At 65.6% G+C, this 54584-nt stretch carries 59 protein-coding genes; 18 read left to right on the forward strand and 41 right to left on the reverse strand.

Annotation, left to right across the window (positions count from 1 at the left end; genetic code table 11):
• Positions 1-347: 347 nt before the first annotated feature.
• On the reverse strand, positions 348-1223 hold the full coding sequence (locus DK368_RS19075) for an SDR family oxidoreductase (RefSeq protein ID WP_114395576.1): 876 nt from the start codon (positions 1221-1223) through the stop codon (positions 348-350).
• A gap of 168 nt (positions 1224-1391) precedes the next feature.
• Here DK368_RS19075 and DK368_RS19080 point away from each other — a divergent pair, with 168 nt between their 5' ends.
• Both DK368_RS19080 and DK368_RS19085 read left to right on the forward strand, forming a co-directional pair.
• Positions 1392-1625, forward strand: a complete 234-nt coding sequence (locus DK368_RS19080) for an anti-sigma factor family protein (RefSeq protein ID WP_114395577.1) — start codon at positions 1392-1394, stop codon at positions 1623-1625.
• Between the two features lie 72 nt (positions 1626-1697).
• The gene (locus DK368_RS19085; protein WP_155524636.1) at positions 1698-3242 is read left to right on the forward strand and encodes an alkaline phosphatase D family protein; all 1545 of its coding nucleotides are present in this window, start codon (positions 1698-1700) and stop codon (positions 3240-3242) included.
• A 27-nt stretch (positions 3243-3269) separates the two neighbouring features.
• On the opposite strand, the gene DK368_RS19090 is transcribed toward DK368_RS19085, so the two are convergent.
• The gene (locus DK368_RS19090; protein WP_162306103.1) at positions 3270-4547 is read right to left on the reverse strand and encodes a tetratricopeptide repeat protein; all 1278 of its coding nucleotides are present in this window, start codon (positions 4545-4547) and stop codon (positions 3270-3272) included.
• A gap of 467 nt (positions 4548-5014) precedes the next feature.
• Here DK368_RS19090 and DK368_RS19095 point away from each other — a divergent pair, with 467 nt between their 5' ends.
• From DK368_RS19095 to DK368_RS19105, 3 genes are all read left to right on the forward strand, one after another.
• The gene (locus DK368_RS19095) at positions 5015-5671 is read left to right on the forward strand and encodes a transglycosylase SLT domain-containing protein (RefSeq protein WP_114395579.1); all 657 of its coding nucleotides are present in this window, start codon (positions 5015-5017) and stop codon (positions 5669-5671) included.
• Between the two features lie 158 nt (positions 5672-5829).
• The gene (locus tag DK368_RS19100) at positions 5830-6765 is read left to right on the forward strand and encodes a DMT family transporter (RefSeq protein WP_114395580.1); all 936 of its coding nucleotides are present in this window, start codon (positions 5830-5832) and stop codon (positions 6763-6765) included.
• A complete protein-coding gene (locus DK368_RS19105) occupies positions 6765-7607 on the forward strand; it encodes a 23S rRNA (adenine(2030)-N(6))-methyltransferase RlmJ (RefSeq protein ID WP_114395581.1) in 843 nt (280 codons plus the stop codon). The genes DK368_RS19100 and DK368_RS19105 overlap by 1 nt, the downstream gene beginning before the upstream one ends.
• Positions 7608-7731: 124 nt before the next feature.
• Here DK368_RS19105 and DK368_RS19110 read toward each other — a convergent pair whose 3' ends face one another.
• Both DK368_RS19110 and DK368_RS19115 read right to left on the reverse strand, forming a co-directional pair.
• Entirely contained in the window at positions 7732-8328 is a 597-nt protein-coding gene (locus DK368_RS19110; protein ID WP_114395582.1) for a phasin family protein, read from the reverse strand.
• A gap of 195 nt (positions 8329-8523) precedes the next feature.
• The gene (locus tag DK368_RS19115; RefSeq protein WP_114395583.1) at positions 8524-8934 is read right to left on the reverse strand and encodes a YgaP-like transmembrane domain; all 411 of its coding nucleotides are present in this window, start codon (positions 8932-8934) and stop codon (positions 8524-8526) included.
• Positions 8935-9153: 219 nt separating this feature from the next.
• On the opposite strand from DK368_RS19115, the gene DK368_RS19120 reads away from it, so the two are divergent.
• A complete protein-coding gene (locus tag DK368_RS19120; RefSeq protein WP_114395584.1) occupies positions 9154-9876 on the forward strand; it encodes a protein phosphatase CheZ in 723 nt (240 codons plus the stop codon).
• A 56-nt stretch (positions 9877-9932) separates the two neighbouring features.
• Here DK368_RS19120 and DK368_RS19125 read toward each other — a convergent pair whose 3' ends face one another.
• Positions 9933-10679 (reverse strand): response regulator transcription factor, encoded by a 747-nt coding sequence (locus DK368_RS19125; RefSeq protein WP_162306104.1) that lies wholly within the window; start codon positions 10677-10679, stop codon positions 9933-9935.
• Between the two features lie 243 nt (positions 10680-10922).
• On the opposite strand from DK368_RS19125, the gene DK368_RS19130 reads away from it, so the two are divergent.
• Positions 10923-11579, forward strand: coding sequence for a LuxR C-terminal-related transcriptional regulator (locus tag DK368_RS19130; RefSeq protein WP_114395586.1), 657 nt, complete (start codon positions 10923-10925; stop codon positions 11577-11579).
• Between the two features lie 101 nt (positions 11580-11680).
• Here the strand turns inward: DK368_RS19130 and DK368_RS19135 are convergent, their stop codons facing one another.
• Positions 11681-12754, reverse strand: coding sequence for an OmpA family protein (locus tag DK368_RS19135; RefSeq protein ID WP_114395587.1), 1074 nt, complete (start codon positions 12752-12754; stop codon positions 11681-11683).
• 260 nt (positions 12755-13014) lie between these two features.
• Positions 13015-13179 carry a hypothetical protein gene (locus DK368_RS19140; protein WP_155524638.1) on the reverse strand — a complete coding sequence of 55 codons (165 nt, stop codon included), beginning with the start codon at positions 13177-13179 and terminating at the stop codon, positions 13015-13017.
• Positions 13180-13411: 232 nt separating this feature from the next.
• Here DK368_RS19140 and DK368_RS19145 point away from each other — a divergent pair, with 232 nt between their 5' ends.
• Positions 13412-14440 carry an MBL fold metallo-hydrolase gene (locus tag DK368_RS19145; RefSeq protein WP_240002580.1) on the forward strand — a complete coding sequence of 343 codons (1029 nt, stop codon included), beginning with the start codon at positions 13412-13414 and terminating at the stop codon, positions 14438-14440.
• A 70-nt stretch (positions 14441-14510) separates the two neighbouring features.
• On the opposite strand, the gene DK368_RS19150 is transcribed toward DK368_RS19145, so the two are convergent.
• Entirely contained in the window at positions 14511-14744 is a 234-nt protein-coding gene (locus DK368_RS19150) for a hypothetical protein (protein WP_114395590.1), read from the reverse strand.
• A 129-nt stretch (positions 14745-14873) separates the two neighbouring features.
• Between DK368_RS19150 and DK368_RS19155 the strand changes: the two genes are divergently transcribed.
• Positions 14874-15113 carry a hypothetical protein gene (locus DK368_RS19155; protein ID WP_155524639.1) on the forward strand — a complete coding sequence of 80 codons (240 nt, stop codon included), beginning with the start codon at positions 14874-14876 and terminating at the stop codon, positions 15111-15113.
• A 75-nt stretch (positions 15114-15188) separates the two neighbouring features.
• Here the strand turns inward: DK368_RS19155 and DK368_RS19160 are convergent, their stop codons facing one another.
• On the reverse strand, positions 15189-15779 hold the full coding sequence (locus tag DK368_RS19160; RefSeq protein WP_155524640.1) for a hypothetical protein: 591 nt from the start codon (positions 15777-15779) through the stop codon (positions 15189-15191).
• Positions 15780-15802: 23 nt separating this feature from the next.
• Here DK368_RS19160 and DK368_RS21520 point away from each other — a divergent pair, with 23 nt between their 5' ends.
• Together DK368_RS21520 and DK368_RS21525 are read left to right on the forward strand one after the other, a co-directional pair.
• Entirely contained in the window at positions 15803-16258 is a 456-nt protein-coding gene (locus tag DK368_RS21520; protein WP_155524641.1) for a hypothetical protein, read from the forward strand.
• Between the two features lie 444 nt (positions 16259-16702).
• Positions 16703-17470: a hypothetical protein gene (locus tag DK368_RS21525; protein ID WP_155524642.1), complete on the forward strand. Its 768-nt coding sequence runs from the start codon at positions 16703-16705 to the stop codon at positions 17468-17470.
• An 87-nt stretch (positions 17471-17557) separates the two neighbouring features.
• Here the strand turns inward: DK368_RS21525 and DK368_RS19170 are convergent, their stop codons facing one another.
• Positions 17558-18379 (reverse strand): baeRF3 domain-containing protein, encoded by an 822-nt coding sequence (locus DK368_RS19170; protein ID WP_162306105.1) that lies wholly within the window; start codon positions 18377-18379, stop codon positions 17558-17560.
• Between the two features lie 27 nt (positions 18380-18406).
• Here DK368_RS19170 and DK368_RS21685 point away from each other — a divergent pair, with 27 nt between their 5' ends.
• Positions 18407-18670: a hypothetical protein gene (locus DK368_RS21685; RefSeq protein WP_162306106.1), complete on the forward strand. Its 264-nt coding sequence runs from the start codon at positions 18407-18409 to the stop codon at positions 18668-18670.
• Between the two features lie 419 nt (positions 18671-19089).
• Here the strand turns inward: DK368_RS21685 and DK368_RS19175 are convergent, their stop codons facing one another.
• From DK368_RS19175 to DK368_RS19190, 4 genes are all read right to left on the reverse strand, one after another.
• Positions 19090-19599 (reverse strand): ferritin-like domain-containing protein, encoded by a 510-nt coding sequence (locus DK368_RS19175; RefSeq protein WP_114395594.1) that lies wholly within the window; start codon positions 19597-19599, stop codon positions 19090-19092.
• A gap of 150 nt (positions 19600-19749) precedes the next feature.
• The gene (locus DK368_RS19180; RefSeq protein ID WP_114395595.1) at positions 19750-21165 is read right to left on the reverse strand and encodes a UdgX family uracil-DNA binding protein; all 1416 of its coding nucleotides are present in this window, start codon (positions 21163-21165) and stop codon (positions 19750-19752) included.
• Positions 21165-22379, reverse strand: coding sequence for a putative DNA modification/repair radical SAM protein (locus DK368_RS19185; RefSeq protein WP_114395596.1), 1215 nt, complete (start codon positions 22377-22379; stop codon positions 21165-21167). Before DK368_RS19185 ends, DK368_RS19180 begins: the two co-directional genes overlap by 1 nt.
• A gap of 72 nt (positions 22380-22451) precedes the next feature.
• The gene (locus DK368_RS19190; RefSeq protein ID WP_114395642.1) at positions 22452-23336 is read right to left on the reverse strand and encodes a LysR family transcriptional regulator; all 885 of its coding nucleotides are present in this window, start codon (positions 23334-23336) and stop codon (positions 22452-22454) included.
• A 91-nt stretch (positions 23337-23427) separates the two neighbouring features.
• Here DK368_RS19190 and DK368_RS19195 point away from each other — a divergent pair, with 91 nt between their 5' ends.
• Together DK368_RS19195 and DK368_RS19200 are read left to right on the forward strand one after the other, a co-directional pair.
• Positions 23428-23844 carry a CidA/LrgA family protein gene (locus DK368_RS19195; RefSeq protein ID WP_114395597.1) on the forward strand — a complete coding sequence of 139 codons (417 nt, stop codon included), beginning with the start codon at positions 23428-23430 and terminating at the stop codon, positions 23842-23844.
• A complete protein-coding gene (locus DK368_RS19200; RefSeq protein ID WP_240002581.1) occupies positions 23822-24529 on the forward strand; it encodes an LrgB family protein in 708 nt (235 codons plus the stop codon). Before DK368_RS19195 ends, DK368_RS19200 begins: the two co-directional genes overlap by 23 nt.
• A gap of 64 nt (positions 24530-24593) precedes the next feature.
• On the opposite strand, the gene DK368_RS19205 is transcribed toward DK368_RS19200, so the two are convergent.
• The gene (locus DK368_RS19205; RefSeq protein ID WP_114395599.1) at positions 24594-25226 is read right to left on the reverse strand and encodes a nitroreductase family protein; all 633 of its coding nucleotides are present in this window, start codon (positions 25224-25226) and stop codon (positions 24594-24596) included.
• A 162-nt stretch (positions 25227-25388) separates the two neighbouring features.
• On the opposite strand from DK368_RS19205, the gene DK368_RS19210 reads away from it, so the two are divergent.
• The 3 genes from DK368_RS19210 (at position 25389) to DK368_RS19220 (ending at position 26955) form a co-directional block, all read left to right on the forward strand.
• Entirely contained in the window at positions 25389-25778 is a 390-nt protein-coding gene (locus tag DK368_RS19210) for a winged helix-turn-helix transcriptional regulator (RefSeq protein ID WP_114395600.1), read from the forward strand.
• A gap of 117 nt (positions 25779-25895) precedes the next feature.
• Positions 25896-26246: an ethanolamine utilization protein gene (locus tag DK368_RS19215; protein ID WP_114395601.1), complete on the forward strand. Its 351-nt coding sequence runs from the start codon at positions 25896-25898 to the stop codon at positions 26244-26246.
• Positions 26247-26550: 304 nt separating this feature from the next.
• Entirely contained in the window at positions 26551-26955 is a 405-nt protein-coding gene (locus DK368_RS19220) for a hypothetical protein (RefSeq protein WP_205028297.1), read from the forward strand.
• Here DK368_RS19220 and DK368_RS19225 read toward each other — a convergent pair.
• The 18 genes from DK368_RS19225 to DK368_RS19310 all read right to left on the reverse strand — a co-directional run bounded on the left by DK368_RS19225 (position 26936) and on the right by DK368_RS19310 (position 44343).
• Positions 26936-27655 (reverse strand): 4'-phosphopantetheinyl transferase family protein, encoded by a 720-nt coding sequence (locus DK368_RS19225; protein WP_114395602.1) that lies wholly within the window; start codon positions 27653-27655, stop codon positions 26936-26938. The genes DK368_RS19220 and DK368_RS19225 overlap by 20 nt on opposite strands.
• Before the next feature lies 1 nt (position 27656).
• Entirely contained in the window at positions 27657-28883 is a 1227-nt protein-coding gene (locus DK368_RS19230) for a beta-ketoacyl-ACP synthase (protein WP_114395603.1), read from the reverse strand.
• Positions 28883-29608 carry a 3-oxoacyl-ACP reductase FabG gene (fabG, locus tag DK368_RS19235; RefSeq protein WP_114395604.1) on the reverse strand — a complete coding sequence of 242 codons (726 nt, stop codon included), beginning with the start codon at positions 29606-29608 and terminating at the stop codon, positions 28883-28885. The genes DK368_RS19230 and fabG overlap by 1 nt, the downstream gene beginning before the upstream one ends.
• On the reverse strand, positions 29605-30084 hold the full coding sequence (locus tag DK368_RS19240) for a hotdog family protein (RefSeq protein WP_114395605.1): 480 nt from the start codon (positions 30082-30084) through the stop codon (positions 29605-29607). Before DK368_RS19240 ends, fabG begins: the two co-directional genes overlap by 4 nt.
• The gene (locus tag DK368_RS19245; protein ID WP_114395606.1) at positions 30084-31280 is read right to left on the reverse strand and encodes a beta-ketoacyl-ACP synthase; all 1197 of its coding nucleotides are present in this window, start codon (positions 31278-31280) and stop codon (positions 30084-30086) included. The genes DK368_RS19240 and DK368_RS19245 overlap by 1 nt, the downstream gene beginning before the upstream one ends.
• Positions 31277-31873: a DUF3261 domain-containing protein gene (locus DK368_RS19250; RefSeq protein ID WP_114395607.1), complete on the reverse strand. Its 597-nt coding sequence runs from the start codon at positions 31871-31873 to the stop codon at positions 31277-31279. The genes DK368_RS19245 and DK368_RS19250 overlap by 4 nt, the downstream gene beginning before the upstream one ends.
• The gene (locus DK368_RS19255; RefSeq protein WP_114395608.1) at positions 31873-33111 is read right to left on the reverse strand and encodes an NAD(P)/FAD-dependent oxidoreductase; all 1239 of its coding nucleotides are present in this window, start codon (positions 33109-33111) and stop codon (positions 31873-31875) included. The genes DK368_RS19250 and DK368_RS19255 overlap by 1 nt, the downstream gene beginning before the upstream one ends.
• Positions 33101-35503, reverse strand: coding sequence for an MMPL family transporter (locus DK368_RS19260; protein ID WP_155524644.1), 2403 nt, complete (start codon positions 35501-35503; stop codon positions 33101-33103). Before DK368_RS19260 ends, DK368_RS19255 begins: the two co-directional genes overlap by 11 nt.
• A complete protein-coding gene (locus DK368_RS19265) occupies positions 35496-36134 on the reverse strand; it encodes a LolA family protein (protein WP_114395610.1) in 639 nt (212 codons plus the stop codon). Before DK368_RS19265 ends, DK368_RS19260 begins: the two co-directional genes overlap by 8 nt.
• Position 36135: 1 nt before the next feature.
• A complete protein-coding gene (locus DK368_RS19270; RefSeq protein WP_114395611.1) occupies positions 36136-36546 on the reverse strand; it encodes an acyl-CoA thioesterase in 411 nt (136 codons plus the stop codon).
• A 9-nt stretch (positions 36547-36555) separates the two neighbouring features.
• Positions 36556-39147, reverse strand: coding sequence for an LpxL/LpxP family acyltransferase (locus DK368_RS19275; RefSeq protein WP_114395612.1), 2592 nt, complete (start codon positions 39145-39147; stop codon positions 36556-36558).
• A 2-nt stretch (positions 39148-39149) separates the two neighbouring features.
• On the reverse strand, positions 39150-39896 hold the full coding sequence (locus DK368_RS19280; protein ID WP_114395613.1) for a glycosyltransferase family 2 protein: 747 nt from the start codon (positions 39894-39896) through the stop codon (positions 39150-39152).
• Positions 39893-41635 carry an ApeI family dehydratase gene (locus tag DK368_RS19285; protein WP_114395614.1) on the reverse strand — a complete coding sequence of 581 codons (1743 nt, stop codon included), beginning with the start codon at positions 41633-41635 and terminating at the stop codon, positions 39893-39895. Before DK368_RS19285 ends, DK368_RS19280 begins: the two co-directional genes overlap by 4 nt.
• Positions 41632-42234 carry a COG4648 family protein gene (locus tag DK368_RS19290; RefSeq protein ID WP_155524645.1) on the reverse strand — a complete coding sequence of 201 codons (603 nt, stop codon included), beginning with the start codon at positions 42232-42234 and terminating at the stop codon, positions 41632-41634. Before DK368_RS19290 ends, DK368_RS19285 begins: the two co-directional genes overlap by 4 nt.
• Positions 42235-42241: 7 nt before the next feature.
• Positions 42242-42502 (reverse strand): acyl carrier protein, encoded by a 261-nt coding sequence (locus DK368_RS19295; protein ID WP_114395616.1) that lies wholly within the window; start codon positions 42500-42502, stop codon positions 42242-42244.
• Between the two features lie 69 nt (positions 42503-42571).
• A complete protein-coding gene (locus DK368_RS19300) occupies positions 42572-42829 on the reverse strand; it encodes a phosphopantetheine-binding protein (protein ID WP_114395617.1) in 258 nt (85 codons plus the stop codon).
• Positions 42783-43574, reverse strand: coding sequence for a lysophospholipid acyltransferase family protein (locus tag DK368_RS19305; RefSeq protein WP_162306107.1), 792 nt, complete (start codon positions 43572-43574; stop codon positions 42783-42785). The genes DK368_RS19300 and DK368_RS19305 overlap by 47 nt, the downstream gene beginning before the upstream one ends.
• A 28-nt stretch (positions 43575-43602) precedes the next feature.
• On the reverse strand, positions 43603-44343 hold the full coding sequence (locus DK368_RS19310) for a beta-ketoacyl synthase chain length factor (RefSeq protein WP_162306108.1): 741 nt from the start codon (positions 44341-44343) through the stop codon (positions 43603-43605).
• A 455-nt stretch (positions 44344-44798) separates the two neighbouring features.
• Between DK368_RS19310 and DK368_RS19315 the strand changes: the two genes are divergently transcribed.
• Complete coding sequence (locus DK368_RS19315) at positions 44799-45719, forward strand: NAD-dependent epimerase/dehydratase family protein (protein WP_114395620.1); 921 nt, start codon at positions 44799-44801, stop codon at positions 45717-45719.
• Between the two features lie 246 nt (positions 45720-45965).
• Here DK368_RS19315 and DK368_RS19320 read toward each other — a convergent pair whose 3' ends face one another.
• The 8 genes from DK368_RS19320 to DK368_RS19360 form a co-directional block, all read right to left on the reverse strand.
• Positions 45966-46496 (reverse strand): GNAT family N-acetyltransferase, encoded by a 531-nt coding sequence (locus DK368_RS19320; protein WP_114395621.1) that lies wholly within the window; start codon positions 46494-46496, stop codon positions 45966-45968.
• Positions 46497-46851: 355 nt separating this feature from the next.
• The gene (guaA, locus tag DK368_RS19330; protein ID WP_114395623.1) at positions 46852-48447 is read right to left on the reverse strand and encodes a glutamine-hydrolyzing GMP synthase; all 1596 of its coding nucleotides are present in this window, start codon (positions 48445-48447) and stop codon (positions 46852-46854) included.
• A 120-nt stretch (positions 48448-48567) separates the two neighbouring features.
• A complete protein-coding gene (locus tag DK368_RS19335; protein ID WP_114395624.1) occupies positions 48568-49131 on the reverse strand; it encodes a GNAT family N-acetyltransferase in 564 nt (187 codons plus the stop codon).
• A gap of 104 nt (positions 49132-49235) precedes the next feature.
• Complete coding sequence (locus DK368_RS19340) at positions 49236-50015, reverse strand: acetoin reductase (RefSeq protein WP_114395625.1); 780 nt, start codon at positions 50013-50015, stop codon at positions 49236-49238.
• Between the two features lie 261 nt (positions 50016-50276).
• Positions 50277-51620, reverse strand: a complete 1344-nt coding sequence (locus DK368_RS19345) for an RsmB/NOP family class I SAM-dependent RNA methyltransferase (RefSeq protein ID WP_114395626.1) — start codon at positions 51618-51620, stop codon at positions 50277-50279.
• Between the two features lie 128 nt (positions 51621-51748).
• A complete protein-coding gene (locus tag DK368_RS19350) occupies positions 51749-53443 on the reverse strand; it encodes an ArnT family glycosyltransferase (protein ID WP_114395627.1) in 1695 nt (564 codons plus the stop codon).
• Positions 53440-53808, reverse strand: coding sequence for a lipid-A-disaccharide synthase N-terminal domain-containing protein (locus DK368_RS19355; protein ID WP_114395628.1), 369 nt, complete (start codon positions 53806-53808; stop codon positions 53440-53442). Before DK368_RS19355 ends, DK368_RS19350 begins: the two co-directional genes overlap by 4 nt.
• 5 nt (positions 53809-53813) lie before the next feature.
• A complete protein-coding gene (locus DK368_RS19360) occupies positions 53814-54527 on the reverse strand; it encodes a glycosyltransferase family 2 protein (RefSeq protein ID WP_420818912.1) in 714 nt (237 codons plus the stop codon).
• Positions 54528-54584 lie beyond the last annotated feature (57 nt).

The following is a 54584-nucleotide window of genomic DNA, read 5'->3' on the forward strand; positions in this document are numbered from 1 at the left end:
CTCTCCGGCCTCAACCCGCGCCAACGCAGCCAACTTCTCCTCTAAACTACGTCGCTTGCCCATCAGCCCTCTCCTCTCAAGAGAACTGTAGCTTTTCCAGATGTCCCAGTTTAGGGGGGCAGTCCAAGGACGCTTCAGTGCAAAAGGTGCCGGACGCACCTAAGGCGACCCAGGCCGAAAACAGGCCTCCTTTGTCACCTTAAGAGAAAAAATCGTTCTACTTCAATGCGTTGAAAGGCGACATCGACCGGAGCCGATGTCGCCTTTGTCGCGTTTGCGTCACCTTTGCGTCGCCTTGGGTCGCGTTTGGCCGGCTTTAAGGTGACGCGGGGCCGCGCCGGCGTGGATCAGCTTTCCACCGGTTCGCCGCCATTGGGATGCAGCACCTGGCCGCTGATATAGGCGGCATCGGCGGAGGCCAGGAAGACATAGCTCGGCGCCACATCGGCCGGCTGTCCGGCCCGGCCCAGGGGCTGGCCCTGGCCGAAGTCGGCCGTCTCCTCCGCCGAGAAGGTGGAGGGGATCAGCGGCGTCCAGATCGGCCCCGGCGCCACGCCGTTGACGCGGATGCCCTTCTCCGCCAGTGCCGCCGCCAGCGAACGGGTGAAGGCCAGGATGGCCCCCTTGGTGGCGGCATAGTCCAACAGCTTCGGGCTGCCGCGATAGGCGGTGATGGAGGTGGTGTTGATGATGCTGGCATCCGCCTTGAGATGCGGCAGCGCCGCCTTGGTCAGATAGAACTGGGCGAAGATGTTGGTGCGGAAGGTCCGCTCCAGCTGTTCCGCCGAGACCTGCTCCAGGCCGGGCTGCGGGTGCTGTTCGGCGGCATTGTTCACCAGAATGTCGATCTGGCCGAACTTCTCCAGCACGGCGGCCACCAGGTCGCGGCAACGCTCCTCATAGCCCAGATCGCCGCGCCAGGTCAGGCAGCGCCGCCCCTCCGCCTCGACCATGCGGCGGGTGTCCTCGGCATCGGTGTCCTCGTTGAGGTAGGCGATGACGACATCGGCGCCCTCACGGGCGAAATGAACGGCCACGGCCCGGCCGATCCCGCTGTCACCGCCGGTGATCAGGGCCACCTTGCCCGTCAGCTTGTCGCTGCCGAGGTAATCGTCACGGATGGTCAGCGGCTGCGGGGTCATCTCCGTCTCGCGGCCGGGCCGCACATCCTGGTGCTGGGCCGGTTGGCCGTCGGTCTGCGGGGCGCGGCTGTCGGGTGCCATGGGATACCTCCGTCTCATCCAGTGGGCAGGGCTTGCGCAAACAACAGGGGCGGGGTACCTCCGTTCCGGGAACAAGCGGCGGGGCGTGATGTTGACGAGGAGCCTGCTGCCGTGCGGCCTTTCGGGCGAGGCAGGGACCAGGGCAAACGGGTGTTCCGGATGATGTTGATGAAGCGGCTGACCATGAACGACATCAACGCCTATCTCGACGGCGACCTCGACGATGCCGGGCGTGCAGCCGTGGAGATGGCCCTGGAAACCGACGCGGAGGCGCAGCAGTTGCTGGCCCGGTACCGCCAGCAGGTCAATGAACTGCACCGTCTCTATGACCGCGTGCTCGACGAGCCGGTCCCGGAGGACATGCTGGCGCTGCTGCGCAGCAACCGCCCGGCGCCGAACTGAGGGGCGTTCGGTCGGGGTACCGCCCGCCGCCGCCCGTGACCGCGCCCCCTGCGGCATGGCACCATCACCGGCATGAACACACCACCTCCGCGCCGCCCCGCCCGGCGCCGCCCACCTCCCGACATCGTGCTCGGCCCCATCCTGCATGCCCGCGGCGCCCAGGGCGGCGGCGGCCAGCCTCACCGCTGGCGGCTGTCCGCCACGTTCCTGCTGGCCGGCATGGACGAACCGCCCGACCTCCGGGTGGACGGGGTGGGGCTGCCGGTGCCGCCGCGCTTCCTGCACGAGTGGGGGGCGGTCGTGCCGGGCAAGGGTCCGGTCAGCCTGTGGCGCTATGATTTCGCCGTGCCGCGCGGGGTGCAGGACGGCCGTACCGGCTATGGTTTCGACCGGGATGCGCGCCGCTGGTATGTGGATGTGCCCGGCACCGGCATGCGCCCGCGTCTGGCCTATGTGGCCTGCGGCGGCTGCGAGGACGAGGGGGACATCGCCGCCGCCGGCCTGTCGCGCAATGCCCGTTGGGGCCACCTGCTGGGCCGCCACCGGGCGCACCCGTTCCACCTGCTGCTGATGGGCGGCGACCAGATCTATGCCGACGGTCTGTGGCGGGAGATCCCGGCTTTGCGGGCGGCGGCGGCCCTGCCTCTGGCCAGACAGGCCGCGCTGGATGCCCCCCCGGGCCTGGAGGCCGATCTCGACGCCTGGTACCTCAATGTCTATCGCCACGCCTGGGGCCAGAGCGAACCGGCCGCGCTGCTGGCCAGCGTGCCGGGCCTGCGCATGTGGGACGATCACGACATCCTGGATGGCTGGGGCAGCCATCCCGAGCCGGTGCTGGACAGCCCGCTCTACCGCGCCGTGTATGGTGCCGCCCGCCGGGCCTTCCGCCTGTTCCAGATCGGCATGCCCGACGACGACGCCCCGGAAACGCTGCTGGCGGCCGAGCCGCCCAGCTTCGCGCAGGGCCTGCAGTACAATGGCGTCGGCGTGCTGGCCCTGGATCTGCGCAGCGAGCGGCGCCCGACCCGGGTCATGTCCAGCCGCAGCCTGGCCGAACTGCCGGACTGGCTGGCCCGCTTCCGCCAGTGCCGGCATCTGCTGGTCATGTCCAGCGTGCCCATGGTCTTCCCCAGCCTGGGGCTGCTGGAGCGCATGCTGAACCTGATCCCCGGCCGCCAGCGGCTGGAGGATGATCTGCGCGACCAGTGGCGCAGCCCGGCCCATGCCGAGGAGTTCCAGGAGGTGGTCCGTGCCCTGGTCCGCTTCATGCGGGAGACACGCTGCCGCGTCACCCTGCTGTCCGGCGAGGTGCATCTGGGCGGCGTCGGCGCCATCCGCGGCCTGGATCTGGAGCTGTGGCAATGCATCAGTTCCGGCGTGGTGCATCCGCCGCCGCCCGCTGCCGCCGTGGCCCTGCTGGAACGGCTGGCCCGCCGGTCGGAGCCGCTGTTCGACGGGCTGACGCAGGAGATGCCAGGCTTTGCCGAAACCGGCCAGCGCCTGCTGCCCAGCCGCAACTGGCTGAGCCTGACCATGAACGCCGACAACGGCATCGACGCCGAATGGCATGCGGAAGCCGGGCCGACGCCGCTGACGCTGACCATCCCGGCCCTATGATGTCCTCGTCCTCGCCCAGGCCCCGGGTCAGGCCGGTTTGCGCAGCACCGCCAGCAGCCCGTCCACGGGCTGCCCCTTGTTCCAGCGCGGGATCACGGGCTGCAGGTGCTCCAGCAGCAGACCGGCGGCGGCCGTGGCCTGGCGCAGATGCGCCTCGCCATGGGCATAGCGGCGGCCTTCGTGCAGGCGGACCCCCTCCCCCCGTTCCAGGGTGAAGGCGAAGCGCCCCCCGGGCCGCAAGGCTCCGGCAGCGGCGGCCAGCACCGGATGCAGGTCGCCGAGATAGACCAGCACATCGGCGGCGACGATCAGATCCCAGGCGTCCGGCCGCGTCCGCAACGTCGCCACCAGCTCGCCGTCCCACAATTCATCATACAGATGACGCGCGCGTGCCTTCTCCACCATGCGCGGGGACAGGTCGAATCCGGCCAGCCAGGCGGCGAACGGGCGGAGTTCCACGCCGGCCAGCCCGGTGCCGCAGCCGGCATCCAGGACGCGCAGGCCGGTGCCCAGACCCAGCCCTTCCAACGCCTGCCGCAAGGCCTGCGGTGCTGTATAGCGCAACGTGCCGACCAGATGGCTGTCGAAGCGGTCGGCATAGCGGTCGAACAGCGCCCGGACGAAGGCCGGCGTCAGATCGCCGCCCGCGCCACTGCGGATCTGGGCCAGCAGAGCGGTGGCACCGGCGGGATCGTCGGGGGCCGCCTCCAGCGCCGCCTCCAACGCGCTCTCCGCCTTCTCCGGGTCCGCCAGCACCAGCCAGGCGCGGGCCAGCGCCACCTGGGCCGGATGGCGGGCCGGATCGGCCGGATGGGCATGGCGCAGCGCCGGTTCCAGCAGTTCCGCCGCCTGCACCGGCTCCTCGGCCCGGACCAGCATGTCCGCGACCTCGGCCAGCCCGGCCAGATCATGGGGAGCCAGGAACCGCGCCTCGCGGGCATGGTCCAGGCTGCCGGCGCTGTCGCCCGTCTCCAGCAGCAGCCCGGCCATCAGCCGGTGCAGGACAGCATCGTCCGACTGTGTCCGCAGCACGTCACGACAGAGGGACAGCGCCTCGGCCACGGCCCCGCTGTCCCGCAGCGCCCGGATCAGGCCGCGCCGCCAGTCCCGGCGGCCGGGATCGCCGTCCAGCGCGGCGCGGAAACCGGCCACCGCCTCGGCCGCATATCCATGCGCCAGCAGCGCATCGGCCGCCTCGCCGCAGGCATCCGGATCATCGGCGGTCAGCGCCCGCCGCCAGGACTGGAGATCATCGCCCGGTGGCGTCGGGTCGGACAGGTCGGCAGGCATGATTCGGTCGGTCACGGACAGCATCCGCCACTATGAGGAAGTCTGACCGGGTCGGGCACCGGTGCAGGTGGCTGCGACATATGATCGGGTCCGGCCGCCGGATCAATCCGGCGTGCAGCATGACGGCCCGCCCGGAGCCGAAGCGAATTGATCTTGAGTGTTGCCGAAAAGTCAGGTTCCAGGCCGCTTTTCCCGAGCGGGCGGCAGAGGCCCCGGTCCCCCCGCCACGGCCGTGGAACCCGCGGACCGGCCGGCGCCGCCCATCTCCACAGCCATGGCCTGCCTCTTTTTCGGAGATTCAGGGTTGACCCTGGCGGCGGAATCTGGGAACCCTATGCGGCCGGCGCATGGTGCCGGTGATTTTTTGAGGGAGCGGTCGCTGAACACCGTATCGGCGGCCTGAGTGTGGCGCCCGCGCGCAGGCGGGTAAACGGTCCGGACCGGGGTCCGGATCACCAGCGGACTTTGAGAAGGAGGACGACATGACCAAGACGCGCATCAGCGCCTTCGCCCGTCCCCGCCGCACGTCCGCATTGGTCGCCACCCTGCTTCTGGCCGGCATCGCCGGCTTCTCCTCCTCCGCCAAGGCAGGCGCCTGCCTGGATCACATCGTCAAGGCCGAACAGGATTTCAACATTCCCCGTGGCATGCTGCTGGCTGTGTCGCTGGTCGAGACCGGCGGTGGCGGCGAGCCGGCCGCCTATGCGGTGAATGTCCGTGGCCGTGCCACGATCGGCAAGACCGAGAGCGACGCCGTCCGCCATCTGCGTGACCACAAGGGCAAGATCCAGGATGCGGCCTATGCCGGCTGCATGCAGCTGTCCGTGGAACACCATAAGAAGAGCTTCCAGCCGGTCGAGAAGATCGTGAACCCGGAAGCCAATGTCCGTTATGCCGCCCGTTACCTGATCCAGCTCCGCAATGAGACGGGAAGCTGGGCAGCGGCCGTGGCCCGCTACAACGGCGCGTCCAGCCCGAAGGTCGCCCAGGCCTATCAGTGCAAGATCCAGCGGCAGCTGGTGAGCCTTGGCTCCGACTCGGCGAACCTGATCGATGCGCGCCGGTGCCCGAATGAAACTCCGGTGGTGACCCCACGCACGCGCCGGGCTTTCGAGCAGTCACAGACCCCTGTGGGCTGATACTCAGCCTGCGTTGACTGCCCTTACGCCCGTACCTTCGTGGTACGGGCGTTCGTTTTTCTGCGACCGGGACCCAGCCATGCCAGGATCGGACTGGTTCCCGGTGTCCGTTCTGGGGCAGGTGGAGGAATCTCCGGCCGCCGTCGCGCTGAGTTCCCATGCCCGCCCCACCTCCGCCGGCCACAGCCGGAAAAGCCATCCTGAACATGGTCTGCGCCGTGGCCCTGTTCGGCACCATGAACGCCATGGTGAAGTGGCTGAGCGCAACCTACCCGCTGAGCCAGATCGTGTTCTGCCGGTCGCTCTTCGCCCTGGTCGCCATCTGGCCGATGGTGCGGGCCGCAGGCGGCTTGTCCAGCCTGCGCACCGACCGGCCGCTGGGGCATGCGGGCCGGTCCCTGGCGGGTGTCACCGCCATGGGATGCAGCTTCACCGCCATCAGTCTGCTGCCGCTGCCCATGGCGGTGGCGCTGAACTTCACGACGCCGTTCTGGATCACCATTCTGGGCGTGCTGCTGCTGGGCGAGCGTGTGCGCTGGCGCCGGACCCTGGCCCTGGTTTTCGGTTTTGCCGGGGTCATGATCATGCTGCGTCCCGATTTCTCGGGACCGTTCGACCTCTCGGGCGCCGACCGGATCGCTCTGGGCAGCACCATCGGGCTCAGTGGCGCGGTCTTCGCCGCCTTCGCCATGATCTCGATCCGCCGGCTCTCGGCCACCGAGCCCAGCACCTCCATCGTCTTCTACTTCATGACCACCGCCTGCCTGATCAGCGGCGCCCTGCTGCCGTTCCAGGCCGTGATGCCCAGCCTTCACGACGGCATCATGCTGGTGGTGATGGGGCTGATCGGCGGCGTGGCCCAGCTTCTGCTGACCCGGGCCTATCGCGGCGCGCCGGTGGCGGTGATCGCCCCGTTCGATTACACCTCGATGCTGTGGGCCACCGGCTATGGCATCGTGCTCTGGGATGAATGGCCCGACCGCTTCGTGCTGCTGGGCGCTCTGGTGGTGATCGCCAGCGGCGTCTATATCACCCTGCGGGAAATCAAGCTGGGCGCACCGCCCACAGCCAAGAGCACAAGCGACAGTCACTGATGAACTACCGCCACGCCTTCCATGCCGGCAATGCCGCCGATGTGATGAAGCACGCCGTCCTGTGCCTGCTGCTGGAGCGGCTGTGCGCCAAGCCCAGCCCGTTCTTCGTGCTGGACACCCATGCCGGCATCGGGCGCTATGATCTGCTGGGCAGCGAGGCGACGCGCACGGGGGAGGCCGAAGGCGGCATCCGTCGGCTGTTGGCCGCCGGGGCGGATGTACCGGAAAGCCTGCGCCCCTATCTGGAGCAGGTGCGGCACTGCAATGGCGGGGCCGCCCCGGTCCGGTACTATCCCGGATCGCCGCGACTGGCCCGTGGCTTCCTGCGCGAGACCGACAGGCTGGTGCTGGCCGAGCTGCATCCGGCCGATGCCGCCACGCTGAAACAGGAATTCCACAGCGACAAGGCGGTGGCGGTCCATAACATGGATGGATGGCTTGCCCTGAAGGCTCACCTTCCCCCGAAGGAGAAGCGGGGACTGGTGGTCATCGACCCGCCGTTCGAGGCAGCGGACGAATATGGCCGCATGGTCGCGGCGCTGACGCTGGCCCATCGCCGCTGGCCGACGGGCCAATATCTGCTCTGGTATCCGATCAAGGACCGCGCCGCGGTCTGGCGCTTCCAGCAGGACCTTGAAGATAGCGGCATCCGCCGCATCCTGGCCGTCGAACTGACCTGGGCCGAGGATGACCGCAGCGACCGCCTGAACGGCTCCGGGCTGATCCTGGTGAATCCGCCCTGGCAGCTCGATCAGCACCTCCCCGACCTGCTGGACAGGCTGCACGGGCTGCTGGCCGCGACGGCCGGCGGGACCAGCGTCAATTGGATCGTGCCGGAATGATGGTAGCGGCCCCCTGACGCGGGCGCACATCCCGGTCAGGGGTCACGCCCTTCTTCGCTCACGGCCCAGCACCCGCCAGTACAGGCGGCGAGGGCCGGGCCTGCCATGGAAACCGGCAGGCGGCTCAGGCGCTGCGCCGGATATCGTCGGCCTGGTCTTCCTCGCGCCGGATGACGCGGTTGGCCGCGTCATTGGCCGCCTTGGTCGCCAGTTCGGAGATGCGCTGGCCGCTTTTCATCAGATGCTCCATCTCCACCCGCAGGATGTCGGATTGGGTGGAGACCAGATCCTGCATGCTGCGCACCCGCAGCAAAGATTGCGCCTGATCGGCCCAACGCTGCAGCGAATCCTGGCTGTAGCGCAGCCATTCCTGCCAGACCGATTGCAGCCCTTCCGCCATGGCCCCTTGCGCGGACATCAGCGCCTCCATGTTGCGGGAGACCTGCACCGACATGTCACGGCTGGAATTGGCGGCCCCTTCGATCAGGCGTTGGCTGCCTTCGACCGAACTCTGGGCCACCTGCCCGCCGATATCGACGCTCTTGCTGACAGTATCGCCCGCCGACTGGGTGATTTGTCCAACCTGTTCGCTCCCCTGCCGCGCCACGCGCCCGAACTCCTGGGCTGCGTCCCGCGTTTCACCGCTGGTGCGTCGGGTCGTATCCTTTGCCGCCGCGGCCATATCCTTGACCGTGGTCGCAGAGTCTTTCTCGTTCGCCATCGCGGAATCTCCTGCCGATCAAATCAGCGAAACAACCGCCACGCGGCGGCTCCATTTCGCTATCGTGCAGTGCGGTAATACCATGCCTTTCCTGCGACACTACAGAGAAAAACAAACAACAAAAGCACGAACAGACTTGGTTCTTCGCAGTAACCAACCTCGGCTATGCCATCTATTTACATACCCGATATTTCGCTATTTCGCCGCTTTGTGGTATGACGGCGAATCGCTGGCCGGAAAGGATTCCATCGACGCCTCCTCAACCCGATCCCGCTGCTCTGGCGGCGTGCGATCCGCAAACGGATCGGGGTGGGGACCGGACAGGACCTCGGCCACGTCCGGCGCGGAGTGGCGCGCGGGGCGGGAATGCGCGCCATGGCGACCCGGTGCAGACGCTCTGCGGTCCATCTGCTGGTACAGCGGACAGTGCCCGCTGCTGGCACGCAGCAGCAGCAAGCCACCAGCCAGCGCCAGGGCACTTCCCGCCCCGCCCCCCCGATCCAGGCCGAGCAGCAGCAAGGCCCCCCCGATCCCGCCGGTCAGGATACGTTCGCCCGGACCGATATTGACGGGACCGATGGGGAGAAATTGGTTGGCGTGCTTCATGGCGGCTGACACGGATGCGCTCCCTCTGCCGGTTCTGACATCACAGACGGAACGGGACCGGGGTGGGCTGGTTCCCGAACAGGCCCGTGCCGAACCCGGACCGCCTGTTCCCGCTTCCTGTCCAAGCGCATAGGATGTCACCCTGCCCCTTCATTTTTTGCACGTCCTGCCGCATGGTGACGTGTCCCGGTACGGCAGCGTCTAAAAGGGTGAAGAGAGATGGCGCAGACTTTGCGGCGGCCATTCATGGCGGAAATCCAGATGGCGCAGCGCACCCGTCCTCTACAGGCCGGTGAGGCCGAGGCACCGGCCGCGGCGCCTCCTCCGGCATTGGTCCAGCTTCCGGCGGACAACAGCGAAATCCTGGCGGCGATCCAGGGGCTGGGCAACAAGCTGGACAAATTCCTGACCGTCGACCATCAGCAGATCGAACAGATCCAGGTGGAGGTCTCGGACATCGCCGGCCGGATACGGGCAACCAAACTGGAGATGGCGGCGCTGCGGCATCCGCTGGCGACCGAAGACACCTTCCAGGAGGCGAGCCAGCAGCTTGCCGCCGTGGTGAAGGCTGCCGAAGCTGCGACCAACACCATCATCGGGGCCGCCGAGGAAATCGAGGACATTATCGGCGAGGTTCGGGCCCAACTGCCGGAGGGTTACCAGAACAGCCGCCTGCATGATCTCAGCGAGGTCATTCCCCGCATCTATGAAGCCTGCAACTTCCAGGACCTTACCGGGCAACGCATCACCAAGGTGGTCAATGCCCTGGCCTTCATCGAAGAGCGTGTGGAGGCCATGATGTCGGTCTGGAACAAGAAGGAATTCGAAACCCTGCCGCTGCCGCCCGGCCTGGCCCGGACCGACTCGGGGCTGGAACTGCACGGCCCGGCGATGCCGGCCGAGACCATTTCCCAGGACGATATCGACGCCCTGTTCGACTGAGAGCCACGGGCGGCGCTTCTGCCGCCCCCCCTGCCACAGGAAAAACAGAGCGACGGCTATTCCTGGTCGGCGCGCTCACAGCGGATCGCCATCACGGCCATCTGCGTGCGGTTCCGTGCCCCGAGCTTCTGCATCATGGCGCGGATATGCACCTTGACCGTACCTTCCAGCACGCCGAGCCGCCGGGCGATTTCCTTGTTGGAACACCCGGACTGCAGCAGATGGAAAATATCCTTCTGGCGTTTGGTCAGACATGCCACATCCGGCTCCTGCGACGCAGGCAGCGGAACCCGGCTGTCACGGATCAGCCGCTTCGGCAGTTGCACATAGGCATCGGGGGCAAGGGCCAAAGCTACAGCGTTTTCAAAGACTTCTGAACTATCACTCTTCAGCAGCACCGCGCAGGCCCCCGCTGAAATGCAGGCCCTCGCATCGGCCCCGCGGTCGGACGACGACAAGGCCAGCAACGGCACCGGTGCGAGCCCCCGCGCCACTTCCCCGACCCGCTCCACCCAGTCCGGGCCGAGATCGTCCACATTCATCAACACGGCGTCGCAAACGGCACCCTGCGTGATCAGGGCCAGCCCCTCTTCCAGCGTAGCAGCCTGCTGGATCGCCGCCCCCGGATAGATGGCGGTCAACGACAGGGCCAGACCGTGGCGCAGGAGCGCCTGGGGATCAATGATAAGGAAGCGGTAACGGCGGAAGCCCGGCACGACACCGGCCGGCGCAGCGGCAGGACTCATCGGCCGCAAGGGCGTTGCCGTCCGGGTCACCGAACCGATCCGGAGAGCCATCGTCATCGTCACCCCCACCCCTTTTCCGCTGTGTTAACGCCGCGTGAACATACTCCCTCGGGTTAAGTCCTTTCGCAAGATAAAGGTGGGAAGGGGGTGGGTGAGTGTTTTACTATTCTGCAAAGTCTGCGCCCAGGCGTCAGGCCGATGAGCCCCGTCGCAGTAAAGGCAGGTTAAAGTTTATTCACCGCCTCATTTACTACTTTTTTTCTTAAAAGATTGATAAAATCCAATCTATCGGGGACGCACATGCCGGAAACAGTCCTGCTGGTTGATCATGACCAGCTTTTCAGCGCCGCCTTGGCGGCACTCCTCTCCGAAGAGGGGATGACCGTCGACACGCCGGCCGCGACCCTCGCCACCGCTCTTGAGCGGCTTGAACGGGAGGATGGACCGGCGCTGGTGATCGTCGACCCTGCCACCCTGCCCGACGCCGGCAGCGGGGAAGCCGTTGCCGCGCTGCGGCAGGCGGCACCGCAGACCCGTGTCGTCGTGCTGACATCCAGTATGCAGGATACGGCACTGCTGCGCAGTCTGGCCGCGGACGCGGATGCCCATATCGCCAAGACTGCCGCCTTCGAAACCGTGCTCCGCGCGCTCCGCCTGACGCAGCTTGGCCAGGCCGTCTATCCGGCGCGGATTGCCGCCCTGTGGAATCAAAGGATGCAGGCCGGCGACGACGGCGCTGAATCCACGGATCTGCTGGAACTGTCACCGCGTGAGCGTCAGATCCTGGCCTGCGTCGTCGCCGGGCTGTCCAACAAGGCCATTGCACGCCGGCTCGCCATCACGGAAAGCACCGTGAAGATGCATTTCAAAAATGTCATGCGGAAGATCGACGCGGAAAACCGGACCCAGGCCGCCATCTGGGCCATGGACCACGGCATCCAGCCCGTTGCCTGCTGAAGCTGGGAGTTCCTCCGGCCGGATAGGGAAAAGGGGGCGCCTGACGGCACCCCCTCCCATTGGCCCGGACAGGGAAGGCGGTCCGAAGACCGCCTGTCCGATTACGGGAAAATGATGACGGCGCGGCGGTTGGACGGCTCGCGCACGCCATCGGCCGTCGGAACCAGCAGATCCGTTTCGCCCTTGGCCTGAACCGCGATCTCGCCGGCCGGAACACCCTTGCTGACCAGGTACTCGCGCACGGCCTCGGCACGCTGCTGCGACAGCTTCAGGTTATAGTCGGCGCTGCCCGACGTGTCGGTGTAGCCGCTGACCTGAATGGCCGCGATCTTGCCGGTCTTGGCATTGCTGATGACGTTGTTCAGCACCTGCTGGGCATCGGCGCTCAGCACAGCCTTGTTCCAGTCGAAGAAGACCGTGAAGTTGCGGCTGATGGTCGGGGCCGGAGCCGGGGCAACCACGGGAGCAGGCGCCGGAGCCGGAGCAGCGACCGGAATCACGGCCGGGGCGGCCTTGGGAGCAGGCGTGGTGCCGAACAGCACGCGCAGGCCGACCATGACCGAGTGGCTCTCATACTCGTACTTGAAATCGCGGCCGCGGGTGGAGGTGGTCTTCACCGGATCGGCATTCAGGTAGCGATAGCCCAGCGACACATCCATGTTGTCGAACAGGGAGTAGGTGACACCGGCATTCAGCTGCCACGCCACGGTCGTATCGGACTTGCTGGCGTTCTCGCCGGCGGTGAACAGGTTGCCGGCCTTATGCAGACCGATGTCCGCAACACCGACGCCACCGCCGATATAGGGACGGAACGGCGTCCCGGTCTGGATCTCATAGGCGGCGACGCCCATGTAGGTCAGGGCGCTGGTCTGGCCATTGCCGCCGCTGCGGCCGGCGCTGCCACCGGTGATGTCACCGATGGTGGCACGGCTGTAGCCGATCTCGGCGCCGAGACGCAGACCATTGCCGAAGCGATAGCCGCCCTCGACCACACTGGCGACCGATCCCTTGTAGTCGGCCTTGGAAGACGGCGTGGCTTCGAAAGTGGTGTCGTTCAACCAGGTCATGCCGACCTGGGAACCGAAGTAGAGCCCTTCCGGCAGGCCCTGAGCCGAAGCCATGGCCGGAACAGCCAAAGCGACAACGGTGCCCATGAGCAGATGGCGCAGCGTCATAGTGATTTCTCCTTATGGGGCCCTTGGATGGGCCGCTCCCTTCTTCACAGCCGTTGCCGGGCTTGTCCGGCCCGGACACACAGAAGCGCGGCCGGCAACCCGAACGGTCCAGCCCGCGCAACTGTTACCGCTATCGATATTGGGACTCAAGCCGGCAGAAATAAGGCATGCCCCCGCGAAAAGGGCTCTACCGTTGAGGATTACCCCGAACGGCGGTGCAAAAGGGCCGCACCCTTGGTCGTTCTGCCGGATTTAGGCCCTTATGCTGCGTTGCGGAAGGCTCGGACCGCCGCCTGCTGCGCCTCGACGATGTCGGCGAAAACGATCCCATGCAGAGATTGCAAAACAGGATGGACCGCGTGGAAGACCACGCCACCGGCATCCTCGACGGCGAGACCGACGGCTTCATCCTCGACCTCGATCATGAATGATGTGTTCTGCCGCATGGCTTTTCCTCAGGACAGACCCCGTTCCATACGGGCGTGCCGGACGCGGGTCTAGCAGGGTGGCGATCCGCGTTGCCACCACACTTCTGTTACAACGGGGCGTTCATACGGCCAGCAGGTTCAGCCGTCCCATCCGACCTTCGGCCGAACAATGACGGAAGACCGAGCCATGGTAGGATCGGTGCCCCGACCAAACGGAGAAACCATCCCCGTGTCCGCTGCCATCCGTCTCATTTCCTCGGCGCCACCGTCCGAGGGCAAGGCCCATAGGCTCGCACCCGGCGTCCATTGGGTCAGGCACCCCCTGCCCTTCGCCCTGGACCATGTCAATGTGTGGCTGCTGGAGGATGGCGCCACCTGGACCCTGGTCGATACCGGCGTCCACAGCAGCCGCAGCCAGTCGGCCTGGGAGGCGGTGTTCGCAGGGCCGATGCAGGGCCGACCCGCCAGCCGGGTGCTGGCAACCCATTTCCACCCTGACCATATCGGGCTGGCGGCGTGGCTCTGTCAGCGCTTTTCCGCGGATTTGTGGACCAGCCGGACCGAATGGCTGCTGGCCCGGTTGCTGCATCAGGACCAGACGCCGGCGCTGCGCGATGAAATCCGCACTTTCTACTCGGCGGCCGGTCTCGACGATGAACAGACGCAGGCGCTGACGGAGCGCGGCAATGCCTACGCCCGCGGGGTGCCGGCACTGCCGGCGCGCTACCACCGGCTCCGTCAGGATGACGGGGTGCGGATCGGGGATCGGCTCTGGCGCGTCGTGACCGGTGGCGGACACTCGCCTGAGCATGTGTGTCTTGCCTGCGAGGATGCCGGCGTGTTGATCGCCGGCGACATGATCCTGCCGGGCATCAGCCCCAACGTCAGCGTCTGGGCCAATGAACCGGACGCCGATCCGCTGAGCGAGTTCTTCGACGGGCTGTCACGGCTGCGCGGGCTGCCGGATGACCTTCTGGTTCTGCCGTCCCATGGCATTCCCTTCCACGGTCTGCATGGGCGGATTGATGAACTGCTCCACCACCATGAAATCCGTTTATCCGAGGTGATGGATGCCTGCGCGGCAGCCCCCCAGAGCGTGGGCGATATCACCAGGCTGCTGTTCCGCCGGCCGCTGGATACCCACCAGTTGAGCTTCGCCGTCGGCGAAGCGCTGGCTCATCTCAACCATCTCGTCGTACAGGGGCAGCTGCGGCGCGAGACCGATGCCGCCGGTCGATGGTGGTTTCAGCGCCGATAGGGACAATCAGCCGGAACGGACCGCCCGATCATGCCGCGCCTCGCGCGCCTGCCAAAATCCGTGAACCGTTTCAGCGCTCCGAGCCACCCGCCCCGGCCCGCCCGGCCGGGGTGAACTGCGCCGGATCGTCCAGTACGGTTGCGGCCAGGGTCTTCATGGTCTTGGGATCATCGACCCGGACCAGGCGCACATGCAGTTTGCCCACCGCGTCGCGGGTTACCGCCACCACCTCCCAGACGCTGGCTCCCAGCCCGCGCTTAACATACCGCTGCCCTTCGGTAACTTCCTGTCGACGTCGGATCACAGCGTCCCCTCACAGCCACCCCCGCACCATGGCCGGCGAACACGCCCTTTTCATGGAAGTTCCTGCGCCGCCGCCATGCGGACCGGACATCCGCGGGAACACGGCTGTGCCTCCGCCGTTGATGTCGCCATGAAAGACGATAGCGATATCGTGGCCGTTGCCCTGCAGTTGGTGAACGACCATGGAAGCGATGCCCCGACCATCAGCCGCAACCGCCTGGTTGAAGTGACGGCGGCGGGGAATGCGCGGGCCGCCCGCTTCTGGCGCGCCGTCCGGCACGCCTGTGAGCATCTGCTGACTCAGCGCGGCGAAACGGCGACGGCAGCGCCCCTCCGGCGGCCCTCCGCCACGCCCCTGCCCTGGCGCTGACCGGCGCCACCGCGACGGACGGGCAGGCTTGCGGCGCCCCGGGTCGGCCGGTCTCCACAAGCCTGCGGCTGGATGTCAGCGCACGGACGGCGACGCGACGGCGGCGGACTGGGCCACCTGCACAGCCTGGGCCGGCCGGTCGCAACGGGGCAGCAGGGAAACGCGGACGACATCCTCCGATGTCACCGCCCGCTTGACGTCGGCGACGCTCATGGCCAGCGCCTGCGGGACAATGGCCGCATGGCTTTCACAGAAGATCGGCGTTGTCAGCGCGATGGCCCGTTGCGACATCTCGTTGGCAAGCCGGGTGCGGAAGCTGTCGAATTCCTTGGTCGGGTTCTTGACGCCAGCGCGCTTGTACTGGCCGATCAGCGCCTTCTCCCACTCCTGAATCTGCATTTGGTGGTTGAGGGTGAACTGTTTGTACTGGGCGAAAAGGCTGGGCGTGCCCTTCTGGTCCATGGCCTGGCAGGTCAAGCCGACGACCATGAGTTCCGTATGCAGGCGAATGGCCTGTTCGGCCTCGAACTCGGCGGGCGTGTAGCAGGGCGCAGCCTTCGCCTTGGGAGGGGGCGCCTTCTTCTTGGCCGGCGCATCGGCGGCGAAGGCGGACGCGCAGAACAGCGCGAAAATCGCGGTGGCAGTGGCAAGGCGGGAACGCAGCATGGCGACCAATCCAAGATCAAGGGGTGGCGGAAAGCCCGGGGGTCTTCCGCTGGCGCAGTCTGCCCGATCCCGATCAGGCCCGGCAAGGGGCCGCACGGGGACCGGACCGGCGCCCCGGCGATGTCACGCCCGACCATGGCGTATCGGCAACGCTGAAGACCGGGAATCCATCCCAGGGTTCGTGGAAGGTCGTTTCAAAGGCCGGAACCGGCGGGTTCCAGGAGCACCAGCGGCTGCTTTCTGTTTTAAAATACCGACTCACTTGCATCGCGCAGTATGCTGTTGCTTTCTTTCCAGAAAATTATCCTGCTTTCAAAATCCAGTTTTGCTTTCGGATCGAGATACTCTGCCGACAACCATCCGCCTGCTTCGGCCCGACGCGCTTGGGGCAGCGCTGGAAAAATCGGGAAAATCCACGGATTCCGACGATTCCGGGAATTTATGGGCTGGCATTTCAAAGCCAATTCGCCCATATGTGAATGACTAATCCTGGATGGCTGACGGTCCAAGGCGCCCCCGCTTTACAAAAGCTGTGTGCTCAATAACCCGGCGATCCAAAAAACCTGTGTCTTCGCCGCATGACGCAAGAGCCTCTCTGGCAACCGAGTGACATCTTGACTGCCGAACCTGATGGTGATGCGGAAACCCCGAAACGTCGGGGCCGAATTCCGCAATCCGCTTGGCCTCGAATTCTCGAGCTGTACAAAGCGGGATCAACCCTGTCCGCAATCGCGCGTGAGTTCGACTGCACGCCGAGCGCGATCTCTTACATTGTCCGCAAGGCGGAGGCCTCTGGCCTGACCGCGGAAGGGGCGGGTCCCGCCCCTGCGGCCGACGTGGTGCAGCCGTCGCTGGACGTTGCCCCGCCGACGCCGCAGCCCGCGCCGGCACAGCCCGAGTCCGCGACTGCGACGCCGGACACCGTGCCGTCTGCCGACGCCGCGGAACCGGAACAGCGGGAGCCGCGGCGGCTGGAGCATCGGGGCGACGGTCCCCGCCAGCCCCGACCGGACATGCCTCCCCGTGAAGCGCGGGAACCTCGCGAGCCACGGGAACAGCGGGAACCGAGGGAGCCGCGCCAGCCCCAGGGGGAAGGACGCGCCCCGTTCCAGGATCGCCGGGGTGGAGATCGTCAAGGCCGCTTCCAGCAGGGGCAGCCGCGCCCGCAAGGGGAGCGGGGTGAAGACCGGCCCCAGGGCGGTCAGCGCTTCGAGCGCCAGGGCGATAGTCGGCGTGACCGCCCGGCCGACCAGCGGCCAGCTGAACCGCGTTTCGCCGACCAGCGCGGGCCGCGTCCGGATCGTGGCCCGGAACGTGGCTATGAGCGCGGACTGGAGATCGGCCCCCCGCCCCTGAGCGAGGCCGAATTGAACGGGCCGCCTGCGGATGTGGTCTATCCCTACCGTCAGCAGCGCAATGCCGCCCGGATGGAAGCGCAGGAGACGCCGACGCTTCCGGCCGATCAGCGCATGGAGGCTGCGGCCAAGAGCTGCGCCGAGGCCTATATGGCCTGGAAGGCCCAATCGGGTGAAGCCAACATGCTGGCCCTGAGCGACGCCTTGCACGAGATGCGCAAGGTGATGGCCCGTATGGAGATCGAGATGTCGTCCACCCGCAAGGAGGAGCAGCGGCCGATCCCGATCCCCGGCTATCGGCACAACCAGCCTCCGCCGCAGCAGCCGCGCGGCTGACGGCAACGACACGGGAAAAGCCCCGGCCTTCGGACGAGGCCGGGGCTTTTGCTTTATGACCCGCAGCCGCGCGACGCCCCACCCGGCTCAGAAACGCAGCAGCGCCGCCATCACCTGTCCGGGCGGCATGTCGGATACGTCCAGTTCAAAGACCCGGCCACCGGTGACCATCGTGTGGGCTGCTGCCAGGTCCAAAAGATCCTCGTCACCGGGGTGCCGCGCATGATGCAGGATGGCGGTCTGCTCCTTCGGCAGCCAGCGCCCCCAGCACGCACCGCCCTGCCGCAGCAAGAGTGTTTCGACACGACCCTGCAGAGCCGCCGCCACGATCTCGGCGGGATGCGTCGAGGCCGTTCCACCGCCGCCGCCCACCCCTTGACGCACACGGTCCAGAGCATCCCGGCGGGCCTGATCGAACCGGGGCCGCAGCACCTCACGGGCATGGCTGTGCAGTGTGGCCGGATCAAGACTGTCGGGCGGCACCGTGATCATGGGCTCCACCAGGACCGGGTAGCGACAGACGCGGCGGAAATGACCGGCAAGGCGCTCATCGGCCACGACGACCAGCGGAACACCCGATCCGCCGAGATACTGATCAAGGCAGGCGGCGATCTGCTTCAGATATTGGATCGCCTCATCGTTGGACACCTGCTTCTGGCTGCCGGCATCGGCATTGGCCGGAGCATCGGCGGCATTGGCCGTTACCGGCTTTCGGACTGTCCCGTCAGACCGCGTCTGGCCTTCTCCCCGCGCATCGGGACCACCACCAAACAGATTTTCCATGCCGCGGGGCAGATCCGCGAGCGCCACCGGCCGCAGTTCACCCCCGCCGCCTTCATAGATCGTCGCCTCTTTCAGGCTGATTGCAGCCACAACGAAACGGCTGTCGGCAGCCAGCGCAGGCAGCAAGGGACGGATCTGGAACCGGGGACCCACATGCCAGCTTTCGCCGACAGAAACCGGCAAATGGCGAACCAGCGTGGTCCCGGGAGCGATGAAAACGGCCAGTCCCTGCTGCTGGTGGCGCCAGAAAAGACCATCCTCCACCAGGGCATAACCGGGTCGGAGCAGCGCCTCCGCCTCCGGGCCGCGCAGGCCGCCATCGACCAGGGCCGCCTGGACCTTGCCCAGCAAATTCCTCAAGCGGATCGGATCCTGGCGGATTTCCCGTCCCGCCACATGTGTCGGCAGGAAAATTGAAACAGCCGGCCCGGTGATCTCGGCCAGGAGCGGTTGCAAGTGATCGTGGGCTGACATTCATGCCTCGCGGTGACTGGGTCCCTGCCCCCTGCCAACCACGCCTTACCCACGCGGTTCCCGATGAACGGGCATTTCCACCGGCGCCGTGGCCCGGCTTCCGCCGGCCCCGTCAGGCCACGAGGGCGGCACCGACAAAGAACCAGCCATAGATGGTCCCGAAAAGACCGGTGATGGCCAGAAAATCGCGGACATACGCAAGACGGGTCATGATGGCCTCCCCTGTGAGCGCGACGGCAAGCACCGGCCCGATCGGTTGGGCAGATCGGTGCATGCCTGGATCATCTCAGAACGGATGAAGAACATCAACAGAAATGTTCTCCATCCGTTCATGCCGATCCGCAACAGGCGAAGAACCCGGTTTACCGGGCCGCCTGTTGCCCCCCCGCCTCGAAGCGGCTCAGGAACGACCGGGTGATGATGGGGATCTGACTGTCGATCCAGCTGGCCATGGCCTCCTCCTCGCGCAGGCTCTCTTCGGCCAGACGTTGGATCTCGACCTCGCCGGCTGCCTGGGCCGTCTGAATCAGAACCTTGTAATTGACGATCTCCCACTGCTCGAGCGTGTAACTGGCCAGCAAGTCCTTGATCACCTCGTCGCTGGCGAAGATGTTCATCATGGCCTGCATGTTTGCCGACAGCTTCGCCCCCATGGTCTTCAGGGCCGAACTGTCAGTTCCGAGCCGGTGCAGTGCCGTTTCCAGCCGTTCGACCTGATGTTCGGTCTCATCCCGGTGCTGCCGCAGCCGGGCCGTGAAGTCGGGGTAGCTCTCCAGCCGTTCCAATTGCCGGTCGATCATGCTGATCGCCTGCTGCTCCATGGCATAGGCATCGCGCAGATAGTCGATCAGGGTGTCGCGGATCGCAGCCATCGTATGTCTCTCCACCAGTGCGGCCATGCCGGCCGTCCGGAGCAAGAACAGGCCGGAGGCGAAGGCTGTTGCACCGATGCCCCCTTCCTACCCCCGACGCCGTCCCCTGCCCCTTCCGGCGTACAAGGGTGCGCCGGCACCGGTCCGGCCTCAGGCCACGGCCAGAGCCGATGCACGCGCCAGATCGGCAACGAAGGCCGCATAGGCGTCGCGGCGACTCGTCTCGTCCGGCAGACGCAGCAGATGGGCCGGATGGACGGTGACGTAGCCGGGCCGGCCCGGTGAGAACCGGAACTCGCCCCGCTCTTGTGTCACCGCAATGGGGCGCCCGGCCAGGGCCAGGGCGGCCGACGCCCCCAGCGCCACCACCAGCCGCGGCTGGACCAGGGCCAGTTCCCGGTCCAGCCACCAGCGATACTGCTTCACCTCGCCGGCGGTCGGGCTGCGATGCAGCCGGCGCTTGCCGCGCTGCTCGCATTTGAAGTGTTTCACGGCATTGGTGAGATAGATCCGGGCGCGGTCGATCCCGGCTTCAGCCAGCGCGCGATCCAGCAATTGCCCCGCCGGCCCGACGAAGGGCCGTCCCTGCCGGTCCTCCTCGTCGCCCGGCTGCTCGCCCACCAGGGCCAGGGCCGGCTGCAGCGGCCCCTCGCCCAGAACGGCCCGGCCGCCGCCGGGCACCAGCGGTTCGGCCGCCGCGATGATGCGGTTCAACGCCTCCAGACTGTCCGGCGCCTGGGACAGGGCCGCGGCCACGGCCCGGTCGGGGCTGCGCTTGGCCGCGGCCGACGGCGGCTGCGCCACCATGGCCCGCACCCGCTCCGGGGCGGAACGGACCAGATCGGGGATCAGGGCCGCTTCCGGCAGGTTGCGCCAGTATTTGCGCGGCATCTCCGCCCGCATGGCCGTGGGATTGACCCGTGCCGGGTTGAAGCTGCTGGCATAATAGCCACGCCAGCCCTCCTCCACCGCATCCTGTTCCGGCACCTGCTCGCGCCGGCCGGGCGGGCCGATGTCCAGGCGGTGCCGGTCCCAGTGGAGCGAGCCGACCGGGGTCAGGATCGACCAGACCATGCCGCGGAACCGCTCAACGAAGAAATCGGCCACGGCCGCGACGATGTAATGTTCGGGTTCGAACCAGGCCAGATAGCGCTCCCCGCTCGCATCCTCCAGCCGGCGGAAGCGGACGAAGGCGTGCATCTTGTGGACATCGCGCCCGACCGATTGGGCCATGCGCCCCAACCGGTGGACCAGCGGGTCGCTCTGCACCTGCAACAGCGCTGCCTCTCCCCGCAGGACACGCCAGACCGCCTGATAGAGAAGGGCGTAGCGCTCGCGGTCGCGGTGGCAGACCACCTGCCGGATCAGGTCGGCCAGGGCACGCGGCAGGACCACCGGCGGCGCCCCGTTCCTTTCCCCGTCGTGAACCATCGCACCGAACAGGTCGGCGCCACCGGCCTGCCATGTCACGCCGTCCGGCGCGGCCCCGGCGGCCACCAACCGGCGCACGGCCTGACGGAATCCGTCGAGATCGGCGCCCGGTTGCAACACGATCTGGTGCTGCATCAGAACAGGCTCAGTTGCCGGGCCGGCGCCAGCAACCGCGCCCGCAGATCGGCCCGATCCGTCAGGGCCAAGGGCCGGTGGTCGGCGGTGATGAGGAAGGGGCGTGCCCGTTTCAGCCCGGCGGTCAGCCGGGCCACATCGTCCAGCCGCAGGGCCGTGTGCCGGCGGGCGGCGAGGATACGGTCCACCGCCCGCGCGCCCAGGCCCGGCACGCGCAGCAGCAGTTCGCGCTCGGCCCGGTTCACATCCACGGGGAACCGGTGCCGGTTCTTCAGGGCCCAGGCCAGCTTCGGATCGACCTCCAGATCCAGCATGCCGCCCTGACTGCCTTCGGCGATCTCTTCCACGCTGAACCCGTAATGGCGCAGCAGCCAATCCGCCTGGTACAGCCGGTGCTCGCGCTGCAAGGGCGGCGGCTTCAGCGGCAGCACGGCGCTGGCCTCGGGAATCGGGCTGAAGGCCGAATAATAGACGCGGCGCAGGGCATAGTGCCGGTAAAGCATGTCGCTGGTCCGCAAGAGTGCCGTATCGTTGCTGTCGTCGGCGCCGACGATGATCTGGGTGCTCTGCCCGCCGGGAGAGAAGCGGCGCCGCTCCTCCCTGGCCTCGGCGATGCGCTCGCGCATCTGGCCCATGGCAGCCGTGATGGTCCCGCCCTGTTTCTCCGGCGCCAACCGCTTCAGGCTGCGCTCGCTGGACAGTTCCAGATTGATGGACAGACGGTCGGCGAACAGGCCCGCCTGTTCGATCAGCCAGGGGCTGGCCTCGGGGATGGTCTTCAGATGGATGTAGCCGGCGAAGCCATGCTGCTGCCGCAACGTCTTCGCCACCCGCACCAGCTGCTCCATGGTGTGGTCGGGCGAGCGGATGATCCCGGAGGACAGGAACAGCCCTTCGATATAGTTGCGCCTGTAGAAGGCCAGCGTCAGCTGCACCACCTCCTCCACGCTGAAGCGCGCCCGCCGCACATTGGAGGAGCGGCGGTTGATGCAATAGGCGCAGTCGAACAGGCAGTAGTTCGTCAGCAGGATCTTCAGCAGCGACACGCAGCGGCCATCGGGCGTGTAGGCGTGGCAGATGCCGCTGCCGGTGGTCGAGCCGATGCCGTCCTTGCCCGCCGCCCGCTTGGCCCCGCCCGATGAGGCGCAGGAGGCGTCATATTTGGCGGCATCCGCCAGGATGCGTAGCTTGGCAAAGACCGTCTCGTCGCTCATGGCACACACCGGGACTGTTCACTTTATGTTCCGGTGAGTATGCACCGATCACGCCATTCGGCAAGGGGATGGTCAGCTGGCCGGATGCAGTTCGGCCGCCAGTGACAGCCAGGCCTTGGCAGCGTGGGAGAGATAGCCGCCTCGCCGCCAGATCAGGGCCATATTCCAATCCATGGATGGCTCGACCAGGGGCAGCGCCCGCACCGCCGGATGGCGTCGACGCTCGGCGATCAGCCGCGGCAGAAAGCCGACGCCCAGCCTGGCCGCCACCAGCTCCACCAGAAAATTGATCTGGCTGCTGCGGGCCGCGATGGTCGGGGTGAAGCCATTCCGCCGGCAGGCATCGAGGATAATGGGGTTGAGGGCGAATCCCGTCTCGAACAGGATGAAGGGCTGGTCGGCCAGGGCCGCCAGCGGCACCCGGTCCCGCGCGGCCAGCGGATGATCCGCCGCGATCAGCAGGTCGATGGGCTCACAGCGCACATCCTGCCAGTCGAACTCGTCGGCCACCGGCAGCAGCGAGGCGCCCAGATCCACCTCACCGCTGCGCACCAGCTCCTCCAGCCGCTTGCTGCCATGCTCCACCAGCTGGATGTCCACGCCGGGATAGCGGCTGCGATAGACGGCGAAGATGGGGGCGAACAGCACGTCGCTGCCGATGGGCGGCAGACCGATGCGCAGCACGCCACGTTTCAGCCCGCGCAGCTCGTCCAGTTCCACCACCAGATCGTCGCGTTCGGCCAGCATGGCCAGGGCGCGGCGATAGACGATCTCCCCGGCGGCGGTGAGCGTGCTGCGGTGACCGACCCGGTCCAGCAGCGGCAGCCCAAGCTCGTCCTCCAGCTGTTTCACCGCCTTGCTGACGGTGGACTGGGTGGCGAACACGGTCTTGGCCGCCTGGGAGAAGCCCCCCTGGCGAACAACCTCGACAAAGGCGCGCAGCGTCCTGAGTTCCATGAACATTCCATATACGACTAGTCATTAGTCGATCAATTCATTTTCGGCATGCTGCGCCGCGGCGCTATAGTCCTGCGACAAAGGTGCAGACATGATCCCTCGCAAACTCTCCATTCTCTCCCGTCAGCAGTTGCATCGCAGCCGGCTGCTGCAGATCGGCCTTCTGATCGGCTTCTGGCTTGCCGGCGATGCGCTGGTGCGCCTGACCGGCCTGCCGATCCCCGGCGGCATCGTCGGCCTGTTCCTGGTTGTGCTGCTGCTGGCCAGCGGGCGGTTGAGCCTGTTCAGCATGCGCCGCGGCGCCAACTGGTTCCTGGCGGAGATGCTGCTGTTCTTCATTCCCGCCGTGCCGGCCGTTCTGGACCACCGGGAATTCATCGGCCTGCTGGGGCTGAAGATCCTGGCCGTGATCCTGCTGGGCACGGTGGTGGTCATGGCGGTCACTGCCCTGACCGTTGATGTGGTCTGCCGTTGGAGTCTCCGCCGTGAGCCTGCCCTTGTGGAGTAACGCCGTCCTGTCCACGGTGCTGTGGTCGGCGGCGACCATTCTGCTCTATCTCATCGGCAAGCGTGTCTATCGGCGCTGGCCGCGCTGGTGGACCACACCGCTGGCCATCGCGCCGGTGCTGCTGATCGGCCTGACCCTGGCCTGCAACACCAGCTACCGCGACTATATCAGCGGTACCCACTGGCTGGTGGCGCTGTTGGGGCCGGCCACCGTGGCCTTCGCCATTCCCATCTACGAGCAGCGTGCCCTGATCCGCCGGCACTGGCCGGTGCTGGCCATCGGCTCCCTGGTCGGCAGCGGCACGGCCATGCTCTCGGCCTGGGGATTTGCCAGCCTCATCGGCCTGGATGAGACGCTGCGCCTCAGCCTGCTGCCGCGTTCCATCAGCACGCCCTTCGCCATGACCGTGTCCGGCGATATCGGCGGCGTGCCCGACCTCACGGCGGTGTTCGTGGTCTTCACCGGCGTCTTCGGCGCCGCCTTGGGCGAGGTGCTGCTGCGCTGGCTGCCGCTGCGCTCGGTCCTGGCCCGCGGCGCCCTGTTCGGCATGGGGGCCCACGGCGCCGGTGTGGCCAAGGCCCACCAGATCGGGCGGGAGGAAGGCTCCATCGCCGGTCTGGTCATGGTGATGGTCGGTCTGCTGAACGTGCTGGCGGCCCCCCTTCTGGCCCACCTGCTGCGCTGAACCGAGCCTGGACGAAGATGGGGGCGGGTCTTACGGCCCGCCCCCCGGATCGTTTCGCCGTCCGTCACTTCACCTCGGTGATCAGCGCCTCGCGCGGGCGGCGCACCTTCTTCAGGTTCACCAGCCAGTCATGGGCGGCATCACGATAGCCCAGCGGCAGGATCACGGCCGAGCGCAGACCGCGCGCCCGCAGGCCCAGGATTTCGTCCAGCTTGTCGGCATCGAACCCTTCCATGGGCGTGGCATCCACGCCCTCGAACGCAGCGGCGATGATGGCGGCGCCGAAGGCGATATAGGCCTGACGGGCGGCGTGCTGGAAGTTCACCTCCGGGTCGCGCTGCGGATAGGTGGACAGCAGCATCTTCCGGTAATTCTCCCACCCCTCGTTGGTGAAGCCGCGCTCGCTGTTCACCAGATCGAACATCATGTTGATGCGTTCGGGCGTGTAGGTGTCCCAGGCGGCGAAGACCAGCAGGTGCGATCCGTCGGTCACCTGCCCCTGGTTCCAGGCGATGGCCCTGATCCGCTCGCGGATCTCCGGGTTGGTGACGACAAGCACCTCGAAGGGCTGCAAGCCACTGGAGGTGGGGGCCAGCCGGACGGCCTCCAGGATGCGGTCCAGCTTGTCCTGCGGCACCATCTTGGCCGGATCCATCTTCTTCGTGGCGTAACGCCAGTTGAGCTTCTCGATCAACACGGAAAAACCTCGTCTCCAGGCCGGGACAGCATGTCCGGCGCCGCAGGCTCACCCCGCCACGTCCGGCATGGTACCGTTTTGTAACCTGGCTAAAATAGGGGCCGCCCGGCCGGCGGCAAGAAGGCATATTTTTGATACCCAGGCACAGAAAGGGAACCACCCATGGGCTGCCACTACCATGCCGCGGAGTGCAAGCGGGTCGGCGGCGTGCTCTCGCGCATCGGCGACAAATGGAGCGTGCTGGTCATCATCATGCTGGGCGGCCAGCCCCGCCGCTTCAACGAGCTGAAGCGGCTGATCGGCGGCATTTCACAACGCATGCTGACGCTGACCCTGCGCGGGCTTGAGCGGGACGGTCTGGTCAGCCGCACCGCCTATCCCACCATTCCGCCACGCGTGGACTATGCGCTGACGGATCTGGGCCGCTCGCTGCTGCTGCCGCTGGAGAGGCTGAGCACCTGGGCCGTCGGCAACCTGCCCCGGATCGAGGCGGCGCGGGCACAGTTCGACCGGCAGAACGCACCGGAAACGATGGCGGCGGCCGACACCTGAGCCGCCACCGTTACCGATACTGGGTCCGGGGATCGGACCAAGCGCCCGGCCCCACTGTTGAGCCCTGGCAGACGCCCCTTCCCAGGGGCACAGCCCCACACCACGGAGATGCTCCCGATGGCGGTTCGCAAATTTTCGATCACCGACGCCCACTTCGAACGATCCCCCGGGCAGAATGGCGAGATCTTCGCCGGCAATGTCGTCGATCAGCGTCACGGTGCGCCGATCACCATCGGCTATGGCCGCTATGGACCCGACCAGTCCCTTGAGGTGACATTGGAGGTGGACGACGTGATGCTGGTGCTGGAGGGTCAGCTGTCGGTCTCGAGTACGGCCGGCACCGTCATTGCCGGCCCGGGCGAGATCGTCCACATGCCCAAGGGCGAAATGGTGACCATCCGTTCCCATGCGAACGGAGCCGTGACCGCCTATGTCACCTATCCCCATTGGCAGACCCCGGATATCTGAACCGGCGCGCCGGCCGCTCGGACCGGTTGGATCCGTCCACGGCCGAGCAGAGGCCCGCCGAGAATTGCCCGACATCCATGCCGGCTTTCCAGCACGCTAAAATGAAAGCGCGGGGCCGACGGCTGTCCGGCCACGGACCCTGACCACCAGCCGTCATGGAAATACATGCCCGCCCTCAACACCTGATCCGGCCCCGCCGGACCCGACATACTCTGCACAGCTTGTTCGTTACTCTTCAAACCACCTGGAAATCTTCTTTTAATTGTGCTAGCAAGCCCCCGTATTAACCTCACGGTGGCACAACATGCTCTCACGACTTCTTCTGGTATTCGCAGCGCTGGTCGCTTTTGCCTTGCCGGCGCAGGCGCAGTTCGGGCGGACCCAACCGGTCTACAATGTGGAGGACGCTCCGATCGCTTCGGTGTCTGGCAAAAGCCTGAGCGCCGAAGAGGTCAAGTCCAGGATCATCCAGGCGGCCCAGGCTCGTGAATGGATCGTGCAGGAAGTCGGCCCAGGTCACCTGACCGCAACAGTCAGACCCCGGACACACGTCGCTGTTGTCGACATCCTCTATTCGCCTACGCTTTATTCCATCAAGTACAAGGACAGCACAAACCTGCTCTACGATGGGACCACCATCCACAGGAATTACAACAAGTGGGTTAAGCTTCTGGAAGCGGATATCAACGTCAAGCTGAATCAGCGCTGATTTCCCAAGAGAAATCCGCCTCCCACTGCCGGATCGCAGCTGGTGCCGTACCGCTCGATTCCTTGGTTTCATACACAGGAATCATCAAGGGCGAGCCTCCATCCAAGCCGGCCCCGGCGTACAGGGCCAAGGCCAGCATGTGGTGGGTGCCGAAAGCACCAGCAATCACGCGCCAAGGTCCGGCTGGCAGACCCGCCCCGCGTTGGATCGCGGGTCTGCCAGCCGCCAGGTCGACACCGGAAAGACTGTGGAATACGGTCAGGCCGACAGCCTTGGCGATCGCTTCCTTCATGACCCACCAGCACAAGGCCTGATGCTCTGCGGCGGTCGCCGGCAATCGGGCAAGCCGGTCGCATTCCATTGGCGTGTATGCCTGCCGAGCGACGCGCAGCGCCTTGCCTGCGTGGGATAGTGTCTCCAGATCGATACCGACATCTCCGCCGCTGCGGAGAGCCAGCACGATCCGGTCCCCGGTGTGGCTGAGATTGAATCCCAGCCCCGCTTGCACTGCCTGGCGGCATCGAGGCTTGCCGTATGGGCCCCGCTCCAGGTCCAAAGCCTCGGCGGACAGGCCCAGAGCTGTGGCCAGCCTGGTCCGCAGCAACCAATCCGCCGCGGCCGAGCGCTTCGACAGCACGTCGCCCGAACCATCAAGATATAGGTAATGCAGCTCGATTCCAGGGGCGCCTGCTCCCGCCATCTCAGGTCCAGCGCCGGAAGATCAGCGAACTGTTCACGCCGCCGAAGGCGAAGTTGTTGGACATGACGAGATCTGTATCGATGCCGCGGCCAGCGCCAGTGATATAGTCAAGGGGAGCACAACGCGGATCGAGATCGTCCAGATTGAGATTCGGAGCGAACCAGCCATTCCGCATCATCTGGATGGCAGCGACGGCCTCGATGGCACCACAGGCCCCCAGCGTGTGTCCCGTATAGCTTTTCAGCGAGCTGATCGGGATATGTCTGCCAAAGACATCCGCCGTTGCGTTGCTTTCCGCAATATCGCCCGCCTCTGTCGCTGTTCCGTGGGCATTGATATAACCGATGGCCTCGGGCGCCAGATTCGCATCGGCCAGAGCCAGCCGCAAACAGGTGGCCATCGTCTCCTGTGCCGGTTGGGTGACGTGCCGGCCATCGGAATTCGTGCCGAAACCGACGATCTCGGCCAGGATCCGCGCGCCGCGGGCCTGGGCATGTTCCAGTTCTTCCAGGACGAGCGTCGCCGCTCCCTCGCCAATCACCAACCCGTCGCGGTTGCGGTCAAAGGGGCGCGGGGTCGCCCCGATGTCGTCATTGCGCTCGCTGGTGGCATAGAGCGTTTCGAACACGGCGGCCTGGCTCGGACTGATCTCCTCCGCCCCGCCAGCCAGGATCACATCCTGCAGCCCCCGCTGAATCGACTCGTAGGCATAGCCAATGGACAGGCTGCCCGAGGTACAGGCACTGGAACTGGGGATAATGCGCCCAGTCATGCCGAAGAAGATCCCGATACTCACCGCCGTCGTGTGCGGCATCATACGCACGTAGGTATTGGCGCGCATGCTGCCGGTCCGGTGATTGATCAGCATCTCACCGAACTCGATGATCGACGGCGGCGAGCCGGATGACGAGCCATAGGCGACCCCTGCCCGCCCCCCAGTCAACACCGGATTGCCGAGCAGGCCAGCATCGGCAAGCGCCAGTTCGCTGGCGTAAGTGGCCAACAGGCTCACACGCCCCATGCCACGGGTACGCTGGCGGTTGTAATGCGCCGGCAATGGAAACTCGGGGACCACCGCCGCCAGCCGGCAGCGCAGCCCTTCATAGATTTCCCAGCCCGCCATATAAGACACGCCGTTGCGCAGGGAGCGCAGATGCGCCTCGATAGACGGCCAGTCATTGCCGACAGGCGTCAGCGCTCCCAATCCAGTTACGACCACGCGCCGCATCAGAACATTCCACCATTCACGGAAATCGTTTGCCGGGTGATGTACCCGGCCTCGTCGGAAAAGAGGAAACCGACAAGCGCCGCCACGTCGGTCGCCGTTCCCATCCGCTGCATGGGGATCAGGTCCGCCAGACGAGTCTTGTCCATCTCCGCCGTCATATCGGTATCGATCACGCCGGGCGCCACACAGTTGACGGTAATCCGGCGGCTTGCAAGTTCCACGGCCAGGGCCTTGGTCGCACCGATCAGCCCGGCTTTGGCCGCGCTGTAATTCACCTGCCCCCTGTTCCCCATGACACCGGCCACAGAGGAAAGGACCACGATACGACCACCGCTCCGGCGCCGCACCATCGGCATGGTCAGCGGATGGACGACATTGAAGAAACCATCGAGATTGGTGCGGATCACCTCGTCCCATTCCTCTCCGGTCAAGGCCGGAAAGGCGTTATCCCGGTGGACTCCAGCATTGCAGACGATCCCGTAATAGGCGCCGTTGGCATCCACATCGGCCGACAGCGTCGCGGCCGCTGCGGCCCGGTCTGCAACGTCGAAGACCTGCAACCGCGCCGTCCCGCCGGCCGCCTCGATTTCGGCGACCACGTCCTCTGCCTGTCCACGCTGGCTGCGGCAATGCACCGTAACATCGAAACCATCCCGCGCCAGCCGCAGGGCGATGGCCCGGCCAATACCGCGGCTGGATCCGGTTACGAGCACACGACGCGTCATGGCAGATCTTCCTCGAAAAAGGCTTTCCGATCACTCGGGACAAAGACGTTCAGCCGGCATTCCGCCCAGACGGAATGCCCCTCGATTCGGCAGTGGAACACACCGGCCGGCCCGTCCAGCAGTTCCTGCTCCACCCGGACGGTGAGCAGATCGCCCAACGGGAACCAGGGTGACGAGGCGGTGAACCGCCGGGTTCCAACCAGCAGGCCGAGAGAAATCGGCTTGCGTTCGAGTTGACTGCGAATGCCGTCATACATGGCCACGGTCTGGGCCATGTACTCGATTCCGACCCAGGACGGGACTCCACGGCCGATCTCATAGAACAGGGAATCCTCGGCGATGCGCACTTCTGCTTCGGCCCAGCCATCGCCATAGCAACGGGCACGATCCAGCAGCAGCATCGTCCGGGCATGTGGCAGCAACATGTCCACGGGCCAGGGGATATGCCGGCCCGCCTGTGGGACAACCTCCTCCATCAGAGCCTCCCCAGCACAAGGCTGATATTGTTGCCGCCAAAGGCACAGGCATTGACCATCACGACCCCCTGCCCCTTCCGACGCAATGTCTCGCCCCGACGAACAAGCGTGGCGCTGAGCAAACCGGGATCGACGTCGCCGTCCCAGAGATGGGGGGGCAGGAGGCCATCGACATTTTCATCCGACAAGGTCAACCAGCTGGCCGCAGCACCCAGGGCGCCGGCCGCGCCGAGCGTATGGCCCAGCTGTGGCTTTGATGAACTGCAGGGCACACCTTGGGGGAATATCCGCTGCATGGCGCGGCTCTCCATATGATCGTTCTGTAGCGTCCCGGTGCCATGGAGATGGACATAGTCCACGGCCGTCGCCTCCAGGCCGGCTTGGCGCAGCGCCTGCCCCATGGCGGCCGCGATCCCCCGCCCGTCAGGATCGGGAGCCGTCATGGAATAGGCGTCGGAGGTACTGCCTGTGCCAAGCAGAGCCACGGCGGCGGGCTCCCGTCGCATCAGGAACAACGCCGCCCCCTCGCCCAGGCTGGTACCATCCCGGTTTCGACTGAACGGATTGCAGATCCGGCGGGATAGAACGGACAGCGCATCGAAGCCGTTCATCGTCAGTCGGCAGAGCGTGTCCACCCCGCCGGCCAGCACCACGTCGGCCAGTCCGGTCAACAGCAGGCGGCGCCCCGCCGCCAGGGCCTGGGCCCCGGAACTGCAGGCCGTGGAGATGGTATAGGCCGGACCGGCAAGCCCCAATTGCCGGGCCGCCACCTCTGCCACGCTGCCCATCTCCTGCCGTCGGATATCATAGGCGGGTGGCAGATCGCCTTGCCGCAGCAGATGGGCAATGGCCGCTTCGCCCTCGGCAATACCAGAAGTGCTGGACCCCAGAACCACAGCGACGCGCTCCGGTCCGACCTCGGCCACCGCCGCGTCGATCTCAGCCTGGATTTCCTGGATCACAAGCGTCATCAGCCGGCTGTTGCGGCTGGAAAAGCAATCCAGGGTCTGAGGAAGGTCCGGCAGATCCCCGGAAACGACGCCGGCCGGGATCGGCAGGTTGCTGATCATAAGATCGGGCCGCGGCACCATCCCGCCTTGCTCGCCTTGAAACAGCCCGGCGGCAACGTGTGCCTTCCCCCGTCCGACCGCGCATGCGACGCCAAGGGCGTGAAGATAAACCGGCCGCGCTGTCACGACGAGGCTCCCATGACTTTTGTCCGGATGCGGAGTTGATAGGCGGGATGGACGCGGTTCACTATCAGGTCTGCCGTCGGAGTTCCCGTCCTATCTGCCGGGGGCAAGGACGTCTCGGCCAGCAGGGTGCCATCGCGATCAAACAGGCGACGCCCACCGGTTTCGGTCCGCACCAATTCCAAGCCCTGACGGGCGAAGGCAGCTCGGAGACTTGCGTCCGGCCAGAACGCCAACTGGAAGTCGGCCAACACGTGACGCGGGTCCACCGGCAGAGATTTTCCTCCCGGCACCACCACCTCAACGGTATGACCATCATGCGTGAGCGTGAACAGCGGCAGTCCCAAGGGGCTGAGGCCGGTCATCCGCAGCGTTGTCCCGGATAACTCGACCTGGAAGCGCAGAGACCGCGTCTGGTCCTGGAAAGTGCCCGTCACCAGTTGATCGAGCACCACAGGGGCACCGAAATCTGCGGGCGCCAGATCCAGGAGCAGCGGCTCCTGCGCCGCAGGAGCCTGCCCCCCCCCCCGCACACCGGAACAGGCCGCAAGCCCGGTCAGCACCAAGACCGGCAAAAGGCGAAAAACAGGACGCATCACGCAGCCCTGGCCAGTTCCGCGATCGCGGCCAGGCGGGGGCCGGGACGGGCGACCAATGGATTGTCCTCATCCCAGGCGTACCCCGCCAGCACGGCACAGATCATCTGACGGATTTTTGGTTCCGCGCGGCCGGCGTGGAAAATGATGTCCTGCAGATCGCCTGTGTACCATGCCTCGACAAAATGGCGGAATGTCTCGATTCCCCTGGCCAGCGGAGCGGCAAAAGCCGTCTGCCAGTCGACCGTCTCTCCCCGCAGATGGCGGTCCAGAGCCGCCGCGGCCAGAAACGAGGATTTCAGGGCGATGGTCACGCCCGAGGAAAAGATCGGGTCCAGAAACTCTCCGGCATTGCCCAGCAGGGCAAAGCCTCCGCCCCAAAGCCTGGACACCTTGGCGGAGTATCCAGTCAACCGGCGGATGGGAAGTGGCCACTCCGCACCGGCAAGCAACCGGGACAGGTTGGGCACGCTGGAGACCCAATAACGGAGCTTGGCCGCATCCTCGCCGCCGGGGACCCCTTGCACCAATTCTGCTTCGCCAACGACCCCGAGTGAGCAGGTTCCATCGGCAAACGGGATCAGCCAGAACCAGACATCCCGGTGCTGGGGGTGAACTGTAATCAGGATTTTGTCACGGTCGAAATTCCGATCGTCGATATGATCGACCACATGGGTGAACAATGCCTGGCGCACGGGCCAATCGGATGGCCGGTCCAGATCAAGGAGCTTCGGCAACACCCGGCCGAAGCCACTGGCATCCAGGCAGAAGCGGGCCCTGACCACCCCGCTCCCCTCCTGCCCTTCAAAGCCCAGGGCCACACCGTCGGCCGTTTCCGTAAAGCTGGTAATCGTCTGCCCGTAACGGATGTCGGCCCCCTGGCGTGCCGCCTCATCCGCGAGGATCTTGTCAAAATGAGCCCGTTTGACCTGATAGGTCGTCGCCCACCCCGACGACAGCTTGTCCGAGAAGTCGAAGGCGAAATACCGGCCATCGGCTTCAAACGCCGCGCCATTCTTGTGCTGGAAGCCGGCCTGCTGCACGGCCGGCAGCATCCCTGCTTCTTCAAGATAGGCCATGGACTGCGGCAGCAGACTCTCCCCGATGGAGAAGCGTGGAAAGCTCTCCCGCTCCAGCACCGTGACGCGATGGCCATATCGGATCAGCAATGCCGCTGCGACGGCGCCGGCCGGACCAGCCCCGATGATTGCCACATCCGTCTTCAACTCATTGGACATGCCGAGTCTCCGTATGCTTGTCGCGCAGAAATGCGGTCCGGCGCGCCAGAGGTGATGCCAGGAAGGACGAAATAATGCCAATCGCCACCGTCTGGCCGAAGGCACTGATGGCGGCCGTAGCGGAGAGGCCGAGCAAGCCGAAGGACAGCAGAGTGCTGATCACCGATGTCGCGATTGCGACCAGCGTCCCTCGATCCGCTCCCTCTGATTCACGGAAGAACAGGCCGTAATCGACCCCCATGCCCAGCACGAGAAGCAGTGCCATGGCATGGAACAAACTGAATCCGATGCCCAGCAAGCCGAAGGCGCCCAGGCAGACAAGAGCGGCAATACAGGGGACGGCCATGACCTGCGCCCCACCCAGCGCGCCATACCGATGGCAGAGCAAGAGGGCGACACAGAGATAGGAGCCCAGGATCAGCCACACCGCCCGAACGCGATAACGCGCAAACATGGCCGACGCATCGGCGGCCGGGTCAACCAGTTCGACACCGTCCGGCAGAGACACTTCTGAGAAGAGATCCTTTTTCTTCAAACCCCGCAGTAGGACCGCTGAAGCGACCCAACCCGCATCGCTGCTGGAGGGACCAAGCCATAGATGGCGATAGGGCGCCGATGCCGCATCCGCCAGCCAGGACTGCAAGGTGAAGGGTTCGGCTTCGGCCAGCGCCTGCTCGTAGGAGTGCAGCAGAGACGGATCCAGGCCGATACGGGCCGTGATTCGGCTCAGCGCGCCATCCGGACCGACAGCGGCACGCCGCAACAGGGCGATGGATTGATCTTGCCGTTCCGGCGATGGCACAAGGCTGGACAAGGCCTGATAGCCGGCGATGTCCCCCGACCTTTGGAGCGGATCCAGCAGATCCCGCAGCCGTTCCTCCCGCTGCAACACCTCCCCGGCATTTCGCCCGCGGACCAGCAGGAAAACACCCTCTCCGGCATCCCCCAACGCGCGACGCGCCGCCGTCTCATCCGAGACGACAGCCTTGTCCCGGGCCTGGAACTGGCGGACATCGTCATTGCTGTGGAGACGGAGCGCGGCAGCAGTGGAGGCCAGCGCAATCAGAACCAACGCCACAGGAGCAGCGCGCCGGGTTGCAGGACGATCCCAGAACGCCAGCCAACGATCAGCGGCTTTGGCAACCACGCCACCGGCGCGTCCCGCGCGACGGGTGAACAGCGGATACCACCACAGCGTCGTGAGAAAAGCGGCCGTCAACCCGACCATGGAGAAGATGGCAATCTGGATCAGGCCGGGGAAACCGGAAAGGATCAAGCCCATGAAACCGAGCAGGGTGGTCAGTAGCCCCAAAGTCAAACTGGGCAGCACGTGCCGCATCGCTTCGTCCGGGCACCATTCCCCTCCCGGATCGAAACGGGTGGCGAAGAAATGAAAGGTAAAATCTTCCGCCGTACCAACCAAACTGACCGCGAACACGACAGTGAACAGGTGAACGCTGCCAAAAAGCCAGAGTGTGGCAGCAAATCCAACCAGTGTGCCCACGCCGATGGCCACCAGGCTGAAAATCAGGGGCCGAGCCGAACGGAAGGTCAGAATCAGAAGACCAACAACGGCGAGAAGAGAGGCGGTGCCGATGACCGAGACCTCTTCGCGGGCACTTGCGGTCCCTGCCGCCGCATGGGGGAGGACACCGGCGATGTGCAACCTCATGGCCGGGCTTCTGGTGGCCAGGGCCTGTCTGACCGCTTGCAACTGCGGCATCAGACTGTCCTGGTAGGGCACAGAGAAGGGGGACCGCGTAAGGTCGAACTGGAGCGGCACGAAGGCCTCGCCCCCCTGTATGAGCACAGGCTGGCCGTCGACAAGCATCCACTCCACGCCGGCTGGCGGCCGGTTCACCGACTGGAGGAAATCAGTGACCAGCAGCAACGGGTCCTGCCGGATCAGGGTGGAACTGGCCAGCGATCCCGGCAGGTAATATCGGCGAACGATTGCCGCCTCAAGCGCGCCTGCCGGATCGTCGCCCGACAGGCGTTGGCGTAGTCTTTCGCTGACCAGACCGAACGGCGCCTGCCGGTAGAAAGTGGCCAGGGCCTGAGCGGCCGCGATGTCCAGACTGGGCGCCGCCGTCAACAGACCAGAAGCCAACAGGCTGTCCCGCACTTCGCGGCTGGCAGTCGCAGCGTGAGCCGGATCAACCGCCCCTCCGACCACGACCAGCAGACGGCGTTCCAGCCGTTCCTGGGCCAGCGAGGCCGATGCTTCCGATACCGGGTCACGCTCCGTCGCGGGGAGAAGTGCCGTCAACTCGCCGTTGAGGACATCACCCGCCGCCAGACGGAGCACAATCCAGACTCCCAGCACCAGCACGAGGGCGGCCCAGCCCACTCCGGCCAGGGTGCCATATCGGGTGTATTGGTCCTTACTCACCGAACTGCGCCCGCTCCGCTGCGGCCAGACCGGCAGGATCGATAGCCTGGGCGCTGAAGCTGATGGTCGTCTGGTCGCCAGACGCCTCTTCGATCCGGACCGTATCGATCTCGGTCGCCCCCGTCACCTCAACGATGCGGATCGCTTTGGCGAAAGTCGGGTCGCGGGGGCTGAGTTTGAGCGTCCAGCGGCCAGTCTGCTGTATCAGTTCCGCCTCGAACATATCGGTGAAGCGGCTTAAATTTCCTGTCGGCAGGTCAAGAAACAACGGCAGAAAAGCCCGGAAGACGGGCTGTGCCATGGCCGGCATCTCTTGCGCAGGCATCCCCTCTTCCTGTTCCGTCACCCGCCCAGGCGTGATCGCGACCGTGACGGCGAACGGATCGTCAAGAATCCAGAGAATGCCAACACCAGGCGCGACAATCAGACGTCCGGCGGAGACCAGCGGTTGGCTCATCGCCTGCGCCATCCGCACCTGGTGGAAGCGGGCGCGCAGAACACCGTCGTGAACCGGCGCCGGCAGCGCGCGCAAGGCAGCCTCGCCGTGCAGGATCTCCGCCTGGGTCGCCGCACCGGCCGACAAGGGGGCGAGCACAGACAGGAAGAGCAGGATACCGGCCAGTTTCATCATCTCAACACCCCAACCGGCTCGCCAGGGCATCGACGGGACCAAACTGCATTTCCCGGGTGCTCATATCCACGGCCACCTGGACCGTGTAGCCCTTGGTCAGCCGTTCGCCGGTCGCGGCATCCCTGATCTCATATTCGATGCGCAATCGCGGATCATAGTCAGTAATACGTGCCAGAATCCGCAGCTTCTGACCATAGCGGGCAGGCCTCGGATAGCGTATCCACAACTCGACGACCGGCCATCCATAGCCGGATGCCTTCATCTGCGGATAATCATAATTGATACTTTCCAGAAGGGCACATCGCGCGATCTCAAAATATTTAACGTAGTGACCGTGCCAAACGATCTCCATGACATCAATATCGTGGAAGGGAACCGTGAGTTCGATTTCGTTTTCGGGAAATTTTGACATAGCGACGCCTTAGTGCTGGAGCGGCCAAGCCGCAATCTGAATAGACGCCACCACGGCGCGCAGATCCGCCTCCAGTGGCCGATCTTCCAGCAGAGAGGGGGACAAGCCCCGAACGACTTGGGCCAATGCGCCGATCGCCCCTCTCCGCCAGCGTTCCTCGCCTCCAGCCCGCCCTCGAAGCTCGAGAGCCTGTACCAGCGCCAAGAGATGGGCGGCGGCCACCTGTTCGGTCAATTGCAGCACGCGCAGACAGTCGCGGGCGGCAATCGTCCCCATACTGACCTTGTCCTGGTTGTGGCTTTCGGTCGAGCGGGAGAACGCGCTTGCCGGCATGGTCAATTTCAAGGCTTCAGCCGTCCAGGCGGACATCCCGATCTGCACAGCCTTGAAGCCGTGATTAATGGCGAGGCGAGCCCCCGTCGCCCCTGTCAGTCCGGGGGGAAGACCGTTGTTCATCTTCGGATCGACAAGCAGCGCCATCTGCCGGTCCATGAGATCGGCCAGATTGGCAACACAGGTCTTCAGGCCATCCATAGCGAAGGCGATATGCCCACCATAGAAATGGCCGCCGTGCAGGACGGCCTTGGCCTCGCCATCAATGATCGGGTTGTCGTTGGCGCTGTTCAGTTCGGTTTCAATGAACTGGCGCAGCCACGGAAGGCTGTCACGCAGAACACCGATGATATGGGGAGCGCAACGGATGGAATAGCGATCCTGCAGCCGGCTGGGCGCCATATAGGCACCCGCCTGGTCCAGATCCGCGCGGATCCAGGCTGCGACCTCGTTCTGACCGGGATGCGGCTTTACGGCAAAAAGCCGGGCATTGAAATGCTCGGGGTTGCCTCCCAGGGCCAGACTCGCCATGGCAGTCAATCGGGAACAGAGCCGCGTCAGATACTCCGCCCGGACGAACGCTTCGCAGGCCAGACCCGTCATCACGGCTGTGCCGTTCATGAGAGCCAGCCCTTCCTTGGGCCGCATCTCCAATGGCGGCAGCCCCAACTCGGCCAGCACCTCGGCAGCCGGCCGGATATGCTCGCCCACGCGGGCAGACCGTTCTCCGACCAGGAGCGCAGCCACATAGGATAAGGGGGTCAGGTCACCGCTCGCTCCAACCGATCCCTCCTCGGGGATCAGGGGCTGCACATCCAGGTTCAGCAGATCCACCAAGCGCTGCAGCAGCACATGGCGAACGCCGGAATGGCCAAGCGACAAAGAAGCGAGGCGGGCAACCATCACCGCACGGGTAAGGTGCGGGGCCAGATGCGCGCCAAGACCGCACCCATGGAAACGGGACAGCTGTAGAGGCAGGGCAGCAACCAGGTCCCGGGGGATACGGGTGGTGCAGTTGTCGCCATAACCGGTGGTCACGCCATAGATCTCGCCATCCTGCGCCACCAGCTGATCAAGATAGGCGGCACTGGCCTCGATACGATGCTGCACGTCCGGGGCCGGGTCCAAAGCCACAGGCACATGCGAACGAGCGATCGCAACAACCTCTTCAATGTTGAGACGGCCACCGCCAATAAGAATGGGGGCAGGACAGCCAATATTCCGGGATGCAGTCTGCACAGTATTCATTATCAGCTTTCGCCTTGTTTTTTTTATATTCTGGCCATGAACCAAATCAACGCTGGCTGGCGCCCAGAAATCAAAAAAGTTAAACCATTGGAGCGGATAGCGCAGGGCATAGTATCCAAGCCGGGCAGCATAGCTGGCGATTGTCTTTCGCAGGTTCTCCTGCCGATTCCGGCGCGATTGTTGCAATCCTTCGGCATCGAGTTCCTCAAAGATGATGCGATGGCGCCGCCCCTCCCTGACACAGAAGACCAGCAGCACCGGGCATGCCATCAGCGATGCCAGAATAAACGGCCCCTCGGGAAATGCCGCATCGGCTCCCAGGAACGGCACGGCGCATGTGCGCCGACCGCCACTCGCGGGGGTCCGGTCCCCCACAATGACCACCAGCTCGCCACGATCCACGCGCTCCTTCAAGAGGATCGCCGTATCAACCCCGAATGATGAGGTCTGGATCATATTGAGGGCCGCCGAGGGATTGGCCTGGGCGAGCAGCCGGTTGAAACCGGCGGCATGTGCCGTATGCACCACCACGTTGATCTTCAGCTGCTGGTGCAGGCTGCCAAGAGCGCGGCAGAGCTCAAGGTTACCGAGATGGCTGCCGATCATCACACCGCCACGCCCCTCGGCCAGGACCCGGTCGAGGAGGTCGCGATTGTCGTAATCGACATCCTGCGGCCGAATATCTCCGGTCCAACTCGCCACCTTATCCAGGATGGCGGAGCCGAAGCTCATATAATGGCGGAAGCTGTAGAACAGGTTCGGGCGGCTGCCCAGGGCATGGCGGCCCTCCGGGTAGGCCCAGACCCGGTCCAGAAAGGAGCGCGAAGCATACCGGGTTCGACCATCCGACAGGAAGAAGTAAGTGATCACCGGAACCAGGAACAGGCCGAAGCCAATCCGGCCGAACAGCCGATAGCACTGCAGCATGAACCACAGACCGGCGAAGACACCCCGTTCCCGCATTCCAGACCAATGCACGCCGGTGTCGGGCCGGACCGGGTTCCTTTCGAGGGTCGACATGCTCACGCCACCTTGCCGCGGCGGAGGAAGTGCCCGGTCGCCAGTCGCCCGGCCATTCCCAGAAGCAGTCGCGTGTGCATGGCGCTGATGCTGACATTGTCCTTCAGCATGCGGAAATTCGAGATCCCGCCTTGCGGATAGATGACCGCGGTCCGGATGAACCGGAAGGGCACACCCAGCCAGTGCAGGCGGACCAGGATTTCGATATCGAAATCCATGCGCATGCCGAGCCAGCGGCTTTCCGCCGCCCGCAATGTCGCTGCGATCGGATAAACCCGGAAACCGCACATGGGATCGGCGATGTCCAGAGACAGGGTCTCCGCCCAGACGCAGACGCGGCTAATCACGCGGCCGACGCGCCGCCCAAGCGGAGCGGTGGCATCGAACTGCGGCACACCGGCGATCAGTGCATCGGGGTTGCTCCGGGCCGCCTCGATGAAGCGGGGAATGTCAGCAATGTCATGCTGGCCGTCGGCATCGATCTGCAGCGCATGACTATGGCCGGCCATCGCCGCGGCGCGCAGTCCATCGATGACGGCAGCGCCTTTGCCGCCATTCTCATGGCGACGGACCACCGTGACGAACGCATGCTCAGCCCCGCTGCGGGCCAGGATTGCGGCATCCTCCGCTGTGTTGCCGTCATCCACCAGGAAGACCGGCAGCCCATAGGCCCCCAGGGAATTCATCAACCGCACCGCGGTAGCCGCATGCCGGTAGACTGGAACGATCAGGCAGAGTTGCGGAATCATGCCTCTCCTCCCCCCTCCCCGCCGAAGAGCAAGCGGCCGGACGCATGCCGCCCGGAAGGACTGGAAATATCGAACTGGACCTTGTCACTGTCCGGTTTAAAGGACAGGACCAGATCCAGTTCCGCTGCGGGCCGGACGACGCGGAAGAACTTCAGGGCCTCGACCCGCAGAACCGCGCCGCCCTTGCCGCCGTCGGCCATGGCCATTGCAACGGCCCAGCCAAGCTGGGCGACACCTGGCAGGATGGGCGTCCCATCGAAGTGCCCGTCGAAATAGCACAGCGACGGCGGAACGCGGAGCCGTGCCGCTATGGAATCCTCGCCCCTGCTCACCGACAGCGTCTCCGGCCGGGTTCCGTGGCCGCAGGCCGGCTGGAAAAGAGCCTCGAGTTGCTCAGTCGTTATCTTGCCCTGACTGTTTTCGGGCAGGGTGCGCACGAAGCGCCAATAGCGTGGCACGGCCGAGCGCGGCAGAACCTCGCGCAGGTCTTTCGCCATGGCCGCAATGATGGTGCGGCGGCCACGCTCACAGAGGTCGGTCCATCCGTCGGACGATGGCACCACGACGGCAGCAAGGGCCGTCCGCCGGCTCCGAGACAGCGGGAAGACGCGCACCCCCTGCACCCCGGCCATGACCGACAGGGCCTGCTCGACCTCGTTCAGGCTGACCCGGACCTCGTCGATCTTCACGATACGATCCGCTCGCCCCAAGAGACTGAAGCTGCCGTCGGCGGCCGGCCCATCAATGACATCGGCGCAGACCATTTCCCCGGCACAGGCCTGATGCGGAGAGTTGAGGCGAAGTTGGCCGGTTTCCCCATCCCGACGGACATGCACGCCCGAAAAGGGTGTCCAGCGGCTGGGCCGGGACGGATCGGACACTCGCCGGTAGGCGATGCCTCCCGTCTCGGTGCTTCCGAACACCTCGAACAGGCTCGCTCTCGTTTGGTTGTTCCAGGCCGCCGCCACGGCGGGGTCAAGGGGGCCACCGGAGGAGAAGGCGGCGGCCAGACCGGAGCCGAGTGCCGCCAAATCCAGCGCCGGCTGGGCCCGCTTCAGAAAGGTGGGGGAAGAAACGAAAACCGTACCACCGTCGCGTTCCAGCGCCTGGCACAGCTCATGCGGATGCAGAAGCAGGCCGGTCACAATCGTCCGCCCAGCCGCAAGCGGCCAGACGAGGCGGAACAGGAAGCCGTAGATATGATGGCACGGCACGGAACCGGCAACGAGTGCAGGGTCGGCCGCGTCTCGGATGAACGTCGCCTCCAATGTCGCCACTTCCGTGGCAAGCCGGATCAGCGGCCGCGTCACAGGCACAGGCCCGTTGGTGGAACCCGAGGTGTGGAACGTCACGAAAACACGATCGCCGTCCAGAACCGCGGGAGGCAAGGCCTCTGCATCGGCACCGGGAGACAGCGGATCGCGGCCGGCCAGATCGGCCTGGTCTGAAAACACCATGTCTGCCGTTGCGGCCAAGGCCTTCAGATGGGCGGAAGCCAGACTCGCCGGGAGCAGGATCTCACAGCCAGCCCGGGCGGCAGCGGCAAAGGCCACAGCCATCCGCGCCTCATCGGACAATGCCAAAAGGCAGCGCCTGGTCCCGCAACGGGCCAGTTCGGCGGCCAGGGACAGGGCGGCCTTCTGGAACCAGGAGCGGCTGCGCGGCCCGTCCCGAAGCAGCAGGGCGGGTCGATCCCGCTCGCAGGAGAGCGGCAACAGCACGGACAGCAGGTCAATCATACCGGAACCCGCCTCATCATGAGCCGCCGCGCCAGATATTCCCCGCCGAGAAGGCAGCCGATGGCGATGTAGGAAATCAGCCCGTTGTAGAGGGCCCACAGTTCCAGATCGTCAGAGAGCACGGTGTAAAGGGCGATTGCGCCATTGGTAACGAAGAACAGGCACCAGATCTTGGTGACTTTTCGTGTCCATGCCACGCCGGCTGGAGACAGATCCGGCTCGCGCAGGCGGGCCAGACGCTCGATCACAGGGGGAGGACGCAGCAATGAAAGTCCGAATATGATCAGCATGCCAGTATTCACCGCCACGGGATAATACAGTAGGAAGTCCGGCGTTCCCGAGAGCAGAGCAGCCCCGGGAAACCCCAGGGCAGCAATCGCAGACGCCCAGCCCATCCGTTGGCTCGAGCGATCTCCGAAGGGCAGGAACAGTCGCAGCGCCAGCAGGACCAGCAGCATCAGGGACAGCGGCCGCCAGCCGCCATGGGCAATCCCCAGATAGACAAGCAGCGGATACGAAACGGCTGCCAAGCCGATCAAGGCAGCCAGAACCGCCTTTCGGCCAGGGGCGATGCGCGGCTGTCGGCGCAGGAGGACCATGACTGCCTCAGGCCGCCACATGCTCGTTCAATACGCGGTGCAGGACATCGACGACGTCCCCCACGGACTGGATGCGCTTGAACGTCAGAGGGTCGATCTTGCGCCCGGTAATGACCCGAAGCTCCGCCAACAGGTCAACGGCATCAATACTGTCGATCTTCAGATCGGAATACAGATTGGCTTGCGGCACCACCAGGGCCTCGTCCAGCTCGAAATGTTCCACAAGCAACGCCTTCAGCGTCGTGAAAATCTCTTCCTTACTCTGCATGTCTTCCCCCAACCATTTGTAATCCGGCAGGCCCGACTTGGCGCTGGCCCAACCGGCCCCTTTCAGCCATCACGCACTTTGAAACTGGCGGACCAGTTCCGCCAGCGTGGAGACAGACCGGAAATAGCCCCGGATCTCGTCAGACCGGCCATCGATCTTGATGCCGTAGCGCTTCTGTAGCGCGACCCCCAACTCCAGCGCGTCGATGGAATCCAACCCCAGCCCCTCCCCGAACAGCGGCAGATCAGACCCGATGTCCGCGGGCTGGACATCCTCCAGATCAAGCGACTTGATGATCAGGAGTTTTATCTCGGCTTCCAATGACATTTCCAGACTCGTCTCTTCCATCCGAATGAACCACCTTTGTTTCCAGAAGACTCTGTAAAAGCCTGTTTACGCGTCTATTGTTACGGCTGAGTGAATCCCCTTCAACGATTATAGATTCGGGGGACACATCATCGCCAACCTGCAACGTCCAATGCGGCTTCCGCAGCGGGATCTCGTACCAGGATTTGCATTTGGTCAGCGTTGTCGGTTCCACATGGATGGACACCGGGGTGAAGGCCTTGCAACTGGCCGCTATGATCGACGCGGCTCCCCGCTTCAATTGCAACGGCCGTCCCGGCTCGGTCCGGGTGCCTTCAGGGAAGATCACCAACGAGTGACCGGCCTGCAGCGCCGCCACGCAGTGCTCCACGAGTTGCAGGGGATCATCGTTCGGGATGTACCCGGTCGCCCACATGACTCCCATGACGAAAGGGTTTCGCCAATGGCTGCTCTTTACCACGCAGAGCGTGGAGGGCATCTGCGAAATGATGAAAACCACGTCGATCAGTGACGGGTGGTTGGCCACAACCAGCAGGCCGGTCCGCTTCAACCGGCCGGCATGCTCCCAGCGGTAAGACAGCACGCCGAGCGTTTTCATCAGCCAGATAAACAAACCGAAGCACCGCCCCACCACGATCTGACAACGACGCTGGGCCTTGGCCCGGTCCGCACTGCCGAGGTGGATGGCCGGAAACAGAACGAGGCCAATGAACAGCCCGCCGACACCGAAGGTGGCGAAGCTCATCACCGTTCCGCAGAGACGCCAGATCTGGTCAAGCCGGGCCATGTTGGCTCCATGTCCATTCGAATCGGGCGCCCCGGCGGCTGAGATGCGTTGACCGCCCCAGCAGCAGCGGCACCAGATCCTGTACACACCAGCGTGTCGTCTCCTCGGAAAACCCGTCGCCGGCACGCCACCCCAGATGCACGGTCGTCCCCCCGGCCGCCATGTCGGCCCGGGTCAGACGCAACCCGAGCGCGCCACCACCGGCCGGCGGCCATGGATCACCGCCATAGCAATCGGGAAGCGGCTCTTCGGCATAGACCATCAGCACGTCCTCGGCCTCCCCCGCCTGCAGCAGGGACCAGCTTTCCAGGACGGCGAACTCAAGGCTGTCCGGCCCCGCCGCGATAGCGGTCGCATGACCGTCGAGACCATTCGTGATCGAGCAGAGAGCCGCGCCCGTATTATGAACGGACATGCTGAAAGCTGCAGGCGAAAGCAACTCTCCTTTCGCCAGGGCGCAGAGAAGAGCATAGGTGACGTCATACTCGCCGAAGCGCGAGGCGAAAACCAGATGAGGCCGCCCTGAATTGCCTTGCAACAGACTGCGGGCCACACTCAGGGCCAGTCGAGACAAGCGGCTATAGCGCCTGTACTGCAGAGGCGGCAAGAAATCAAGCTTAGGCGACCAGGACGGATCAGGTACGCGCGCGCCGTCTAACCACTCCGACCACTCCGTCTGGGTGCTGATATTGCCAAGGCATGCCGACCATTGCTGAACTTTCAGCAAAATCTCTGGCAGTACGCTTGAATTTTTCTTTACCCCAGCCCACTGCATCTTTCGTAATTGCCCCCCGCCCGGATGGGTGAGATAACACTATCCGACCGGTTAATGTCAATGCACAGACTTGAAGCCTTTGGCTGTATAATTGGACTGAAAATACCGCATCTACCGAGTTCTCAAAGAGAGTCGCAGCATGCCCAATTTTGAGCAAAAATTAAAAAAAACTTCTCAAGACAAAGCAGTTCGCATAGAGGGCTTGACTGGAGGCGAGCACTACGATCGAAAGAACGCACACTCACCTATTGAAAGGCACACCAATCATATAAATTGCGTCACGGATAAGTATTTCAGTTTTCCCTTCCGTCCAGACCCATCTGCACAGGCCGGCGGACTGCCCCGGGGCCGTCAGCACGAGATGGACGGGATGCGTCGCCCCTCGGCACCGGGGACGGCCTGACGTGATGGATTGCTGGCTGGTGACCGGTGGCGCGGGCTTTATCGGCTCCCACCTGGTGGACGCGCTTTTGGCCCGCGGGGACAGGGTCCGCATTCTCGACGACCTGAGCAGCGCTTGCCGAGACAATGTGCCTGCAGCGGCGGAGTTTCTGCTCGGCGATGTGACGGATTCCGCCTTGGTCCAACGGGCCATGGCCGGCGTCAGCGGTTGCTTCCATCTTGCGGCAATCGCGTCGGTCGAGCGCGGGCTTGAAGATTGGCTCGGCACCCATCGCACCAACCTGACTGGAACAGTCACGGTTCTCGATGCGGCCCGCGGCACTCAATGTCCTGTGGTCTACGCCTCATCGGCTGCCATATATGGCGCCAATCAGGATTTACCCCTGAACGAACAATCCCCTGCGGAACCGCTTTCCGCCTATGGCGTTGACAAGCTTTCTTGCGAGTTTTACGCCAAAGTCGCGGCGCAGATACACGGCGTACCCAGCGCCGGGTTGCGCTTTTTCAATGTCTATGGCCCGCGGCAGAATCCCGCTTCGCCCTACGCCGGGGTCATCGCGCGTTTCGTTCGTCAGGCGCTCTGCGGTCGCCCGCTGTATATAAATGGAGATGGCGGTGCGACGCGTGATTTCATCCATGTGCATGACGCTGTTGATCATCTGCTGGCAGCCATGACACGAGTTCGGACCGGCCAGGCCCGTGGCGAGGTCTTCAATGTTTGCACCGGGCACTCCACCAGCGTGCTGGCACTGGCAGCAATGATCCGAACTATCGCCGGCAGCAACAGCCCGATCATGCACCAGCCGGAGCGGGCCGGCGACATCCGCCATTCCCTGGGGGATCCCGCGCGAGCCATCCGCCTCCTGGGGGTTGGAACCCGGACCAGTCTGGAGAGCGGGCTGCAAACCATGCTGCGGCCCTCCTGATTGTCCCGCACGGAGCGTCCCACTGAAGGGGCGTGCGGTGTGAGTTCTCCAGAACGGTTTCTGCAGTGACCGGCCCTGGTGTGCGATGTGACCGGGGTCGAGGTCTGGCTCGGCAAAAGGCGGAGCGCGTCCAAAGCGGACACCTTCCGCAAAGCACCGGCGCCGGACGGTCGCCAACAGCGCACGCGGCCGGTCAAAGCAGCATTTCCAGAGGTCAAACGACAGCAGCAGACCTGATGACAGTCGTTACGCCGCCCACTCCTTGCGCAGAATGGCGTACTGCATCGTATTCTCGTAGATTGGCACACCCTGATCGTCATTGACGAATGACACGAACTCCCGGAACAGCCCCTCCCGTCGCATCCCCAACCGCTCGCAGAGGCGCTGCGAGGCAAGATTGTTGTCCTCCACATAGGCGTAGAGCCGCCGGGCCTCTTTCACCTTGAACAAGTAGTCGAACAGCGCCCGCGCCGCTTCGGAGGCATAGCCGCCACCGCTGAAATTGACGTTGAAATTCCAACCAACCGAATATGTGTCAGGAGGCTCGGGGAGACAAAGCAGGTCGCCGATCAGCTTACCAGAGCTTCGCAGGCATACGGCGACATGCTCATCGCTGCCGCTGCGCGCCTCGACTTCGGCTTGAGCGGCATCGAGATCGGCAAGTTCGAGAGACGCAAAGCAACTCGATCGGGGCTGATGCAAATAGGCAAACAGATCAGCAGCATCACCCTGCCGGAAATTTCGCAGAATCAGCCGCTCTGTTACAACGACGTTCACCTGAACTTCCTTTTTGACTCTATTGGCCCCTCCCACACATAAACGGCATCGACAGCTACGTCGACACACGCCTCTGGTCCCTGTGGCCCCATTCCTGGAGTATGAGCCGGCGCTGCGGCTCGCATTCTACCTTGTTGTAGAGGCCGCAGGACAAACCCCCACCCTTGTGGGGATGGGAGCCTGCCTCCATGCAGTCGCTGATGACATCGACGCCATAACGGCCGATCGTCAACGCATCCCGGCCGCCATGCACAACTTATCTTTGCCCCCAAAAGCGAGCGATCGACCTTTCATTCATTTCAGCTGGTCATGATGATTTAGCGATAGTTCGCGAAACGCCGCGAACCACGTCATTTCATTCCCACTCGATCGTTCCCGGCGGCTTCGAGGTGATGTCGTAGGTGACGCGGTTGATGCCCTTGACCTCGTTGATGATGCGGGTGGCGACGCGGCCCAGGAAGCTGTGGTCGAAGGGGTAGTAATCGGCGGTCATGCCGTCGACCGAGGTCACGGCGCGCAGCGCGCAGGCATAATCGTAGGTGCGGCCGTCGCCCATCACGCCCACGGTGCGCACCGGCAGCAGCACGGCGAAGGCCTGCCAGATGGCATCGTAAAGACCGGCGTTGCGGATCTCTTCCAGATAGATCGTATCGGCCTTGCGCAGGATCTCCAGCTTCTCCCGCGTGATCTCGCCGGGGATGCGGATGGCCAGCCCCGGACCGGGGAAGGGATGACGGCCGACAAAGCTGGGCGGCAGGCCCAGCTCGCGCCCCAGCGCCCGCACCTCGTCCTTGAACAGCTCGCGCAGCGGCTCGACCAGCTTGAGCTTCATCCGCTCCGGCAGGCCGCCCACATTGTGGTGCGACTTGATGGTGACGCTGGGGCCGCCGGTGAAGGACACGGATTCGATGACGTCGGGATAGAGCGTGCCCTGGGCCAGGAAGCCGGCCCCGCCCACCTTGGCGGCCTCGCGGTCGAACACCTCGATGAACAGGCGGCCGATGATCTTGCGCTTCTGCTCTGGATCGCTGACGCCCGCCAGTTCACCCAGGAACAGGTCGCTGGCGTCCACATGCACCAGCGGGATGTTGTAATGGTCGCGGAACAGGGTCACCACCTGCTCCGCCTCGCCGGCGCGCATCAGGCCGGTATCGACGAAGATGCAGGTCAGCGCGTCGCCGATGGCCTCATGAATCAGCACGGCGGCCACCGAACTGTCGACACCGCCGGACAGGCCGCAGATGACCTTGCCCTCGCCCACCTGGGCGCGGATGCGAGCCACGGCCTCCTGGCGGAAGGCGGCCATGGTCCAGTCGCCCGTCAGCCCCGCCACCGTGAACAGGAAGTTGCGGATCAGCGCATCGCCATGGGGGGTGTGCACCACCTCGGGATGGAACTGCACGCCATAGAAGCGGCGGGTATCGTCGGCGATGATGGCATAGGGCGCCCCCTCGCTCTGCGCGACGATGCGGAACCCCTGCGGCAACCGGGTCACCCGGTCGCCATGGCTCATCCACACCTGCTCGCGGGCGCCGGGGGTCCAGACCCCCTCGAACAGGGCGCAGGGCTCCTTGACATCGACATAGGCGCGGCCGAATTCGCGGGTTTCGCCCGGCTCCACCTTGCCGCCCAGCTGCTCGCACATGGTCTGCTGACCATAGCAGATACCCAGCACCGGCACGCCCAGGGTCCACACCGCCTCGGGCGCGCGGGGGCTGCCGGTCTCGGTCACGCTGGCCGGTCCGCCGGACAGGATGATGGCACGCGGGCCGAAGGCCCGGATGCGGTCGCCATCGGCGCTGAACGGATGGATCTCGCAATAGATCCCGGCCTCGCGCACCCGGCGCGCGATCAGCTGGGTCACCTGCGAACCGAAGTCCAGGATCAGGACGCGGTCGGGATGGGCGCCGGGGTGGACGCCGAGATGGGCGGAGGTCGCGGAAGCGGTCATGGCGCACTGTCCTGGGCTGGGCCGAAAGTGCGCCGGACCCTAGCCCAGCCGCCCCGTCCCCGCAAGCGGAGCGGGTGCAAAGCCGGGTTGTCCCCGGTCATCCAGGGCGGAGGCTCAGCCTCAGTGGTCCCCGCCCACCGGCGGATCGGCCGCCAGCCGGGCCAGCGGCACCAGATCGCTCCAGCCATAGGCCACCTCGGTCAGGCGGGCACCGGCGAAATGGATGGGCTGCTCGGCCAGGCGCTGCCCACCCAGCCGCTCATAGAACCAGCGCGCCTGATTGTCCCGCAGCACCCAGACCACAGCCGCCTGCATGCCGGTATCCAGCAATTGCTGCGCCATGGCTCCCAACAGGCGCCGGCCCCAGCCCAGCCCCTGCATCTGGTCCAGCAGGTACAGCGCATAGAATTCGCCATCGAATCCCGACAGGCCGGTTCGTTGCGATCCGCAGCTGGCGAAGCCGGCAACGCCATCGGCCGCCGTCTCCAGCACGAAGGTCCGGCGGCCCCGCTCCGCCGCCCCCAGCAGCGACTGCCAGCGGCGGGCATAGGTCTCGGCCGACAGTTTCACCAGATACTGGTCCGGCAGCTGGCCGGGATAGGTGGTCCGCCAGCTTTCCACATGCACGCGCGCGATGGCGGCGGCGTCGCCGGGGCGGGCGGGTCGGATCAGATCAACGGCCATGGGCGGCCTCTCCAACAGGGCTCATGCGATGCTGCCCCAGTTCCCGGCCCTTGACCAGAGCTTACAGGGTCGGGGGGCGGGCTGCGGCCCGCCCCCCGCCGGCATCACCGATAGACCAGACCGCCGTCGATCAGCGGGGCCTGACCGGTCATGTAATCGGCATCCGGGCTGGCCAGGAAGGAGACCAGTCCAGCCACATCGTCCGGTGTCTCCGCCCGTCCCAGGGCGATGCCTTCCACATATTTCTTGTAGGTCGCCCCGACGGGCGCCCCGGTGACCGCCGCCATGCGCTTGTCGATCTCCACCCACATGTCCGTGCCCACCACGCCGGGGCAATAGGCATTGACGGTGATGCCGTCGGCGGCAAGCTCCTTGGCCGCCGCCTGGGTCAGGGCACGCACGGCGAACTTGGTGGCGGAATAGACACCCAGCAGGGCGAAACCGTCATGGCCGGCGATGGAGGAGGCGTTGATGATCTTGCCCTTGCGCCCCAGCTTCTTGAAGGTGGCGGCCGCGGCCTGGATGCCCCAGAGCACGCCCTGGACATTGATGCGGAAGATGCGCTCCACCTCCTCCGGCGTCACGTCGAGAAGCGGCTGCACCTGGGCGATGCCGGCATTGTTGACCATGATGTCCAACCCGCCAAGCGTGTGGACGGCATGATCGACAGCGGCATGCACCTGGGCCCGGTCGCTGACATCGGCGACAAAGGTCGTGGCCCGGCGGCCCAGCGCCCGCGCCTCCTTGGCCACCGCCTCCATCTTCTCGGGGTTGAGATCGACGATGACCAGATCCGCACCATCGCGCGCCAGACGCAGCGCGATCCCGCGACCGATCCCTTGTCCAGCCCCGGTAACCAGGGCGACCTTGCCGACACTGTGCATGAGCGTGCTTCCCTCATCTGTGGGAACGGCCTGGGGCCGGCCCCATGGACGTCCCCCTGGCGGACCGGATCAATCCGGCGCCGGCGGACCCTCGGCATTGGCTGGGCCCGCGCATGCCTGATCGGCACACCGGCCAGCCGCCAGCGGCGCAACAGCTATGGCTGCTGCAACCGCCCCTCACATGTGGGAATGGATCGGCCGGACGGGAGAGGCAATTTGCCACATCAATCCGTTACAGTCTGATGTTTCAGGTGCTTATGCTCAGGCCTGCTGGCCGTCCGGCTCCGTTGCCGCCGCAGCGGCGTCCTCCTTGCGCTGCATGACCGCGCCGAAGAAGCCGTCGGTGTTGTGCCGGGCCGGGGTCAGCCTCAACATGGGCTCGGTCGTCGGGGCCTTGCCCCAGCCGGCAGGCCAGGCCTCGGGCACGGGAACCAGAGTGAAGTCGGGATTGGCCTCCAGGAAAGCCTCGACCTGGCGCTCATTCTCCTCCGGCAGCAGCGAGCAGGTGGCATAGATCAGCCGGCCGCCGGGCCGCACCAGCCGGGCCGCACTGGCCAGGATACCGGCCTGCAGCGGCACCAGTTCGGACAGCCCCGGCCCCAGCAGGCGCCAGCGGCTGTCGGGGTTGCGCCGCCAGGTCCCGGTGCCGCTGCACGGCGCATCCACCACCACGCGGTCGAACTTCAGCTTGTGGCGCTTGACCCAGGGGTCGCGCTCGCTGGACAGGGGCCGGGTCTCGATATTGTGCAGGCCGGCGCGGCGGAAACGCTCCTTGGCCCGGGTCAGCCGGCCCTCCAGCACATCGGCGGCCACGACGCGGCCCTTGTTGTCCATCATGGCGGCGATGGCCAGGGTCTTGCCGCCGGCCCCGGCGCAGAAATCCACCACCTGCATGCCCGGCCGCGCATCGGCCAGGAAGGCCACCAGCTGCGAGCCCTCATCCTGGATCTCGATCAGCCCCTCCTTGTAAGGGGCCAGCGCCATCACGGGCGCCCGCGTGGGCAGGCGCAGCCCCACCGGCGACAGCGGCGTCGGCTCGGCGCTGATGCCGGCCTGCTTCAGGGCGGCGATGGCCTGCTCCCGCGTGCCCTTGACCGGGTTGACGCGCAGGTCCAGCGGCGCCTCGCCCAGCATGGCCCCCATTTCAACCAGGAAACGGTCGCCGAAGGCGACCTGCAGCGGCCCGGCGGCCCAGTCCGGCACTTCCCCCTTCACCGCATCGGGCTGATGCGGATGGTCCAGGGTGCGGGTCTCCAGCGCCTTGGCCAGACGCCATTCCTCGTCGCTGAGCGGCGGCGGCGAGAAGCGGCCGCCGGCGAAATTGTTGGCGATGCTCTCCGGCGTCTTGTCCTGGGTCAGCATGAGGTCGGCCACGACCAGGGTGCGCGGCGTGACCGTCACCCCCATCTTCTCGATCCACCAGGTCAGCCGGGCCCAGCGGCGCAGCACGCCATAGGCCTGACCGGCGATGGCCGCGCGATCCTTGGCGCCGATATAGCGGCGGTCACGGAAATAGGCGCTGGCGATGGCATCGGCCGGGCGCTTGGCCTCGATGATCTGGGTCAGCAGGTCGATGGCCGTCTGGAGCCGGGCGGCGGGGGTCATGGCATATCCTGGAACTGGCGAAGCCGCGGACTATAGGCATCCCGACCGTCGCTTGGAAGCCACGGCCATGCAACCCCGGCCTCCGCAATCGCAGGATGGGTTGACCCGGGACCGGACAGGGGACCGGATCAGGGGGCTGCCGGCCCCAGCCGATAGAGATGCAGCGTCGCCGGCTTGCCGCGGCTGTAGTTGAAGCCGGACAGTTCGACCAGCCGCACCGCTACCAGCCCCTTGTCCGCCAGCCCGGCCCCGGCCAGGGTCCGCTGGAACAGCTCCTCCTCCGGCCCGGTCGTCACCAGCCCCAGGGCACAGGCGGGATCGGCGGCCAGATGCTCCGCCACCATGGCGCCATTGCCCAGGCGGGTCCTGGTGCCGACCAGGAAGACCATGCTGGGCTCGGTATAGCCGGCCGCCGCCAGCACCGTGCCGGGGCAGGTCCGGTTGGCCTGCACCGCCGCCTGCACCTGCGGGCTGAGCCACAGCGGCGACAGCCCCGGCAGCACCAGCCCATGCACAAGCAGATAGGTGGCAAAGGCACCGCCCAGCCCCGCCGCCAGCAGCCGGTTCGGTTCGCGCCCGGCCTCCAGGCCCAGCACAAGGCTGCCCGTGGCCAGGATCACAGCCCCTGCCAGCAGGGCCAGCGGCGAGACGGATTGGGTCAGCTGCCAGGGGAATCCGGCGATCGCCCCGGCGAAGGCCAGGGTCACGACCATGAACAGCAGCCCGGCCAGGGCCAGCAGCCAGGGCTTGCGCACCTCGCTCCGGCTGAAGCGGTGCAGGGCCGCCGCCGCCATCAGGGCGGCGATGGCCGGGAACACCGGCAGGGTATAGTGCGGCAGCTTGGTGGTGACGATCTCGAACACCAGCCAGCTGGGAATGATCCAGGCCAGACAGAAACGGACGGCGTCGTCAGCACGGTTGCGCCAGATCCACGGCACGGACAGCAGCGCCAGCAGCGGCCAGGGCCAGAAGCTCAGCCAGAAGGTCGCCAGGAAATAACCCGGCGGGGCGCCATGCCCCTCCTGCCCCGTACCGGCCTTGCCCAGGAACTCGTGGCCGATGGCATAGGTGAAGAACTCGCCCTTGGTGGCGATGCCGATGGCGATCAGCCAGGGCAGCACCACGGCCAGCAGCAGCGGCAGGCCCGTCGCCGGGCGCAGGCGCTTCAGCCAGCCGGCCCTGCGTTCCATGCCCCACAGGGCCAGGATGGTGCCGCCGGTCACCATCAGGATGATCGGCCCCTTGACCAGGATCCCCAGGCCAAGGCCCAGCCAGAACAGCAGCGTCAGCCCGAGCGACGGCGCAATGGGCTTGTCGCGGTCGAGCCAGACGCGCGCCAGCACCCCCTGCGCCAGCAGGATGGTCGCCAGCAGCACGGCATCGGTCTTGGCCATGCGCGCTTCCACGCCCAGAACCACGGTGGAGGCCAGCGCCAGCCCGGCCAGCAGGCCGGCTGTCGCCCCGAACAGCCGCGCCGCCGTCCAGGCCGTCAGCAGCACGGCGGCCACCGCGCCCAACAGCGAGGGAATGCGGTACATCCAGATCGGCCCGTGTTCGGCCCCGCCGGTCAGCAGCGAGACCGACGCCGATTGCAGCCAATAGATCCCCACCGGCTTCTTGTGCCGCGCCTCGTCCTGATAGCGGATATCGACGAAGTCGCCGCTTTCCAGCATCTGGTGGCTGGCCTGGGCATAGCGGCTCTCGTCCCGGTCGAAGGGCGGAATGCCGGCAAAGCCGGGCAGGAACATGGCCAGGGCCACCACGGCCAGCAGCAGCCAGTGGACGGGCTTCAACGCGGTCAGGCGCAGCGGGGCATGGCTCATTCGGTCACGATCTCCCGCTCGGCCTCGGCCCGGATGTCGATGCGGCCCAGACGCTGCTTCTCCTGCCGGATCAGATGCAGATTGCGCAGATAGATGAGGATGGCCGGCATCTGTCCGGCCATCACGACCAAGTCCCGGTCCAGCACACCATAGGTGAAGATCATCAGGCCGCCACCCAGGCTGAAATACCAGAAGGCGACGGGCACGACGCTGCGCTTGGCCCGCTCCGAGGCCAGCCACTGCACGACGAACCGCCCCATGAACATGGCCTGCGCCACCAGGCCGAACAGCACCAGCCAGCCCTTATGGGCCGTGGCATCCTGCCACCAGGAGATCAGCCAGTGTTGGATTTCAAGCCAGTGCATGGGACTCAGACCTCGGTGACGTGCGAAGGAACGGTGGTGCGGCGCAGCAGCCAGACCACGCCGAACAGATCGAACAGGCCGACAGCGGCACGGCCCAGATTGGTGTATTTCGACGTGCCGGCGGTCCGCGCCCGGTCATTGACCGGCAGATTGGCGTACCGCAGTCCCCGTCCCTGCGTCAGGGCCGGAAAGAAGCGGTGCATGCTGTCGAAGAAGGGCAGTTCCAGCAGCAGGTCGCGGCGGATGAGCTTCAGCCCGCAGGCCGTATCGGGACAGGCGTCGCGCAACAAGGCCCGGCGGATGCCATTGCCGATACGCGAGGCCAGGCGCTTCCAGATGGTGTCGTCGCGGCGGCGGCGCACGCCCGCCACCAGGGCCAATCCGGAATCAGCCGCCACCAGATCGAGCATGCGCGGCACGTCGCGCGGATCGTTCTGCCGGTCGCCGTCCATGGTGACGATCCAGGTTCCCCGCGCCGCCGCCGCTCCTGTGCGCAGGGCCGCGCTCTTGCCGGACTTGGCGCTGTGCCGGATCAGGCGGATCACCGGGTGGCGCTGCCGGGCCTCCTCGATCCGGGCAACCGTGGCGTCGGTCGAGCCATCATCGATGAACAGCACCTCGTAAGCCGGGCCATTGCCCAGCACCTCCGCCAGTTCCTCCACCAGGGGCAGGATGTTGTCCTGCTCATTGAGGACGGGGATCACCACCGAATAGTGCACAGCTCCACCTCGACTCAAGGCCATCGCCGGCAGCGCTCATATCCCGAAAGGGGCGGT

The sequence above is a fragment of the Oleisolibacter albus genome, from assembly GCF_003336875.1.
GTDB classification, from domain to species: domain Bacteria; phylum Pseudomonadota; class Alphaproteobacteria; order Azospirillales; family Azospirillaceae; genus Niveispirillum; species Niveispirillum album.

Bases quoted from the DNA above. Each gene is read 5' to 3' on its own strand.
- DK368_RS19075 (WP_114395576.1), bottom strand. From the start codon at position 1,223: ATGGCACCCGACAGCCGCGCCCCGCAGACCGACGGCCAACCGGCCCAG.
- DK368_RS19080 (WP_114395577.1), top strand. From the start codon at position 1,392: ATGAAGCGGCTGACCATGAACGACATCAACGCCTATCTCGACGGCGAC.
- DK368_RS19085 (WP_155524636.1), top strand. From the start codon at position 1,698: ATGAACACACCACCTCCGCGCCGCCCCGCCCGGCGCCGCCCACCTCCC.
- DK368_RS19095 (WP_114395579.1), top strand. From the start codon at position 5,015: ATGACCAAGACGCGCATCAGCGCCTTCGCCCGTCCCCGCCGCACGTCC.
- DK368_RS19100 (WP_114395580.1), top strand. From the start codon at position 5,830: ATGCCCGCCCCACCTCCGCCGGCCACAGCCGGAAAAGCCATCCTGAAC.
- DK368_RS19105 (WP_114395581.1), top strand. From the start codon at position 6,765: ATGAACTACCGCCACGCCTTCCATGCCGGCAATGCCGCCGATGTGATG.
- DK368_RS19110 (WP_114395582.1), bottom strand. From the start codon at position 8,328: ATGGCGAACGAGAAAGACTCTGCGACCACGGTCAAGGATATGGCCGCG.
- DK368_RS19115 (WP_114395583.1), bottom strand. From the start codon at position 8,934: ATGAAGCACGCCAACCAATTTCTCCCCATCGGTCCCGTCAATATCGGT.
- DK368_RS19120 (WP_114395584.1), top strand. From the start codon at position 9,154: ATGGCGCAGACTTTGCGGCGGCCATTCATGGCGGAAATCCAGATGGCG.
- DK368_RS19125 (WP_162306104.1), bottom strand. From the start codon at position 10,679: ATGACGATGGCTCTCCGGATCGGTTCGGTGACCCGGACGGCAACGCCC.
- DK368_RS19130 (WP_114395586.1), top strand. From the start codon at position 10,923: ATGCCGGAAACAGTCCTGCTGGTTGATCATGACCAGCTTTTCAGCGCC.
- DK368_RS19135 (WP_114395587.1), bottom strand. From the start codon at position 12,754: ATGACGCTGCGCCATCTGCTCATGGGCACCGTTGTCGCTTTGGCTGTT.
- DK368_RS19140 (WP_155524638.1), bottom strand. From the start codon at position 13,179: ATGATCGAGGTCGAGGATGAAGCCGTCGGTCTCGCCGTCGAGGATGCC.
- DK368_RS19155 (WP_155524639.1), top strand. From the start codon at position 14,874: ATGAAAGACGATAGCGATATCGTGGCCGTTGCCCTGCAGTTGGTGAAC.
- DK368_RS19160 (WP_155524640.1), bottom strand. From the start codon at position 15,779: ATGCTGCGTTCCCGCCTTGCCACTGCCACCGCGATTTTCGCGCTGTTC.
- DK368_RS21685 (WP_162306106.1), top strand. From the start codon at position 18,407: ATGCCAGCTTTCGCCGACAGAAACCGGCAAATGGCGAACCAGCGTGGT.
- DK368_RS19175 (WP_114395594.1), bottom strand. From the start codon at position 19,599: ATGGCTGCGATCCGCGACACCCTGATCGACTATCTGCGCGATGCCTAT.
- DK368_RS19180 (WP_114395595.1), bottom strand. From the start codon at position 21,165: ATGCAGCACCAGATCGTGTTGCAACCGGGCGCCGATCTCGACGGATTC.
- DK368_RS19185 (WP_114395596.1), bottom strand. From the start codon at position 22,379: ATGAGCGACGAGACGGTCTTTGCCAAGCTACGCATCCTGGCGGATGCC.
- DK368_RS19190 (WP_114395642.1), bottom strand. From the start codon at position 23,336: ATGGAACTCAGGACGCTGCGCGCCTTTGTCGAGGTTGTTCGCCAGGGG.
- DK368_RS19195 (WP_114395597.1), top strand. From the start codon at position 23,428: ATGATCCCTCGCAAACTCTCCATTCTCTCCCGTCAGCAGTTGCATCGC.
- DK368_RS19210 (WP_114395600.1), top strand. From the start codon at position 25,389: ATGGGCTGCCACTACCATGCCGCGGAGTGCAAGCGGGTCGGCGGCGTG.
- DK368_RS19215 (WP_114395601.1), top strand. From the start codon at position 25,896: ATGGCGGTTCGCAAATTTTCGATCACCGACGCCCACTTCGAACGATCC.
- DK368_RS19220 (WP_205028297.1), top strand. From the start codon at position 26,551: ATGCTCTCACGACTTCTTCTGGTATTCGCAGCGCTGGTCGCTTTTGCC.
- DK368_RS19225 (WP_114395602.1), bottom strand. From the start codon at position 27,655: ATGGCGGGAGCAGGCGCCCCTGGAATCGAGCTGCATTACCTATATCTT.
- DK368_RS19230 (WP_114395603.1), bottom strand. From the start codon at position 28,883: ATGCGGCGCGTGGTCGTAACTGGATTGGGAGCGCTGACGCCTGTCGGC.
- fabG (WP_114395604.1), bottom strand. From the start codon at position 29,608: ATGACGCGTCGTGTGCTCGTAACCGGATCCAGCCGCGGTATTGGCCGG.
- DK368_RS19240 (WP_114395605.1), bottom strand. From the start codon at position 30,084: ATGGAGGAGGTTGTCCCACAGGCGGGCCGGCATATCCCCTGGCCCGTG.
- DK368_RS19250 (WP_114395607.1), bottom strand. From the start codon at position 31,873: ATGCGTCCTGTTTTTCGCCTTTTGCCGGTCTTGGTGCTGACCGGGCTT.
- DK368_RS19255 (WP_114395608.1), bottom strand. From the start codon at position 33,111: ATGTCCAATGAGTTGAAGACGGATGTGGCAATCATCGGGGCTGGTCCG.
- DK368_RS19265 (WP_114395610.1), bottom strand. From the start codon at position 36,134: ATGATGAAACTGGCCGGTATCCTGCTCTTCCTGTCTGTGCTCGCCCCC.
- DK368_RS19270 (WP_114395611.1), bottom strand. From the start codon at position 36,546: ATGTCAAAATTTCCCGAAAACGAAATCGAACTCACGGTTCCCTTCCAC.
- DK368_RS19275 (WP_114395612.1), bottom strand. From the start codon at position 39,147: ATGTCGACCCTCGAAAGGAACCCGGTCCGGCCCGACACCGGCGTGCAT.
- DK368_RS19280 (WP_114395613.1), bottom strand. From the start codon at position 39,896: ATGATTCCGCAACTCTGCCTGATCGTTCCAGTCTACCGGCATGCGGCT.
- DK368_RS19285 (WP_114395614.1), bottom strand. From the start codon at position 41,635: ATGATTGACCTGCTGTCCGTGCTGTTGCCGCTCTCCTGCGAGCGGGAT.
- DK368_RS19290 (WP_155524645.1), bottom strand. From the start codon at position 42,234: ATGGTCCTCCTGCGCCGACAGCCGCGCATCGCCCCTGGCCGAAAGGCG.
- DK368_RS19295 (WP_114395616.1), bottom strand. From the start codon at position 42,502: ATGCAGAGTAAGGAAGAGATTTTCACGACGCTGAAGGCGTTGCTTGTG.
- DK368_RS19300 (WP_114395617.1), bottom strand. From the start codon at position 42,829: ATGTCATTGGAAGCCGAGATAAAACTCCTGATCATCAAGTCGCTTGAT.
- DK368_RS19305 (WP_162306107.1), bottom strand. From the start codon at position 43,574: ATGAGCTTCGCCACCTTCGGTGTCGGCGGGCTGTTCATTGGCCTCGTT.
- DK368_RS19315 (WP_114395620.1), top strand. From the start codon at position 44,799: ATGGATTGCTGGCTGGTGACCGGTGGCGCGGGCTTTATCGGCTCCCAC.
- guaA (WP_114395623.1), bottom strand. From the start codon at position 48,447: ATGACCGCTTCCGCGACCTCCGCCCATCTCGGCGTCCACCCCGGCGCC.
- DK368_RS19335 (WP_114395624.1), bottom strand. From the start codon at position 49,131: ATGGCCGTTGATCTGATCCGACCCGCCCGCCCCGGCGACGCCGCCGCC.
- DK368_RS19340 (WP_114395625.1), bottom strand. From the start codon at position 50,015: ATGCACAGTGTCGGCAAGGTCGCCCTGGTTACCGGGGCTGGACAAGGG.
- DK368_RS19345 (WP_114395626.1), bottom strand. From the start codon at position 51,620: ATGACCCCCGCCGCCCGGCTCCAGACGGCCATCGACCTGCTGACCCAG.
- DK368_RS19350 (WP_114395627.1), bottom strand. From the start codon at position 53,443: ATGAGCCATGCCCCGCTGCGCCTGACCGCGTTGAAGCCCGTCCACTGG.
- DK368_RS19355 (WP_114395628.1), bottom strand. From the start codon at position 53,808: ATGCACTGGCTTGAAATCCAACACTGGCTGATCTCCTGGTGGCAGGAT.